We start from the raw sequence: 54,907 nt of genomic DNA on the forward strand, positions 1-54,907 counted from the left end.
TTGCAGCGACTCGTTGAGCGAATGCGGGTCCATCGACAAGGCATCCCCCTGGTTGGCAATGCGCACAGTGGCGGCTTGCGCCACGCCCAGCGACAAGGCTGAGACGATGGCTGCAGCCACCAGGGAACGGGACAGTTTGGAAGTTCGCATGAAAGACTCCTGAGGTTGAAAGTGGTGGGTGTTAGGGTTTAGCGACAGCGCCCAGGGGCAAAGCCTGCTCGACCAGACTGGCGTGCAAGGCGGCGCCCAAAGGCAAGATGTCGTCGTTGAAGTCGTACCGGCTATTGTGCAATGGGTGCGGGCCAGGGCCGTGGGGCAGGCCTTGCCCGATTCGAATATAGGCGCCGGGTTTGGCCTGCAGCATGAAGGAAAAATCTTCGCCGCCCATGCTGGGCAGCATGTTGCGCCAGACCTTGTCCTCGCCCACCAGGGCCGCCGCCACGTCGCAGGCAAATTGCGCCTCGGGCACGGTGTTCACGGTGGCGGGGTAGGTGCGTTCGTAATGCAGTTCTGCCGAGGCACCAAAGCCCTGGGCGATGCCGGTGCACAGGTTGCGCAGGCGGTCTTCGATCTGGTCTTGCACGCTTTCGCTGTAAGTGCGCACGGTGCCGACCAGGGTCACCTCGCCGGGGATCACGCTCATGGCACCCGGGTGGCCGCCTTGCATCGAGCAAATGCTGACCACCGCCTGGTCAAACGCCGACAGGTTGCGGGCCACCACGCTTTGTACAGCGGTGATGATGTGGCCTGCCACCAGCACTGGGTCGATGGCCTGGTGCGGGCGCGCACCGTGACCGCCCTTGCCGCGAATGAGGATTTCGATCCGGTCGACCGCCGCCTGCATGGGGCCGGGGGTGATGCCGATCACGCCCAAAGGCGTTTCAGGTGAGTTGTGCTGGGCAAAAACTTTTTCGCAGGGAAAGCGCTCAAACAAGCCGTCTTGCATCATGGCGCGGGCGCCGGCGTAGCCTTCTTCACCCGGCTGAAAAATCAGCACGGCCGTGCCGTCAAAGCGGCGGGTTTCGGCCAGATAACGCGCTGCACCCATCAGCATGGCGGTGTGGCCGTCGTGGCCACAGCCGTGCATCAGCCCAGGTTTGGACGACTTCCAGGTGCATTCATTGAACTCGGTCATTGGCAGTGCATCCATGTCGGCACGCAGGCCGATCATGCGGCCCGGGTTGCTGGCCGAACGGCCTGCGCCGTGCACCAAAGCCACCACGCCGGTTTTGCCGATGCCGGTGTGAATACTGTCCACACCGCACAGCTTCAGGCCCTCGGCCACTCGGCCCGAGGTATAGACCTCTTCAAAGCCCAATTCGGGGTGCGCATGCAGGTCGCGCCGAAAGGCCGTGAGTTCGGGATGGTACTGGGCGATGCGCGCAAACGCAGCGCCGCGCCCCAACACGGATTGCAAAGAAGCGCCCATTTTCAGTGCCCCCCTGGCTTGCCTACGCGCAGTCGCGGGTCGACCACAAAATAAAGCAAGTCGACCACCAAGTTGATGACCACAAAAATCAAGGCAATCAGGCAGAGGTAAGCAGCCATGACCGGGATGTCGGCAAAGGTCACTGCCTGGATGAACAGCAGACCCATACCGGGCCACTGGAACACGGTCTCGGTGATGATGGCAAAAGCGATCAGGCCGCCGAGCTGCAAGCCGGTGATGGTCAGCACGGGCACCAAGGTGTTTTTGAGCGCGTGGCCAAAGTGGATGGTCCGGTTGGACAGGCCCCGGGCGCGTGCGAACTTGATGTAATCGGTGCGCAGCACCTCGAGCATCTCGGCGCGCACCAGCCGCATGATCAGCGTCAGCTGAAAAATTGCCAGCGTTACCGCGGGCAACACAATGTGGTGCCAACCCTTGGCCGTCATCAAGCCACTGGACCACCAGCCCATCTGCACCACATCGCCCCGGCCGAAGCTGGGAAACCAGCCCAGCATCACGGCGAACACCAAAATCAGCAAGATGCCGATCAGGAAAGTCGGCAAGGACACGCCCAGCAGCGAGACCGTCATGATCAGCTGGCTGGCCCAGGTGCCACGGCGCAACGCCGCATAAACCCCCATGGGGATGCCAATGGCCAGGGCCAGCGTCGCCGCCACCAAAGCCAGCTCGAGTGTGGCGGGCAAGCGCTCTGCGATCAGGCGCGACACCTTGGCACCCTGGCGCAAGCTCAAGCCAAACTCGCCTTGCACAGCGTTGGACAAAAAGTGGCCGAACTGCACAAAAAACGGCTGGTCCAGCCCCAAGTCGGACCGGAGCAACTCGATCTGCTCTTTGGTGGCGTCTTGCCCGAGCAAGAACACCACCGGGTCACCCACATACTGAAACAGCAAAAAGGCGATGAAAGCCACCGTGACCATGACGACCACGGCCTGAATCAGGCGCTGCAGGATGAAAGCGAGCATCAGTTGACCTTGATCAGCGACCAGTCAAGGCGGTTGTCAGGCCGATGAATCACCTCGACGTTTTTCTTCATGGCCCAGGGGATGACCTGGTTGTGCAGGGGAATGTGCGCCACCGTGTCGTTTTGCAACTGCAGGCCTTCGGTCAACAAACGGTTGCGCACAGGCAAATCGGTCTCGGTTTTGACACGGTCCACGATGTAGTCCATGCGCGGGTTGCTGTAACGGCCCACGTTGTAATTGCCGTCACCGCCTGTGCCCACCGTGCGCACCAGAGACTGCAGGCTGTAAAGGCCGTCAAAGGTGGGCACGCCCCAACCCAGCATGTAAATGCTGGCTTCGTAGCGCTGGATCATGGGGAAATAAGTCACCAGCGGCATGGTGCGCAGTCTGGCCTTGACGCCCACTTTGGCCCACATGGCCGTGATGGCCTGGCAGATTTCTTCGTCGTTGATGTAACGGTTATTGGGGCAGGCAAAGTCCACCTCAAAGCCATTGCCATAACCGGCTTCGGCCAACAGCTTTTTGGCGGCATCCTGGGAATATGGGAAACGGGTGTCGACCCCTTTGGTCCAGCCATTCACCTGGGGCGCCACCAGGGCGCCCGTGGTTTGAGACAAGCCACGCATGGTGACGCGCTGGATGGTGTCGATGTCGATGGCCTGGTAAAGCGCTTTGCGCACTTTCACATCTTTTAGGGGGTTTTTACCCTTCACGCTAGAGCCGGGCAATTCGTCGCGCTGCTGGTCCATGCCGAGAAAGATGGTCCGGTTCTCGATGCCGTCGACCACTTTTAGATTGGCGTTGTTGCGCATGCGCCCCAGGTCTTGCGGGCTGGGGTCGAGCACGAAGTCCAGCTCGCCCGAGAGCAAGGCTGCAGCACGGGTGGCTTCGTTCTTGATGGGGGTATAAATGATTTCGGTCACGTTGCTGGGCACCTCAGACCAGCCCCACCAGTTGGGGTTTTTCACCAGCACCAGCTTTTGGTCGGGCTGCCATTCCTTGACCATGAAAGGGCCGCTGCCCATGGCATTGCGGTGGGCAAAGTTTTCTTCTTTGACCTTGGCGTCTTTGGGCTCGACCGACTTGTTCTTTTCGGCCCAGGCCTTGCTCATGATGCGCAGCTCTGTCAACTGGTTCAGCAGCACCGGGTTGGGGCCGCTGAGGATGATGTCGACCGTGTTGGCATCGACCTTGACGATGCGGCTGAAGCCCTGGGTGTAGACGTTGAAATTGGAGGTTTTGCTGCGGGCACGGTCCAGAGAAAACACCACGTCGTCGGCAGTCAACGCAGAACCATCGCTGAACTTGACGCCTTTGCGCAAATTAAACCGGTATTGGGTGCCGGACATTTCCTTCCACGAGGTGGCCAGCTTGCCTTCCACCTTGAAAGTTTTGCTGTTGTAGTAGAGCAGCGAGTCAAAAATGGCGGCGTGCACACCATTGCCCAAGGCGTTGTTTTGCGAATGGATGTCAAGCGTGGGGATGTCGCTGGCGCTGGACCATTTGAAAGGCTTGGCCTGCACCGTGGCAGCACCCATCAGGCCCGCCAAACCCAAAGCGAGCACCAGTGTGGTGGTGCGGACGGACAAATTTGTAGCGTATTTCATCAAAGTCACCTCGGTATGTGGGTTGAAGTTTAAAGCTCATCACTATGCATCATTCAGGCCAGCTTAGGGGAGAGGGAATTCCCCCAAACGGCCTGTCGCGCACAAGACGGGTGCATTCAATCGAGGTCAATGTTGCCGTACCAGGCCCGAACCTTGCCCTGGGTGTTGTCGGTGTCGGTCATGATGGCCAAGCCCACCAATGCGCCGGGTGGCTCGCCAAACGCCTTCTCAAAATCGGCCCGGATATCGCGCTGGTATCGACGCCACTGCTGAATGTGCACCGGGCCAGATTCCACCACCAGTTTGCGCACACGGTCTGTGCGCGGGTTCATGATGACCGAATCGACCGGACGGCGGTTGCACCAGACGTACATCAGCGTGGCATAAGGCAAGGGCTCACCGGTGAGCGCTTCGGTGAGGTCGCTGAGCATGGCGTTTTTGGCAGAAAACTGGCTGCGGTCTCCCTCAAAGGCGAGGATCAACCGAACCGGAGAGTCTTCGCTGTCGCGCTCGGCCATGTCGGCTTGCGAGATCAAGCTGTCCACTTGCCACTCAAAGCGCAGGCGCCCCAGTTGATCGGGCGGCACGCTCAGTCGCTGGCGCAACATGCTGGCCGATGCCCCGGCATCTGCCTGAACGGCCACACGCTGTTGGCGTGTTTCCAGCTTGAAGGCGGTGCGTAATTTGCCCGGCAGCAACACAGGGTCCCACTGTGCCGTGTGTTGCGGGCTGAAATGCAAAGCGCCCCCCGCAGGCTTGCTGAGCACCGCTGCCGTTGGCACGGCCGGTGGTTGCAAAGCACAAGCCGTCAGCCCCAAAACCAACAAGCCAGCCACCAAGCACCCCAACACCCATCGACCCAGCACACGCAAGCCGTTCATGCAAACCCTCAACAATAAATATGAGCTTTTATCATCCTCGGCGCATCTTACGACAAGCCGCTTGCCGAGTGGCTTGCAGTGACCAGCGCGCAGCAGGATTTGCCCCCCCCCAGGCGAGCGCCCATGCTGGGCGCAGACGTAAAAAAACCCACCGTGTTACCACGGTGGGTTTTTTAGTCTTTTAAATCTCAACTGGCTTGCGCCAGCGGGGAATTAGAAGGAGTGCTTGACACCAGCTTCGAAGCCTTTGGACTTCACACCAGTGAAATCGCTGGCAGCAGCGGAACCAACGTTCATGCCGTAACCAGCTTCGTTGGTCAGAACAGAGTAAGCAGCGTACACAGTTGTGCGCTTGCTCAAGTCATACAGAGCGCCCAAGGCGATCTGGTTGCCAACTTTGGCGCTGCCCAGCTTGCGTGCAACGTAAGAAGCTTTCAGAGTCGCTGCGCCCATAGGAGCTGTCACGCCCAGGATGGTGGACTTCAAAGTACCAGTGACTTCAGTTGTCTTGTCAGTCTTGTAACCAGCAGACAGCTTGGCGACGCCCAAGTCATAAGAACCAGCCAAGAAGTTGGTGGTCCACTTCTGGTCTTCTGTAGGCTGAACAGCGGCAGTGGCGGTAACCAAGCAAAGGCCGTCAAAAGCACCAGTACCAGCGGCAGAGCCTGTGGCGCAAACGCCAGTAGATGCAGGCAAAGCGTAGGCTGCTGCAACTGCTGCAGCACCAGTCAAACCACCTTTGGTCACTTGGTTAGCGAAAGCAACTGAGACAGGACCGTTAGCGTAAGCCAACTTGATGCTGGTCATGGTGCCAACATCTTTATCTGTGTTGGTGTTCTCAGTACCAAAGCTGTACATGCCGCTGACAGTGAAACCACTGAAAGAAGGGCTGTAGTAAGCAACGCTGTTGTTAGCACGAACGGCGTTAACATCGGCCCAGGCAGTGCCAGCCAAAACAGTGGAAGCTGCATCAGCACCCGACTTGGAGGCAGCTTGTGCAGTGCGGAAAGTACCGCCAGCAGTAGCGCCAGTAGCCGTGCTGCTCACAACTGCGTTGGCCAGGTTGTAGGAAGAACCCACACCGTTGGTGCCGAACGGATCAGCAATGCCAGCCACCGTAAACAACGGGGTGTAGTCACGACCCAAACGAACTTCACCGAAACCGCCAGCCAGACCAATGGTCGACTTGCGTTGGAAGTCAAATTTGGCAGAAGTGCCGACGTCAGGGTTCATGCCGCCTTCGAAATGGAAGCCAGCCTTCAAGCCGCCACCCAGATCTTCGGTACCCATCACGCCGAAACGGCTGGAGTAGATACCGTCTTGAGCCATGCCAGAGAACTTGTTGGTTCCGGAAGTCACGGAACGCACGTTCAAGTCAGCGCCACCGAACAAAGTGACAGTAGATTGAGCCATCGCGCCAGTTGCGGCTGCCAATGTAGCCAGAGCAATCAGAGTTTTTTTCATTGCAAATTTCTCCAAAGATTAAAAAAGAGCTTCGTATTCACCAGGTGAAGACCACCTGTCTGAACGCTTAGCCAACCTCCAAATTCGGAAGGTTGAGCTATTGCACCAGAGCCGAAGGCCTTTTCCAAGAAATTCAAAGAATAAAGGCCTTTTTCGTTGCATCGCTGCAACAAACACGGCGAATCGGGACTTTTTCAAACCAGATAACGCATATTTTCTTCAATAAATTCAACAACTTCAAGGCACTGTCAAATGTATTGCGTGAAATATGAACTACCCAAAAAGGCAGCTTGGGCGGTGTGCCCAGGCTTTTCGGTTGCATTTATAGTGCATTGCCACACCCCAGAGTTTTTACATGACCCTCAATGCCTTGATCCTCGCCGCTGACAGCGCTTTGCGTACCCTGTGCGCGGAACCACGCGCCAGCCGCCCCACGCCCGTGGCCGAAAGTGCAAGCCTGGAAATGAGCGAGGCCGAGCGAAGGGAATCGGGTGCGTTGATGCGTGTGAACCATGTGGGCGAGGTGTGCGCCCAGGCGCTTTACACCGGCCAGGCCCTGGCCTGCAAAGACCCTGCACTGCGTGCGCAGTTGGCTGAGGCCAGCCGCGAAGAAACCGACCACCTGGCTTGGACCCAGCAGCGCCTGCGCGAGCTGAAAGACCGCCCATCCTTATTGAACCCGCTCTGGTATGCCGGTTCCTTTGTCATTGGTTATGCGGCTGGCAAGCTTGGTGGCGACAAAGTGAGTCTGGGCTTTGTGGTGGAAACCGAGCGTCAGGTCGAGGCCCACCTGCAAAGCCACATGGACCGTCTGCCCGCCGCAGACACCGCGTCGCGGGCCATCGTGGCCCAAATGAAGGCCGATGAAATGGCCCACGCCCAAATGGCCCTCAAGGCTGGGGCGGTAGAACTGCCCGCCCCCATCAAATCACTGATGCAAGTGGCCGCCAAACTGATGACGCGAGTGGCCCACCGGGTTTGAAGGCTTGCTTATTGAATAAGCATGTTTACTGAATCTATGGGAAGCAATGCCATTTCTTATGGCTTTCAGCCCGCTTCCACCACCTCAAAACTGGTGGTGATCTCGGCCGTCTTGCCCAGCATGATGCTGGCCGAGCAATATTTTTCGTGGCTCATGGTGATGGCGCGCTCGACGGCGCTGGCAGGCACGCCTTTAGCGGTGACGGTGAAGTGCATGTTGATCTTGGTGAAGACTTTGGGGTCGACTTCGGCCCGTTCACTGGTCAGCTTGACGCTGCAGCCGCGCACATCGTGACGGCCCCGCTTGAGGATCAGCACCACATCGTAGGCAGTGCAGCCGCCAGTGCCCGCCAGCAAGGTTTCCATGGGGCGAGGTGCCAGGTTCTGACCGCCGTTTTCAGGCTTGACGGCATCGGGCGCGCCGTCCATGGCGATGACATGACCCGAGCCGGTTTCGGCCAAAAAACCCATGCCTGAGCGGGTGCCGGCAGCGCCGGTCCAAGTGACTGTGCATTCCATTTGTGGTCCTCGTAGGTGATGTCGCCCAATAGTTTGAGTGCGCTGGGATGCGCAGATGTTACCCAAGACACGCGAGTACCGACTTGCGCTTGCTGACTCACCCTACGCCCTTCAATGCCCCCAAGCGGCCTGTGTCGTGACCTTTCTGGCAAATTTTTGCAATTTGATACAACTGCCTTGCTGCAATGCAACAAAACACCCGTAGAATTACGAACAAGCGTGCTTTTTTGCACGCACCTGTTGTCTCCTCCACCCTCTGAAAAGGTGGATTTGCCCCAAGCCGCAAGGCTCGGGGCATTTTTTTTGGCCGTTATCATCAAGGCAACACTTTTTAGGCGTTGCGGCTTGCCCGTGATCGCTCTGGACATGACCACCAAACACCTCCAACCTGCTGATTACCTGATCAAGATCCTGAACGCCAAGGTCTATGACGTGGCCGTAGAGTCGGCCCTGGAAACGGCCAAAATTTTGTCGCGGCGCCTGGGCAACCAGGTGCTGCTCAAGCGCGAAGACCAGCAACCGGTGCACAGTTTCAAGCTGCGCGGGGCTTACAACAAGATGGCGCACCTGACGCCCGAGCAGCTGAAAAAAGGGGTCATCTGCGCCTCGGCAGGCAACCATGCCCAGGGCGTTGCGCTGAGCGCCAGCAAGCTGGGCACACGCGCCGTGATCGTGATGCCCACCACCACGCCTCAGGTCAAGATTGACGCCGTCAAAGGTCTGGGCGGTGAGGTGGCGCTGTTTGGCGACAGCTACTCCGACGCCTACGACCATGCCTTGAGCCTGCAAAAAAAACAGGGCCTCACTTTTGTCCACCCCTTTGACGACCCCGAAGTGATCGCCGGCCAGGGCACCATTGCCATGGAGATACTGCGCCAGCACCAAGGCCCGCTGGATGCGGTGTTTGTGGCCATTGGCGGTGGCGGCTTGATCAGCGGCGTGGCCAACTACATCAAGGCGGTGCGCCCGGGTGTCAAGGTGATCGGCGTGCAGATGAACGACTCGCAGGCCATGATCCAGTCGGTCGCGGCCAAAAAACGCGTGAGCTTGCCCGATGTGGGCCTGTTCTCGGATGGCACGGCCGTGAAGCTGGTGGGCGAAGAAACCTTTCGTGTCGCAAGCAATCTGGTGGATGAGTTCATGACGGTGGACACCGACGCGGTGTGCGCAGCCATCAAGGACGTCTTTGTGGACACCCGCTCGATCGTCGAGCCCGCGGGCGCACTGGGGGTGGCCGCCATCAAGCAGTACGTGGCTACGCACAAGACAAAGGGCCAGACCTATGCCGCCATTCTGTGCGGTGCCAACATGAACTTTGACCGCCTGCGCTTTGTGGCCGAGCGGGCCGAGGTGGGCGAAGAAAAAGAAGCGCTGTTTGCGGTGACCATTCCCGAAGAACGCGGCAGCTTCAAGCGCTTTCTGGAGCTGATTGGCAGCCTGCCTGGCGGCCCGCGCAACGTGACCGAATTCAACTACCGCATGAGCGACTCGGACCAAGCCCACGTATTTTTGGGCCTGAGCACCCACGGCAAAGGTGAGAGCAGCAAGATCACCGCCAACTTCAACAAACACAAGTTTTCGGCGCTCGATCTGACGCATGACGAACTGGCCAAAGAGCACATCCGCCACATGGTGGGCGGGCACTCGTCGCTGTCACAAGACGAACGCCTGATGCGCTTTGAATTCCCGGAGCGTCCGGGCGCACTGCTGAAGTTCTTGAGCCTGATGCGCCCAGGCTGGAACATCAGCCTGTTCCACTACCGCAACCAGGGCGCTGACTACGGCCGCATTTTGGTGGGTTTGCAAGTGCCGCCCAAGGACGACAAAGCCTTTGACAAGTTCTTGCAAGCGCTGGGGTATCCGCACGCAGAAGAGACAGAAAACCCGGTTTATCGTTTGTTTTTGCGGAGTTGATGCGCTTAAGTTCAGACAACTCAGCGCGCAACAAGTATCCAATACGTGATTTTGGGTGCTTTTCTGTTCAGTCGATGGTCAAAAAGCTTTGTTTCCGTGATGAAAGCATTTTTAATGCAAGAGGGCGTCCAGATCTGAGGACGCCAACAAAATCATCAACTGCTTAAGGCTTATCTGGGTCGGGCAATTCCAGCAACACCTCGGCGCTGGATGACTGCAGCCTGGCCTGTCTGGGGGTCAAAGACACGAGGGTCAAACCGTCTTGCACGGCTTGGCCGACGCGATAGGCTTTGGGTGGCTGGCCATCATCGGTGGCGATCAGGGCGCTGCCCTGGCCAGAGCTTGAGGCAATGACGCCCAGTAGCTTGAACTGGCTGTTGGTTTGGGCCTTTGGCCCCTCTTGGGCAGCGATTTGGCCCAGAGCGCGCGCCATGGCCGGGGCAGCTCCTGGCCGACTTTCAGGGGCCGTCGAAAGGTTGGTGGCTGACTGAGCCGTCTGGGGCGTGGCCCATTGCAAGCCCCAATACACCGCGCTGGCAGCCGCCAGGGCCCAGGCACAGGCGGCCAGCCCACTGGGCCAGTGGCTTGTTTTCAATGTAGCGTTGCTGTTCATGGGCAGATTATGATCGACCCTATGCAAATCAACGCTCAAGCCCCAACCCGTCGCCAACGTGGCTTTACCCTGATCGAACTCATGGTGGTGCTGGCCATCATCGGGGTGTTGGCCGCACTCATCGTGCCCAATGTGCTGGGCCGTGCAGACGACGCCCGCACCACCGCAGCCCGCACCGATGTGGGCAATTTGATGCAAGCACTCAAGCTGTACAAATTGGACAACCAGCGCTTTCCCTCCGGCGAGCAAGGCCTGAACGCCCTGATGCTCAAGCCCACCACCGAGCCCGTGCCTGGCAACTGGAAGCCTTACCTGGACAAACTGCCCAATGACCCCTGGGGCCGCGCTTACCAGTACATGAACCCCGGCATCAAGGGCGAGGTCGATGTGCTGTCCTTTGGTGCTGACGGCCAAGCCGGCGGCGAGGGCAACAATGCGGACATCGGCAGCTGGCAATAAACAGCTCAGCGCGCAGGTGAGCGGCTTCACTTTGCTGGAGCTTTTGGTGGTGGTCGCCCTGATCGCGGTGGCCACTGCTGGCGTGAGCTTGTCGTTGCGTGACAGTGCAGAAAGTGCCCTAGATCGCGATGCCCATCGGCTGGCGGCGCTGCTCGAAACTGGCCGCGCCCAAGCCCGTGCCAGTGGCCTGCCGGTGCTCTGGCGAACGCTGTCTCGCGAAAATTCCCAAGGCTTTGTGTTTGAGGGTTTGCCGCCACCCGGCTTGCCGCAAAACTGGCTGCAGGAGACCACCCGCGCAGCAGCAGGAAGCACCCTTCTGTTAGGGCCCGAACCCTTGATTGGCCCCCAAGCATTGGCTTTGTCGAGCAGCACACGGCCAGACCGGCAAATCTGGGTGGTCACCGATGGTTTGCGGCCTTTCAAGGTGCAAGCCACGCGGGAAGCAACCGGAAGCAACTGATGCGGCCCCACCCAGCCTGTCACGCGACCAGCACCGCTCGCAAAGCAGGCGGCTTCACATTGATCGAAGTCCTTGTCGCGCTCGGCATCACGGCACTTGCGCTGATGGCAGGGCTGCAAGCCACTGGATCACTCAGCCGCAATGCCGAACGCCAGACGGTGAGCATGCTGGGACAAATTTGTGCCGAAAACGAACTGATCGCCTTGCGGCTGCGCCGTCAATTGCCCGACACGGGCAACACCACGGTCGAATGCACGCAGGCCGGGCGGCTGCTGCAGGTCGATGTGTCGGTTCGGCCCACGCCCAACCCGAATTTCAGGCGGGTCGATGCGCGGGTGCTCAGCCAGGGCGACTACGTGCTGCAGTTGTCCACCGTGATGGGGCGCAACTGATGCCAGCACGCCCTGCCTTTAAAACGCACGGCTTCACCTTGATCGAGGTGCTGGTGGCGATCAGCGTGATGGCCTTGATGGCCCTGATGTCATGGCGCGGTCTGGACGGCATGCTGCGCACGCAAAGCAGTTTGCAATCGCGCTCAGATGAAATTCTCACCTTGCAAGCGGGCCTGGCCCAATGGCAAACCGATCTGGACCAACTGGCCGAGTTGCCGAGCACCCCCAGCTGGGACTGGGACGGCAAGGTGCTGCGCCTGACACGCCGAAGCGCAGAGACCCCGCCCACCGGCGACAGTGGCACCGTTGTCAGCATGGGCGCGCCCAGTGTGCGGGTGGTCGCCTGGACCTGGCGCATCGACGCGGGTCGCCCTGGTGGCGGCGACTGGCAACGCTGGCAATCGGCCCCCTTGACGCAACGCCAGGATTGGCAAATCGCCTGGGCCTTGGCGCAGCGATGGAGCCAGACGCCAGACGATGCCACCCGTGCCGGGCAAGTGCAAATTCACCCTTTGGCAACCTGGCAATTGTTTGTGCACCGCGGTGGCGCCTGGACCAACCCCTTGTCGAGCGATGTCGTGACACCGGGGACAGGCAACACCCCGCCAAGCAACAACGCCAACAGCAGCACGCAAAGCGGCAGCACCCCCGATGGCGTCCGCCTGGTGTTGAGCTTGCCGCCCGGGCCAGCAGGCGCTGGCACTTTGAGCATGGACTGGGTGCGCCCCACCTTGTCGGGTGCGCCTTCATGAACAAGACCTGTAGCCCGCCAACGCGGCGACGTCAGCACGGCGCGGCCTTGCTCACAGCCATGCTCACCGTGGCCCTGGTCACCACGCTGGCCAGTGCGGCGCTTTGGCAACAATGGCGGCAAGTCGAAATCGAAACCGCCGAACGCGGCCGCAGCCAGACCCGCTGGATGATGACCGGCGCGATGGACTGGGCCCGCCTGATCTTGCGTGAAGACGCCGTTTCGTCCCAAGGCGCGGCGGTTGACCATTTGGGCGAGCCCTGGGCCCTGGAGGTGCAAGAGTCCAAACTGTCGACCTTCTTGTCACAAGACCAGCAGTGGCAAGAGGGCGATGCCGAAGTCTTTTTGTCGGGCCAGATCACCGATGCGCAATCGCGCATGAATGTCATGAACCTGCTGGAAGACAAAAAGGTCTCGCCCAAGGCGCTGGCCCGGTTTGCGGCCTTGTTTGAACGGCTCAACCTGCCCTTGAGCGAGTTACAAAGCCTGGCCACTCAACTGCAAGCCACTGCGCAAGCCTCGGCAGAAGGTGCTGCAAACAGCCCTTCTGCCGCAGGCAGCCCCCCTTTGATGCCACAACAAACCGCCCAATTGCGTTGGCTGGGTCTGAGTGCCCGCACCTTGGCAAATTTGCAGGACCACATCACCGTGCTGCCCGAGGCTACGCCCGTCAACCTGAACACCGCCTCGGCCGAAGTGCTGTCAGCCAGCTTGCCCGGGTTGGACCTGGCGTCGGCTCGCCAGGCCATTGACCTGCGCCAGCGTGGCCATTGGCCCAGCCTCAATGCAGCCCGTGAGGCACTGGGTGCTGCAGGCCGCCAGCTGGACGACAAGCAGCACAGTGTTCAGAGCCGTTATTTTGAATTTCATGGGCGCATGCGCATTGACAACGTGGTGCAACAAGAGCGGGCTTTGGTGCGCCGTGACGGCAGCCAGGTGCGCATGGTGTGGCGGGTTGCTAGCCCTCAACAGCGCCTGCAAGCCCCTCTACAATGAACTGCTCATGCGCACCCTGATCATTCAACTGCCACTTGGCCTGCCCAGCCCCACCCTGTCGTATCCCCACGCAGTGGTGCAGACCGAGTCCAGCGCCGAAAACTTGTCCATGCAATGGGCCTGTGCGAGTCTGCTGCCCGCGACCAACCGGCAAACCGAAGTGCTGGCCTTGCTGCCTGCCATGGCCCTCTCATGGCACCGTGTCGACTTGCCGCCTGGGCTGCAGGCGCAATCTACAAAACTGCAATCGGCCTTGCAAGGCTTGCTGGAAGACCGCTTGCTGGACGACCCTGCGCAATTGCACATGGCCCTGCAACCCGACTGGAAAACCACAGCCCGGCCCTGGGTGGCCGTGTGCCACCGCCAATGGCTCGACGCGCACCTTCAGGCCCTGGAGCAAGTTGGGCTGAGCGTGCACCGCATCGTGCCCGAATTCAACCCTTCTTCTGCCCTGGCGTTTGCCGCCCAACTGCAAGTGACCGGCTTGGGCGAAGCCGACGCCGGCTGGCTGTGGGTGAGCCATCCCGAGCGAGGTGTTTGGGGACAACCCATGCAGGCACTGCGTTCGCAAAGCCCCGACAAAGCACTGGGGCTGACGGCCGAAGACCGCCAAAGCACCGACATCCAGGCCGAGCCGGGCGTGGTGGCTCTGACCTCCGAATTGATGGGTGAAACAGCACGGCTGATCGCCCCTGGCCAGCATTGGGTCGCGGCCATGGCCGCTGACTGGGATTTGGCACAATTTGACTTGCGCGCCAATGCCCGTTCGCGCCACATCAAAAACGGCCAGCGCGCTGTCAGCACCTTTTGGCACAGCCCTGCGTGGCGCCCCGCACGTTGGGGCCTTTGGCTGTTGCTGGCCAGCCAGTTGGTCGGGCTCAATGCCTGGGCCTGGAAGACACGCGCCGACTGGCAAACCCAGCAAGAAAGCTGGGCAGTCATGCTGCGTGAAGCCTTTCCACAAACCCAAGTGGTGGTCGATGCCCCTTTGCAAATGGCGCGAGAAGTCGAGCGGCTGCGCCAGGCATCGGGCCAACTCACCCCCAGTGACCTGGAGTCGATGCTGGGCAGCCTGGGGCAAGCCATGCCCGCAGGCCTGGCTGCACCGCGCGAATGGACTTACCAGCCCGGTCAATTGCGCCTGCAAGGCTTCAAGCCAAGCAACGCAGAGCAGCAAAAGCTGCAACAAACCCTGCAGTCGCTGGGCTACCGCTGGCGCGCCGAAGGTGACGCCTGGTTGGTGTCCATTGCCCCCACTGCACAGGCCAAGCCATGAGCACACCGTCTCCCTTGCACCCCCTGCGCGCGGCTTGGCAGCTGGCCTGGCAACAACGCAGCCTGCGCGAAAAAAGGCTATTGAGCATGGCGGCTGTGGTTTTGCTACTGGCCACCACCTGGAACCTGGCATTGGCGCCGGCACTGCGCACTTGGCAAGAAGCGCCCGCACAACAAGCCCACCTGGACGCACAAACCCAGGCCATGCGACAACTGCAGGCACAAGCCAAAGGCTTGCAAAAGCCCAACCCAATCAGCCGCACCGAGTCGGTTCAGTGGCTCGAAAAAAGCCTGTCTACGTTGGGTCCCCGCGCCAAAATCAGCGTGCAAGGCGAACGGGCCACCCTGAGCCTTGACGCCACCACGCCCGAGGCTTTGGCGCGCTGGCTCAGCATGGCTCGTGAAAGGGCTTTGGCCCTGCCTGTTCAGGCCCAGTTGCAGCACGGCGCGCCACAGGCTGCGGCACAGGTTGCGGCCCAAGCGAATAAAACCCCCAAGCCCGTCGACAAGACCGACATCAGCGCCCTTCAAAACGCCCCACTCAACGACGTCGTTTTGCGCGGCAGCCTGGTGCTGCGATTGCCATGAAAACCTTGACACCCCATAAGGTAATGGCCCCAAGCCGCCAGCACAACGTTGCCAGAGCACGTTCAGCCCAGGGGGCTGCTCGCCCGGCCTGGGGCCATGCCGCATGGGGCGCCTTGCTGGGCATTGGCGTGGCCCTGCTGGTCTGGGCACCTGCCCGTTGGCTGGCCTGGGGCGTGGCACAGGCCAGCCAGGGCCAGGTGCAGTGGCTCGATCCTCGTGGCACGGTGTGGGCAGGCTCTGCCCAACTCGCGCTGACTGGCGGCACCGGCAGCCGCGACCCACAAGCCCTGCCCGGCCGACTGCATTGGGAGCTGACACCCGGCTGGACTGGCCTGAACATGACCTGGCTGGCCGACTGCTGCATGGCCCAAGCCGCCCGTTTGCAGGTGCAAGCCGGTTGGTCAACCTGGCAGCTGCAATCCAGCGACCTCAACTCTCAGTGGCCTGCCGGCTTGCTGACCGGTTTGGGGGCGCCCTGGAACAGCTTGCAACCCGATGGCCAGTTGCAGCTGAAGACCCAATCACTGGCGTTGCATTGGGCGCAAGGTCGAATGCAAATGAAAGGCCTGGCGCAATTGCATGTGCAAAACCTGTCTTCGCGCCTGAGCCCCATCAAGCCAATGGGCAGCTACCAACTGCAAATTCGTGGCACACCCGAGGGAACGCCCACCCCCAGCCTGCAACTGAGCACCCTGCAAGGGCCGTTGCTCATCAGCGGGCAAGGCCAATGGGTGGGTGCCCGGCTGCGTTTCACGGGCGAGGCCAGTGCGCAAGAAGGCCACGAACCAGCGCTGAACAATTTGCTGAACATCCTGGGTCGCCGCCAAGGCACCCGCAGTCTGATCTCTCTGGGCTAAACCCAAACATCTGCCTCTATTGCCTCTACTGCCTCATTCGCTTTACACCATGCTCACCACCACACGCCCCAGCCATCTGCCCGAGCCTTTGTCCAAGCCAGCTCGCTGGCGACTGTTCGTCCTGACCTGCGTGTGTCTGGCTGGCTCAGTGGCGCAAGCCCAGGCACCAGCTGCCAAAGATGACCCGGTGCTCAAGCCCCCCGCATTGAACGCTCGGCAAAAAGAGCCCGTCACGCTCAATTTTGTCAATGCCGAAATCGATGCCGTGGCCCGCACACTGGCCACTTTGTCGGGCTACAACGTGGTGGTGGACCCCCGGGTCAAGGGCACCATGTCGTTGTCGAGCAACTTGCCCGTGCCACCGGCCCAGGCACTGCGCCTGTTTGCCGCACAACTGCGCACCCAGGGTTTTGCCTTGGTCGAATCGGCCGGGCTTTACACCGTGTTGCCCGAGGCCGAAGCCAAGCTGCAAAGCAGCGCGGTATCGGCAGGGCCTGCGCCCGCCAGCAGCGGTCAAATCGTCACACAAATTTTTCGGCTGAACCACGAAAACGCCAATAACCTGGTGCCGGTGTTGCGCCCGCTCATCAGCCCCAACAACACCATCAACGTGAACCCTGGCACCAATGCGCTGGTGATCACCGACTACGGCGACAACTTGCAGCGCCTGGGGCGCATCATTGCCGCGCTGGATGTGGCCAATGCCACTGGCGTAGAGGTCATTCGGCTCAAACATGGCATTGCCGCTGACCTGGCGCCCATGCTGCAGCGACTGATCGACTCAGGTGCCGCTGCCGGCGCACCGGCAGTGGCAGGCCAGACCGACAATTTGTTCAAGACCACGGTGTTGGCCGAGACCCGCACCAACTCGCTGATCGTGCGTGCCGCCAACCCAGCGCGCCTGGCATTGACGCGCTCATTGGCCGAACAACTCGACCAGCCCAATGCCACAGGCGCTGGCGCGGCCAGTGGCAACATCCATGTGGTGTATTTGAGAAATGCCGACGCCACCAAGCTGGCCACCACGCTGCGCGCCGCCATGACGGCGCAAGGCAGCAACCCGGCGAGTGGGTCGATCAGCCCGACGAGCACCGGGGCTGGCCAGACGGCATCCGGCGCAGGGGGCGCCAGCTCACAGCCCTCAACGGGTGGTCAGATCCAGGCCGATCCGGCCACCAACGCGCTCATCATCACGGCCCCCGAGCCGCAATACCGCCAGTTGCGCGCCGTGATCGACATGCTCGACCAGCGCCGTGCTCAGGTTTTTGTGGAAAGCCTGATCGCCGAAGTGAGTGCCGACAAAGTCGCCGAGTTCGGCGTGCAGTGGCTGAGTGGCACGGGCACCAACGGCAGCACCGTGGGTGTGCTGGGAACCAATTTCGGTGTGGGGGGCACCAACTTGCTGGCATTGGCCGCCAATGTAGAAAGTGGCAAGTACACCCCATCCACCGGTCTGAATGTGGCGATTGGACAGCAACGCAATGGCGCACTCGCCTTGGGCGCACTGGCTCGCTTTCTGCAAGCCAACGGTGATGCCAATGTGTTGTCCACGCCCAACTTGTTGACCCTGGACAACGAAGAAGCCAAGATCGTGATCGGCCAAAACGTGCCTTTTGTCACGGGCCAATACACCGCCAACAACAGCAGCAGTGGCGCCGTCAACCCCTTCCAGACCATCGAGCGCAAAGACGTGGGGCTGACGCTGCGGGTCAAACCCCAGATCAGCGAAAGCGGCACCGTGAAGCTGCAAATTTTTCAGGAAGTCAGCAGCATCGACAGCAAAAGTTCTTCCAGTGCAGGCCTGATCACCAACAAACGCTCCATCGAAACCAACGTGCTGGTCGATGATGGTTCCATCGTCGTGCTGGGTGGCTTGCTGCAAGACGACACCACCAACAGCCAAGAGAAAGTACCTGGCTTGGGCGACCTGCCCTTTTTTGGCAACCTCTTCAAGTCGGAAGCGCGCAGCCGCAAAAAAACCAATCTGATGGTGTTCTTGCGACCCGTAGTGGTGCGTGATGGGGCGGCCACCGAAGCCCTGTCCTTGGGCCGCTATGAGCAAATGCGCATGAACCAGCAAGGCTTCCAGCCCGCCGCAACGGGCCCCTTGCCAGTGAATGGCTCGGCGGTGTTGCCGCCCATCGGCTCGGGCAATGCGGCCTCTGCGCCGGCGCCCGCCGCCGCACCCCAGCCCGCCAAACCCTGACCCTCTGGCCTGCCCCATGCTTTATCCCCTGCCCTATGCCTTTGCCCGCACGCACCGCTTGCTGCTGGAAGACGATGGCCAAAGGCTGTGCCTGAGCTTGTGCGAAGACAGCGACCGCTCGGCCTTGTCTGAAGTGACGCGAAAATTCGCCACGCAGGGCTTGCACATGCTGCACAGCACCTCCACCGAACTGGCGCAACGCATCAACCAGGCCTACTCGGGTGGGCTGGCCAACAGCTCGTCAACGGCCGCTGCTGTGGTGAATGAGGTTGAGTCCGAAGCCGATCTGTCGCGCATGATGCAGGAACTGCCCGCCGTGGAAGACTTGCTGGAAGCCAGCGATGACGCCCCCATCATTCGCATGCTCAATGCCTTGCTGACGCAGGCCGCCCGTGACGGGGCCAGCGACATCCACATCGAGCCCTACGAGCGCCATTCGAGTGTGCGTTTTCGCATAGATGGCACGCTGCGCGAGGTGGTACAACCCAACCGGGCGCTGCACTCTGCACTGATCTCGCGCCTGAAAATCATGGCTGAACTCGACATTGCCGAAAAACGGCTCCCGCAAGACGGACGCATCAGTTTGCGTCTGGGCAGCCGCGCGGTCGATGTGCGGGTGTCCACCCTGCCCAGCGCCCACGGCGAACGCGCTGTGCTGCGCCTGCTCGACAAGAGCGAAGCCCGTCTGACCCTTGAGGCTGTGGGCATGCAAGGCCAAGTGCTGCACCAGGTAGACCAGTTGATCGGCCAGCCGCATGGCATCTTGCTGGTGACGGGCCCCACGGGCTCAGGCAAAACCACCAGCCTGTACGCCGCCTTGCAGCGCCTGGACGCCACACGCAACAACATCATGACGGTCGAAGACCCGATCGAATACGAACTCTCAGGCGTGGGTCAAACCCAGGTGAACGCCAAGATCGACCTGAGTTTTGCCAAAGCTTTGCGGGCCATCCTGCGGCAAGACCCCGATGTCATCATGATCGGAGAAATCCGCGATTTCGAAACCGCACAAATCGCGATTCAGGCCTCGCTCACGGGCCACCTGGTGCTGGCCACACTGCACACCAACGATGCCGCCAGCGCAGTGACCCGCCTGACCGACATGGGGGTCGAGCCTTTTTTACTGAGCTCGTCTTTGCTCGGCGTGTTGGCACAGCGCCTGGTGCGCAAACGCTGCACCACGTGCCACGGTGCAGGCTGCGAGGCCTGCGGCCAGACCGGCTACGCTGGGCGCACCGGCATTTTTGAACTGCTGGTGGCCAGTGACGAAATCCGTGCGCAAATCCACAACCGCGCCGCCGAATCCGAACTGCGTGCGACCGCTTTGCAGCAAGGCATGGTGCTGATGCGCCACGACGGGCAACGTCTGGTCGATGCGGGCATCACCAGTGCCGAAGAGCTGTTGCGCGTCACGCGCGACTGAGCACAAGGCATGCCATGAATGCAGCAGCCGTCGTTCACAGCGCCTTCAAACCGACTCGCAAAGCAGGCCAGACTGCATCGCCAAGGCGCCCCCATGTTTTGGCCATCTGGTGGGTGCTGGGCAGCAGCACTTTGGGCGCTGGACTGGCCTGCGCGCAAGAGGCGCCTTCTGCCGAAAACACCAGGGCTGAAAGCAGCGTGGCTGAAAACACCGGGGCAGTCAACACCCCTTCGCCCTGGACCTACAGCCTGGGGGCCAAACTGGACATCGGTGACCTGCGCCGCTGGAACGGGCTGGAGTTGCGCCCGACCCTGGGCCTGCGCTACGGGCGCTGGCGAATTGGCACTGTTGACAGCCAGACCTGGCCTCAATTTGGCCAAGCGCTTCAAGACAACAGCCTGACGTATGACTGGCTGAAAGACAGCCAATGGCAAACTGGCTTGTCTGCCAGCGTGGTCAACCTGGACCAAGACGCCACGTTCGATGCTTTCAAAGCAGGGCGCAAGACACTGCGCATCAAAGCCTCTGTGGATTACAGCCTGAACAGGCGCTGGATTTTGGGCCTGAACATGACGCAAGACCTGCTCAAACGTGGTGATGGCACCACCTTGTCGCCCACGTTGACCTACCGCAAACCACTGGACAATGACAGCGCCTTGCTGCTGAGCGCTTACACCACCTGGGCCACAGCGCCCCATTGGCAAACCGATGCGGCCCGCACTGAAGGCTCGGCGCTGCGCCAAGATGCAGGCCTGGGCATCTGGGGCGCACAAATCACTTACCGGCAACGCTGGTCGCCCAAGTGGGCTTTTTACAGCCAGCTCAGCACCAGCCGCCTGATCTCACCCTCAACTCCTGTCACAGACCCCCAAGGCTTTAGCGGTCAACTGGGTGTCATCTATTTCAGCCACTGACCCGTCAATATGCCTGCCTACCGTTTTGAAGCCCTGCAAGCCGATGGCACCACGCGCAAAGGCATGGTGGAAGCCGACAGCCTGAAATCAGCCAGGACGCAACTGCGTTCGCAATCCTTGGTGCCCCTGGTGGTGCAAGCCATTGCCTCAGGCTCAACCGACAAGCTGCTGCCCTGGTGGCAGCGGCCCATCGGCAACAACCGCGCTTTCAGCACCAGCCAGCGCGCGGTCTGGACCCGGCAATTGGCAGGTCTTGTGAGCAGCGGCCTGCCGATCGAGCGGGCACTGTCCGCCTTGGCCGAAGAATCCGAACACGACAAGCAGCGCCAGCTGATGGCGGCGATTCGGGCCGAAGTCAACTCGGGCAGCAGCCTGGGTCGTGCCTTGGGGCTCCACCCGGGGGAGTTTCCAGCCATCGACCGCGCCGTGATCTCTGCTGGCGAAGAAAGCGGCCACTTGGGAGATGTGCTGAACCAATTGGCCAATGACTTGGAAGACCAGCAGCTGCTGCGATCCAAACTGCTGTCGGCCTCGCTTTACCCGGCCATCGTCAGCCTGGTGGCGCTGGCAATTGTGATTTTTCTGGTGACCTCGGTGGTGCCGCAGGTCGCGGGCGTGTTTGCAGGGACCAAGCGCCAGTTGCCTTTGCTGACGGTGGCCATGCTGGCCATCAGCGACTTTGTGCGAACGTGGGGTTGGTTGTTGCTGCTGGCTGCAGTGGGCGGTACTTTAAGTTTCCGGATGGCCTTGAAACAAACCGCTTTTCGTCTGCAGTTCGATGCCGCCTGGCTGCGCCTGCCCCTGATTGGGCGACTGGCCCGTGGCTACAACAGCGCCCGTTTTGCCTCCACGCTGGCCATGCTCACGGCGGCAGGCGTGCCCATTCTCAAAGCATTACAGGCCGCCGCCGACACCTTGTCCAACCAGGCGCTGCGGGCCGATGCGCTGGAAGCCTTGGTGCGCGTGCGCGAAGGCGCCCCGCTCGGCACGGCATTGGCACAAAACGCGCGCTTTCCGGGCCTGTTGTCCATGTTTGCCCGCTTGGGCGAACAAACGGGACAACTGCCCGTCATGCTGCAACGGGCCGCCACACAACTGTCTTCCGAGGTGCAGCGCCGCGCCATGGCCCTGGCCACCGTGCTTGAACCCCTGCTGATCGTCGGCATGGGCGGCATGGTCATGCTGATCGTGCTGGCCGTGCTGATGCCGATCATGGAACTCAACCAATGGGTCAAGTGACCTGCACCGAGGCTCACTGCATGGGGCCCCTTGCCTCCCGAAAGGCGTTTCGCACCATCGGGCATCCTGAGGGTGCTCTTCAATTTCTTCAACATGGAGCGGGTAAAAAATGGCTGTGACACTCGAAGGTCAGTTGGTCGTCGCGATCTCTTCGCGGGCCTTGTTCGACTTTGAAGAAGAGAACCGCCTGTTTGAGCAAGGCGATGACCGGGCTTACATGAAGCTGCAACTCGACCGGCTGGAAGTGCCCGCCAAACCCGGCGTGGCATTTTCTTTGGTGCGCAAGTTGTTGGCCTTCAACGATGCCGACGCGCAACGGGTGGAGGTGGTCATCCTCTCGCGCAACGACCCGGTGTCGGGCATGCGGGTGTTCCGTTCGGCGCAGCACTACGGCCTGGCCATCCAGCGCGGCAGCTTCACGCGGGGCCAGCCGCCGTGGCGTTACCTCAAGCCCTTGAATGCCAACCTGTTTTTGTCCACCCATTTGTCCGATGTGCGGGCGGCACTGGGCGCAGGGGTGCCGGCCGCCCAGGTCTACCCGCATTCGGCACTGGCCTCCGAGGCGCACCCGCACGAAGTGCGCATCGCCTTTGATGGCGATGCCGTGCTGTTTTCCGACGAAGCCGAGCGTGTTTTTCAGGCCGAGGGCCTGACGGCTTTTCAAGCGCATGAGCGCGACAAAGCCGGGCAACCTTTGCTGGCAGGCCCCTTCAAGCCTTTGCTGGCCGCCCTGCAACGCTTGCAGCAAGAAGGCACGCCCGCCATGCGGATTCGCACCGCTCTGGTCACGGCCCGCAGCGCGCCCGCCCACGAGCGCGCCATTCGCACGCTGATGGACTGGAACATCGAGGTGGACGAAGCCATGTTTTTGGGCGGCCTGCCCAAGGGTGAGTTTCTGCGTGAATTCGAGCCCGACTTTTTCTTTGACGACCAGACCGGACACATCGAGTCGGCCGCGCGCCATGTGCCTTCGGGCCATGTCGCATCAGGCGTATCCAACCCGGATTGAACTCTTTCGGGTTGAACCTTCTGCGGCTTGAACCTTTTTCAGGTTGAACCTTTTTCGGGTTAAACCTTCTTCGGGTTGAGCGCTTATTTTTTCTCAGAAAAAGGCGCCACCAGCTTGGCATCCAGCCGGTAGCTGGCCACGCCCATGTGCGAGTCGGTCTTGGTCGCACTCAAGGCACCCGTGACCCACAGGGTGTCCATCAGGCGAAAGCGTTTGGTGGGTTTGTCCAGCACCACGTGCACGATTTGGTTGGCCGGGGGCGGCGGTGAATGCACGCAAGCGCCAAAGTAGGGCACCAGCAAAAACTCTTTGGTGCCTTCAGGCAAATCTTCCAGCGGCACCATGAAACCCGGCAGGCGCACGCTCTGGCCCAGAATCATCGGATTGATGGGGGCGTTGTCCCACATCTGGCGCATTTTTTTGAGCGCCTCTTCGGCCTTGGGGTCGTTGTCTTTCAAGCCATCCAGGTTCAGCGCCTTGAGGTCTTTGTAGGGGTCCCAGCCGGCAGGGATCAACTGCTCCCAGCCAATGCTGCGGGTGGGGCCGGGCAGCCCAGCGCCTTGGGGTGCAGGCCCTGCCGACAAGGCCGGTTGCACTTGCGGTACCGTTTCGCGCACGGTGTCTCGCAAGCTTTGCGCCATGACCTGCCCTGCCAGCAGCCCGCTCAAAATGCACAAGCCAAGCCCGAATCGCCTTGGTTTTTTCATGGCCGACTCCTTCACTTTAGATTCAAACACGCGGCGACAGGCCATCGGCCAAGGACATGCGGTAAGCCCGCCAGGCAGGCCCCAGGCTGGCCAGCATGCCCGCCAGCAACACACCCCCCACCAAAGCCAGTTGCGATGGCAAAGGAGCTGCCATCTGCAAACGAATGCCCAGAGCGTTTTGCAGCCAGGGCGTGGCCAGCAGCATGCCGCCTTGGGCCAGCAGCAGGCCTGCGAGCACCCCTGCGCCAGTGACCCACAAGCCCTCTAAAGTCAGCAGGCCCAGCACGTCGCGCGGCCCTGCCCCCACGGCACGCAGCACCGCCAGTTCACGTCGGCGCTCATTCAAGCCCGCCAGCACCACCGCCATGAGCGAGACCACGCTCACAAAAGCCACCAGAGCAGACACGGCCAGCAAAGCGTTTTCGCCCATGCCCAACACCGACCACAACTCGCCCAAGGCGACGCCAGGCATCACCCCCATCAAGGCCTCGGCCTCGTAAACATTCACAAAGCGCTGCACATTGAACACCGCTGCACGGCTCTTGAGACCAACCAAAGCGGCTGTGACTTCTTCGGGCTCCAGGTTGAACTTGCGCGCCATGTCGGCGGGGATCTGCCCACCCGGCAAAGGCGTGCCCGCAACCCAGTCGAGGTGCAGGGCTTCCAGGGCCTGCAGGCTCACATGCACGGTGCGGTCAACCGGCGTGCCAGTGGGCGCCAGAATGCCCACCACCTTGAAAGGCTTGTCGGCGTGCTCATCTTTGTCTGCTGCATTTTCATGCGCATGGTCATGGTCGTGCAGGCCATGCGCCAAGGTGATGTTTTGCCCCAGGCCATAGCCCAATTGGCGCGCTACCTCGGCGCCAATCACCGCTTCGTACAAACCATCCAGCGTACCCACAAACGCCTGGCCTTGCTGCAACTGCAGTGGCTGTTTGTCACCGTAGGCAAAGTGCTGAAAATATGCCGGCGTGGTGCCCAGCACCGGATAGCCACGGTGCGAATCGCCCAGGCTCAAGGGCACCACCCACGACACCGATCGGTGTTGCGACAGGGCGCGCACGCTGTCCATCGACATGGTTTGCGGAACGCTACCCAGGTGAAACACCGAAAACAGCATGAGCTGCACCGGGCTGCTGCGTGCACCCACGATCAAATCAACGCCACTGACCGATTGCGAAAAACTGGTGCGAATGTCGTGTCGCAAACGCTCCAGCGTCCAGAGCAAAGCGGTGGCCAACGCCAGCGACACCACCACCCAAACCAGGGTGCTGCGCCGGTTCCAGGCACTGCGGCGGGCGATGCTCAACAAGCTGTTCATGCGAAGCCCTCTTGCGTTTGCAAGGCTGGCAAAGACCATTGCACATCAAAGCGCGCAGCTTGTTGTTCGTCGTGGCTGACGCACACCAGGGTGCTGCCGGCATCGCGTGCGGCCTGCAACAAAAGGTCCATGAAGTCGCGGCGCAAGGCGGCGTCCAGCGCCGAGGTGGGCTCATCCGCCAAGATCAATTCCGGTTGGCCGATCAGGGCGCGGGCGGCGGCCACGCGCTGCTGCTGGCCCACCGACAAGGCATCGGCCCGACGCGGCCACAAATCAGAGGGCAAGCCCATGCGTTGCAACCAGCTTTGCGCCGATGCCTGTGCGCCCCCTGCGGGCTTGCAGCGCTGGAGCCGCAAGGCCGAAAACCGGCAAGGCAGTGTGACGTTGTCCAGCACGCTCAGGTAAGGCAGCAGATTGAACTGCTGAAAAATCACCCCCACATGGTCGGCCCGAAAGGCATCCCGCTGGCCCGCACGCAAAGCCGCCCAATCTTGCCCCAGCAAAGACACACGACCCTCGCGGGGGGACAAAACGCCAGCCAAAAGCCCAAGCAAGCTGCTTTTGCCACAGCCACTGGGACCATGCAAAAAAGCAGTTTGACCGGGGTCCAAGTGCAAACGACCGAGCACCAGCGTGTCGGCCCCACCCTGGGTCCATGCAAAGCGCAATGACTCGATATCGATCACGAAAACTCCCGGTGTTGACGCGGCAATATACCCTGTCAATCCGGCACGGTGATCTTTCTCCGGCCTTCACGGCGGGCAATCCACACGGTGGCCCACAAAATCACAAATGCGCCCAACCAGGTCGACTGGCTGGGCACATCGGCAAACACCAGCCAGCCCAGCAGGGAAGCCCAGACCAAGTCCAGAAAGCGCAACGACTGGGTGGCCGAGATATCGGCCATGGCAAAGGCCCGCGTCAGGCAATAGTGGGCCAGCGTGCCCAGCACCCCCGTGGCGGCAAAACCGATCCACTGCATGGTGGTGGGCATTTGCCAGTTGGGCAAGGCCATGGGCAGGCTGAGCACAGAGACCGTGAGGGCTTGCCACAGCACGATGACGCCAGGCTTTTCGTAACGGGTCAGGGCTTTGGTGATCAAGAACGAAGCGGCAAACACAGGCGACGAGGCCAGCATGACCAGGTTGTACCAGCCCCCATCGCCCGACATCTTGGGCAAGACCACCACCAGCACACCGGCGAAACCAATCATGGCAGCGATCCAGCGGTCTTTGCGCATGGGCTCACCCAGAAACCAGGCGGCTCCGATCATGATGAAGATCGGCCCGGTGAAGCCGATGGCCGTCATGTCGGCCAAGGGAATTTTTGGCAAAGCGGTGAACCACAAAATCAAGCCCAGGGTGTGCACGCCACCGCGCCAGAACTGCCCAGCCATGTTGACGGGCATGTAACTGCGCCAACCCTCCCGAAACACCCAGGGCAGGATCACCAGCAGGCCAAACAAATAGCGCAAGAACTGCGACTGGTAAACATCCAGGTGCAAGGTCAGTTCGCGGGCAACGGCGTTCAGCAAAGAAAAAAGAATGCCCCCCAGAACCATCCAGACCATGCCTCGAACGGCAGCAGGCCAAGCTGCAAATGTGCGCAGATGGCGGCGGTGCGCAAGCGCCCACTGACGCTGTAAAAAGAAAAAGGGCTTGCGCGGTTTCATGCAAGCCCGAAAAGGACGAGATCAGTCACGTGGGCATCGTAAGTGAGGCCGCTTTGATCACCAGTCGCTTGGGTTACGCCTTGCCTTGATGGCAGACCCGCAGCCATCCAGGGGCTGGGGTTTGGCATGAAACAGATGGCCCATCGAGGTCCAGCTGAAAAAATCAAAAGGCCCCGTCCAGCGGGGCCTTGGCTCGGCTCTTCAGGCCTGCTAAAGGCTTATTGGGCGCTGGCTTGAAGAGCAGCGATGCGCTCTTCAATGGGGGGGTGGGTGCTGAACAACTTCCCTATGCCACCCGCAATGCCCATGGCGGCCATGGTCTTGGGCAACTCGGCGGTGTGCACGCCACCCAGTCGAGCCAGCGCATTGATCATGGGTTGCTTGCGACCCATGAGCTTTGCAGCACCTGCGTCGGCACGAAACTCGCGTTGGCGGCTGAACCAGGCCACGATGATGGCGGCCACAAAGCCCAGCAGGATGTCCATCACGATGGTGGTCACGAAATAGCCGATGCCAGGGCCCGTGTTTTCGCTGTCGCCCTTGCGCAAAAAGCTGTCCACCGCATAACCCACCACGCGAGAAATGAACACCACAAAGGTGTTCATCACCCCCTGAATCAGGGTCATGGTGACCATGTCACCGTTGGCAATGTGCGCAATTTCGTGGCCAATGACCGCTTCAATTTCTTCGTGGGTCATGTTTTGCAGCAAGCCAGTGGACACCGCCACCAAGGCCGAGTCGCGGAAAGCGCCGGTGGCAAAGGCATTGGGGTCACCTGGAAAGATGCCGACCTCAGGCATGCCAATGCCGGACTTGTCGGCAAACTTGCGCACGGTTTCCAAGATCCAGGCTTCGTCGGCATTGGCGGGCTGGCTGATAACTTTCACACCCGATGTCCACTTGGCCATGGGTTTGCTGATGAGCAAGGAAATGATGGCGCCTCCAAAGCCCATGATGAGCGCAAACCCGAGCAAGGCGCCAAGGTTCAGCCCATTGGCTGTGAGGAATCGGTTCACGCCCAGCAAGTTGGCGACGATGCCCAGCACGACCACAACGGCCAAGTTGGTCATGACAAACAGGAAAATTCGTTTCATGGGATGTTTCACTTTCAACCCGAAATGCGCGGGTTCGCTGAGGGGAATGTTAGGGGCTTGCCGGGCAAAATCAACCGGGGGGAACGATTTCCTCAACGGCGTACGGTTTTTCAGCCAGCGCTTTGACGCGGCGTGGCCTGAAGACGCTGCTGTCAGCGTAGAAAGCCGGGTCTTGGTTAGCAGGCCACCAGCAGGGAACGCCCAACATGGGCAAGGGGCTGAAGGGTTTGCGTGACAGCTTCTCGGCGCTCAGGTCCTGCGCCAACCAGGCGTCGATGTCGCCCGGCAGCACCGTTGGGGGCACACGCCACATGTGCACGGTGATGGATTTGTAGGGCTGGACCGCTTTTTCAAGCGCAGCATGGCCAAAAGTCCACAAGCGGGTGCTGGGCCACTCGTCGCGCAGAGCCACAAACGCATCGTGCCAACGGTGCTCTGTCAGCGCCGCCCACAAGGCATCCGAGGGCTGGATCAGCAAGGCGTTTTCGTCGAACACAGTGGCGGCATCGCGCACCGCGCCGCGGACCTGCCTCACCCCGGCCCGGGCAATCTCAGTGGCCTGCAGCTGGTTCAAACGTTTTTTGGTCTGCGGAAAATGCATCCAGCACAGGGCGTTGAAGAAATCGTGCAGACCTTCGCGGGTGGGCACTTGGCCACGGGCAAAAATGAAGTCTTCATAAGCCTGGCTTTCAGGCAAGTCGCCTTGCGGCACAAAACGCACGGGCGCCAGGCCGGCTTCGTTCAGCGCCTGCGCCTGCGGGCAGCCGGCCTCGATCTGACGGGCAATGGTTTCGCCCACCCCTCGCCAGCCCTGCAACCAAGGGGCAGACCAGTCGATGTCGGACACGCCGCGCAACAGGGTTTGGGCGCAGCGCCCGCCTGTCAAATCGGCGTTCGGAGATTGGCCCAGACTCAGCCTGTCACCAGACGCCACGGCAAGCTTTCTCCTGAGCGCAGAGGCTTGAGTTCGGCCTCGCCCAAGGGAAAGCTTTCGGCGGGTGTCCAACTCTCGCGGCGCAGCGTGATGCGGCCGGTGTTGCGTGGCAAGCCGTAAAAGTCGGGCCCGAAGAAACTGGCGAAGCCTTCCAGTTTGTCGAGTGCGCCGGCCTGGTCAAAGGCTTCGGTGTACATCTCGATGGCCGCGTGCGCGGTGTAGCAACCGGCGCAACCGGTGGCGTGCTCTTTCAGGTGTGCCGGGTGCGGTGCGCTGTCGGTGCCCAAAAAGAAACGCGGGTTGCCCGAGGTAGCCGCCTTGACCAGCGCCAGTCGGTGCGTCTCCCGCTTGAGCACCGGCAGGCAGTAGTAATGCGGGCGAATACCGCCGGTAAAGAGGGCGTTGCGGTTGTACAGCAGGTGGTGCGCGGTGATGGTGGCGCCCAGCATGGCATCGCCCTCGGCCACGTACTGCGTGGCCTCGGCTGTGGTGATGTGTTCCATCACGATCTTCAGCCCGGGGAAATCGCGGCGCAAGGGCTTGAGTTGCTGTTCGATGAACACCGCTTCACGGTCAAACAGGTCGATATCGGGCGAGGTGACTTCGCCATGCACCAGCAGCAGCATGCCTTCGCGCTGCATGGCCTCGAGCACAGGGTAGATCTTGCGCAGATCGGTCACGCCCGCATCGCTGTTGGTGGTGGCGCCCGCGGGGTACAGCTTGCAGGCCACCACACCGGCCGCTTTGGCGCGGGCAATTTCGGTTGGGGCCAGGTTGTCGGTCAGGTACAGCGTCATCAACGGCTCAAACGCCAGGCCCTTGGGCACAGCGGCCAGAATGCGGGCCTTGTAGGCCAGCGCCTGCTCGGCAGTGGTCACCGGCGGCTTGAGGTTGGGCATGATGACGGCGCGGGCAAACTGGGCCGCGGTGTGCGGCACCACAACGCTGAGTGCAGCGCCATCGCGCACATGCAGGTGCCAGTCGTCAGGGCGGGTGAGGGTGATTTCTTGGGTCATGTTCGCTATTGTCTCAAACCTGTGGGAAGGGTGCATGACCGCTACCGGCGCCAGAGATGGGACAGCAGGCCGTGGCTCATACTCGCTTTGCTCGCCAAATCGCCCCAACCCGCTGCCCCACCTCTGGTGCATGCGGATGTGGTGAAACAGGCTTATGCGAAAAAGGTGCGGAAAAGACCTGTCAAAAGAGACCCTACCTCAATCAGTGCTGCAAGATCTTGTTCAGGAAGTCTTTGGTGCGGGGCTGGCGGTTTTCAGGGTGGTTGAAAAACTCGTCTTTGGAGCAGTCTTCCAGGATGCGCCCACCCACGTCGATGAAGATCACGCGGTTGGCCACTTTGCGGGCAAAGCCCATTTCGTGCGTGACCACCATCATGGTCATGCCTTCGTTGGCCAGTTGCACCATCACATCCAGCACTTCGCCCACCATTTCGGGGTCAAGTGCTGAAGTGGGCTCGTCAAACAGCATGACGATCGGGTCCATCGACAAGGCGCGGGCAATGGCCACGCGCTGCTGCTGACCACCCGACAACTGGCCCGGAAACTTGTCCTTGTGCGCCAGCAGGCCCACGCGGTCCAGCATCTTGAGGCCGCGCTCTTTGGCTTCGGCCTCAGATCGGCCCAGCACCTTGATCTGGGCGATCGTCAGGTTCTCGGTCACCGACAGGTGCGGAAACAGCTCAAAGCTCTGAAACACCATGCCCACGCGCGAACGCAGTTTGGGCAAGTCGGTGCCCGCATCCATCAAGGACACGCCATCCACATGGATGCTGCCTTGTTGTACGGGCTCAAGCGCATTGACGGTTTTGATGAGGGTGGACTTGCCCGAGCCCGAAGGACCGCAGACCACCACGACATCGCCCTTGTTGATGCTGACCGAGCAGTCGTTGAGCACCTGTACCGGGCCATACCACTTGGACACATTTTTGATTTCAATCATTTTCTTTTCCCGATTTCAGTGCGTGCATCAACGCACGATGGCGATCTTGGCCTGCAAGCGCTTGACTGCCCAGGACAACCCAAAACAAATGATGAAGTACACCCCGGCGGCCAGGATATAAGCCTCTTCAGGTCGGCCATAAATTTTGCCGGCGTTGCTGAAACCCTTGAGCAAGTCATAAGCGCCAATGGCATACACCAGCGAGGTGTCCTGAAACAAGATGATGGTCTGCGTGAGCAACACCGGCAGCATGTTTCTGAAGGCCTGGGGCAAGATGACCAGGCGCATGTTCTGCCCATAGCTCATGCCCATGGCTTGACCGGCAAGCACCTGCCCACGGGGAATGGACTGGATGCCCGCGCGCATGATCTCGCTGAAGTAGGCGGCCTCAAAGGCCACAAAGGTGATGATGGCCGACCATTCGGCGCCAATGGGTCTGCCGATCAAAAACGGCATCAGCAAATAAAACCAAAGGATCACCATGACCAAGGGCACCGAGCGCATGCCGTTGACATAGAAGGTGGCGGGTGCAGCCAGCATTTTGTTGCCCGACAAGCGCATCAGTGCCAGCAAGGTGCCAAAAATCACGCCGCCGATGGTGGCGGTGATGGTCAGTTGCACACTGAAAATCAGGCCGCTCCAGACGAACTTGCGCAGCATCTCCAGATCAAAAAAGGAAAGGTCGAGTCCAAACATGTCAGTGCCCCCCCGTTCCGGCGGAGACGATGAAGCCAGGCACACGCATTTTCTTTTCGATCTTGGCAAACACGCGATTCACAGCGAAGGCTGACAAGGCATAAAGCCCGGTGACGGCCAGGTAGATTTCAATGCCTCGTGAGGTTTCTTCCTGCGCCTGCATGGCGAACATGGTGAGTTCTGCAATCGACACGGCAAAGGCCACCGAGGAGTTTTTTAACAGGTTCATCGACTCACTGGTCAGTGGCGGCAAGATGATGCGAAACGCCATGGGCAAAATCACATACCGGTACGACTGTGCTGTGGTAAAGCCCACGGCCATGGCGGCGTAACTCTGCCCTTTGGGCAAGGCTTGAATACCCGCCCGCACTTGCTCGGCAATGCGCGCCGAGGTGAAAAAACCCAAAGCAAACACCACCAACATGAAACCAGGCACCTGCTGAAATGCCGGGAATATTTTGGGCACAACGAAGTACCACAAGAAAATCTGCACCAACAGCGGTATGTTGCGGAACAACTCAACCCAGGCATTGCCCAGTGCCACCAGGACCGGCCGTCCAGGCAAAGTGCGGACAGTACCCACCACGGCGCCAACGCTCATGGCCACCAACCAGGAGCAAGCCGCCACAGCCAGCGTCCAGCGCCAAGCCTCCAGCATCCACTCAAGATAGGTTCGGCCACTGCCGTCATCGGTCAAAAATACCTGCCAGTCCCAAGTCATTTTTTTATTCCTGCAAAAGGGAAACCCATTCCCCAAAAAGAAACCCCGCCCAAGTTAGCCCCGGCGGGGTTTGAAACGCATCAAGGCAAAATTATTTCTTGGCGTAATCTTCTGCAGGCTTGTCGTTCAGGTTAGCCCAAGCTGTTTTGGTGGCTTCGCTGGCAACCAGACCCACGCGTGTATTTTTTGGCGGGATGGGTTGTACAAACCACTTGTCATAGGCCTTGGCCATGTCACCGTTCTTGACCATGTCACGCACGGTGTCGTCGGCCAATTTCTTGAAAGCCGGGTCGTCCTTGCGAATCATGATGGCGATCGGCTCAACGTTGAGCACCTCACCCACAATGCGAAAGTCTGCAGGGTTTTTGGCGGTCGCGATATTGCCAGCCAGGATCTGGCCATCCATGACGAATGCATCAGCGCGGCCGGACTCCAGCAACAAAAAGCTGTCAGCATGGTCTTTGCCAAACAGTTCGTTAAAGTTCACGCCGTTGGCGCGCTCATGCTTGCGCAGCAACTGAACCGAAGTGGTGCCTGTTGTCGTGGCCACGGTCTTGTTGACCAATTGGGCGATCGAAGTGATGCCTGAAGAGACTTTGGCAGCGATGCGCACTTCTTCCACAAAAGTGGTCACCACAAAGGCCACGTCTTTTTGACGCGCTGCGTTGTTGGTGGTGGAGCCGCACTCAATGTCGACCGTGCCGTTTTGCACCAGTGGAATGCGGTTTTGCGAAGTCACCGACTGAAACTTGACATCGACTTTTTTGCCTACGGCTTTTTCCAAATTGCCAATGATGCGCTGGCAGACCTCAAAGTGAAAACCGGCGTACTTGCCATCCCCCAGGGTGTAGGACAGGGCGCCCGAAGAGTCGCGCACACCCATGGTGATGGCGCCGGCATTCTTAACCTTGGCGATGGTGTCGGCTTGAGCAGCCATGCAGGCCAGGGCGGTGATCGCGACAGCGAACAATTGCTTTTTCATTCAGTTCTCCAAAAATTGCCAAAAGGCGAAAGTTAAACCATGCCGCTTCAATTCGCGGAAGCACCATCATGGCATTTAGACAGGCTGGTTTTTCACAGCCCAAACACAAAATACAGTTGCAGCAAACCAGCCGCAACTATAGTGAGCCAGACCACCCTCTTACATCAGGGTGTACCCCAGATCATCATGCAAAAAAAGCATAACACAATGCCTGCAGGCGTCAGATCAAGCTGCGCGGGGCGTTCCCTGCGTTAAATGCGCCCACAGCTCGTGCGCTGGATGGTGGCCGCTGGTTTTAGGTCCTGGCTTGGCCCGGTATGCCCTGACCTCCATCGTCAAGGACAAAGCCTGACCGTCCGGCAAACGCGATTCCACCAAAGCCCCGCTCTGGACTTCCTTGCGCACAGCACTTTCTGGCAAGAACGCCAGGCCATGGCCTTGCATGGCCATGACTTTCAGGCCTTCGGCCATGTCGGTTTCATAGACCCGGTCCAGATGAATCGGTGTCCCCGCTTGCTTGAGGATCCAGTCGGTCACGCCGCCCAGATACGCCCCCGGCGCATAGCCCAGATAGGGCAAGGGACGGGAGGGTGCTCCAGGCAGGCCAAGCACAGGGGTGCCGTCGGCCTGCGCCTTGACGTAGGGGGCAATGGACTCCGCGCCGAGCACCACCATGTCGTAACGCTCGGCATCCAGTTGCAAGGGTTGCGAGGGGTGGTGGTAGACGATCAACAGGTCGCACCCCCCTTCAGCCAGGCGCATGGCCGCGTCGTGCACATTGAGTGCGATCAAACGGCTTTTGATGGGGCCAAAGCTTTCGCGCAAGCCGGCCATCCAAGACGGAAAAAACGTAAAGGCCAAAGTGTGCGGAATGGCGAACTCGATGAAGTCTTGCCCTGCCGAGTTGTGGCCGCGCAGCATGGCCCGGGTGTTTTGCAGGGACTGCAGCAGTTCCAGCGCCTGGTCAAACAAGGTCTCACCGGCCGGGGTGAGTTTGGTGGGGTAGGAGCTGCGGTCCACCAGGTCAGCACCCGCCCAGGCTTCCAGGGACTGGATGCGCCGTGAAAAAGCCGGCTGCGTCACATGACGCAGTTGCGCAGAGCGGCTGAAACTGCGGGTTTCAGCCAAGCTCACAAAGTCTTCAAGCCACTTGGTTTCCATGCCGAATTATGTCGCGGCCGCGATGGATGCCACTGCTGGCGATGATTCGGTGTTTTGTTGCAGCGCCCACATGCTGGCGTAGCGCCCTTGACTGGCCAGCAACTGCGCATGGTTGCCACGCTCGATGATTTGGCCGGCTTCCATCACCAGGATTTCGTGCGCATCGACCACAGTCGACAAGCGGTGCGCAATCACCAGCGTGGTCTTGTTTTGGGCCACGCTGGCCAGCTCGGCCTGGATGGCACGCTCGTTGGCAGAGTCAAGGGCCGAGGTGGCTTCGTCAAACACCAGGATCGGGGGGTCTTTCAGCAAGGTGCGGGCAATGGCCACACGCTGCTTCTCGCCCCCCGAAAGCTTCAGCCCCCTCTCACCCACCGAGGTTTGGTACCCCTTGGGCGTGGAGGCGATGAAGTCGTGGATGCGGGCAGCACGGGCCGCGCCCTCGATCTCGGCTTGGCTTGCGCCAGGGAGGCCATAGGCGATGTTGTAGGCCACGCTGTCGTTGAACAGCACCGTGTCCTGCGGCACAATGCCCAGGGCCTTGCGCACGCTCGATTGCGTGACCTGCCGGATGTCTTGCCCCGCAATGCGAATGAAGCCTTGCTGCACGTCGTAAAAACGGAACATCAAACGCGCCAGCGTCGACTTGCCCGAACCCGAGGGCCCAACCACAGCCACCGTCTTGCCGGCAGGGATGGTGAAGCTGATGTCCTTGAGGATCGGCCGGTCGCTTTCATAGGCAAAAGAAACCCGGTCAAACACCACGTCGGGTGCGCCTTGCAAGGCCAGCGCCTGCGCGCCCGGCGCATCGGCCACTTCGCGTTCGCGGTCCATCAACACGAACATCTTGTCGAGGTCGGTCAGGCTTTGCTTGATCTCGCGGTACAGCACGCCCAGAAAATTGAGCGGAATATAGAGTTGGATCATGAAGGCATTGATCATCACCAGATCACCCAGGGTCATGCGTCCGGCCACCACCCCCTCGGTGGCGCGCCACAACATGGCGACCAACGCTGCCGCAATGATGAGCTGCTGACCTGTGTTGAGCACCGACAAAGTGGTCTGTGACTTGAGCCGGGCCACACGCAAGCGTTCCAGACTTTCGTCGTAGCGCCCGGCCTCGAACGCCTCGTTGCCGAAATACTTGACGGTTTCGTAGTTCAGCAGCGAATCGATGGCTCGGGTGTGCGCAGCCGAATCGAATTCGTTGGCCTGCTTGCGAAACTGCGTGCGCCACTCGGTGATGCGCACCGTGAAAAAGATGTAAAGCGCCAAAGCCAACAACGTGATGCCTGCAAACCAGGCATCAAACTTGACCGCCAAAATGGCCAGTACCAAGCCCACTTCGATCAGGGTCGGGATGATGCTGTAAAGCGAATAAGAAATCAGCGACTCGATGCCGCGCACGCCGCGTTCGATGTCACGCGTCATGCCCCCGGTCTGGCGCGCTAGGTGAAAGCGCAAGCTCAAGGCATGCAAGTGTTCGAAGGTCTGCAAAGCAATGCTGCGCGATGCCCCCTGCGTGGCTTTGGCAAACACCAATTCACGCAACTCGGTGAAAGCCGAGGTCAGCAGACGCAAAGCGCCATAGCCCACCAGCAAGGCCACTGGCACCACCAACACGGCTTGCGCATCGCCGGGCTTGATGTTCATGGCATCAACCAACTCCTTGAGCAGCAAGGGCACGCTCACGTTGGCCAGCTTGGCACCCACCATCAAACTCAGGGCAATGACCACGCGCCATTTGTATTGCCACAAATAAGGCAAAAGGCGCGACAGGGTTTTCCAGTCACCCCCTGCAGGCGCTGGTGGCGCTGGTGGCGCCGCACCTCCAGGCAAGCCAGGTCGTGGCGTGTTGGAGGCGGCAGGGGCAGCAGTTTCGCCGTGGTGGCGCATAAGGGACAATCCAGTTTTTGTTAACCACTCATTGTGCCCATGTCTGAAACCCACAGCACCCACACCGTGGCATTGCCCACTGACCAGGAGCTGGTGCTCAAGGTCATCCCCATGCCCGCTGACTGCAATGCCAGTGGCGACATTTTTGGCGGCTGGGTCATGGCCCAGGTCGACTTGGCCGGTGCTGTCTTGCCCGCTCGGCGCGTCAGGGGCCGCATGGTCACCGTGGCCGTGAACGAGTTCATCTTCAAGCAGCCGGTCAAGGTGGGCGACATCCTGTCGTTCTTTTCCCGCATCGTGCGGGTCGGTCGGACCTCGGTCACGGTCAAGGTCGAGGTGTTCGCTGAACGCTTTCAGCTGCAGGGCCAGTACATCAAGGTGACCGAGGCCCACCTGACGTACGTGGCGGTTGATGACCAGGGCCAGCCAAGAGCCGTGCCTGCAGAGTGAACGGCTGGATCAGAGGCTGCGCCAGCACCTGATCCCGGTCGCGCCTGCAGCTTGGGCAAGAGCCCCGGCTGCATCACGCTTCAAGACACGATGTAAGCCGCAGCACCCGTAGACATCAAGCTGCCATCGGGGCCACAAAACTCCATGCGCGAAGAACCTACCCTGGAGCCCACACGCAGGGCATTCGCAGTGATGGTGAAGTACTCACCGATGCCTGGCCGCAGATAGTCCACACGCAAATCGATGGTGCCCAGCTTGGCAAAGCGTTCCAGTCGCTTGGTGGGCGATTCATCCATGTGTTTGGCGGCCAGCGCGGCCATGACCGCCGCACTCCCGATGGCATCCAGCACAGCGCTGATGACGCCGCCATGAATGCGGTTGTAAGCAAAGTGGCCCACCAGATCGGGGCGCATGTCGATGCGGGCTTCCACCCCCTCGGGGGTCACTTTGACGAGCTTGAGCCCCAGTGACTTGTTGAAGACGATTTTTTCTTCGTAGATCTGGCGAAAACCCTCGATGTACTCAGGCTCAAGAACGATGGGTTCGGTTGGACGATGGGGCATGCCGGTCATTTCAGAAGGAAGTGTGTGGTCAGGCCTGAATGCCCGACCAACCCGGGGGCCAGTTTACAGCGCAGAAAAATCTGGCTTGCGCTTGGCCATGAAGGCCCCAAAGGCCTCTTTGGCGGCGGGCTCGCGCAGCATGCGGCCAAAGCTTTTGCCCTCTTCGGCCATGACTTGCAGCACCTCTTGCTGGGCACCACCCTTCATCAGGCGCTTGGTCTCGACCAAGGATGACAAGGGCTTGGCCGCCAGCTTGCGTGCCTGGGCCTGGGCGTAGCCATTGACCTCGGTGGGCGGCACAACCCGGTTGACCAGGCCGACTTCTTGTGCGGCTTCAGCAAAGAAAGGCTCGCCCATCAGCAGGGCTTCGGCCGCGCGGTGGTAGCCGAACATGCGAGGAACCAGCAGGCTGGACGCGGCTTCGGGGCACAGGCCCAAATTGACGAAGGGCATGGAAAACGCCGCGTTGTCCCCGGCATAGACCAGGTCGCAATGGAACAGCATGGTGGTGCCAATGCCCACCGCAGGCCCAGCCACGGCGGCGAGCATGGGTTTTTCAAAGCTGGCGATGCCGCGCAGAAAACGGAACACCGGCGACTCTTGCGTGGTCGGCGGCTGGTTCAGGAAGTCACCAATGTCGTTGCCCGCACTGAAGATGGTTTCGTGCCCCTGAAACAGCACCACGCGCACGCTGGCGTCCGCTGCAGCCTGGTCGACCGCGTCGGCCATGGCGGCATACATGGCCGATGTGATGGAGTTCTTTTTGTCCAGGCGGTTGAAGGTGATGGTCATCACCCCCGCATCGATGTGGGTCAGGATGTCAGACATGGTGTTCCTTATGGCTATGCGGTGGAGGGCCTGCTTTTGAAAACGGCTTATTGGACCCTGATCCAGGTTTGGGTACGGCCCAACAAAGGCATGCCGATGTAACCCCGGACTTCGAGCTTTTTGCCACCGTCAATCGGTGTCAAACGCGCGCTGTAGTTTTTGCCGTTCTCAGGATCGAGAATTTTCCCACCTTCCCATACCGCTTTGCCGTCACCTTGTTGACCCCCTCGAATGATTTCCATGCCGATTTTCGGTTTGTCCTTGCGGTCATCGGTGCACAAATTGCAGTTGGGCTCGGTACTGGTCGCAGTCAGCAAAGACTTTTCGACCACCCCCAACAAGCCCCCCGATGCGTTCTGGCTGATGCGAATTTCGGCTTTGGGCTGCTTGCTTTCGTCGTCGATGCTGCGCCACAAACCCACCGGACTCAACTGTGCTTGTGCAGCCAACGCGAACAAACTGAGGCTCAAGGCCAAGGCGGATCTGATCATGGCGGTCTTCCTGTTGCGGTGTGGAAAAAATTAGGCCAGAGCGGCGTCGGTGTCCATCAGCACATCGCTGCCCGCACGGATGCGGCGCATCAGGCTGGAGGTCTCGGGCATCAGGCGCGTGAAGTAAAAGCGCGCGGTTTGCAACTTGGCCTGGTAAAACGGGTTGGGGCGCTGCGCTTGCTCTTCGGCCTCGGCCAATTTGGCCAGTGCAATTTGCGCCGAACGCGCCCAAAAATAGCCCAGCACCAAGTGGCCCACCACGCGCAGATAGTCTACGGCAGCTGCGCCCACTTCGTCCGCGTTGCTCAAGGCTTTCATGCCCACTTCGCTGGTGAGCTGGGTGAGCTTTTGGCCCAAATCAGCCAGTGGCTTGATGAACTCGCCCATGGCTTCGTTGGCCATTTCGGCCTTGACCAATTGCTCGACCAATTTACCGAATTTTTTGAGCGTGGCGCCTTGGTTGCCCAGCACCTTGCGGCCCAGCAAATCGAGCGACTGAATGGTGTTGGTGCCTTCGTAAATCATGTTGATGCGGGCATCGCGCACAAACTGCTCCATGCCCCACTCCTTGATGTAGCCGTGCCCGCCAAAGACCTGCTGGCAAGCCGATGTGGCTTCCCAGGCGTTGTCGGTGGTGAATGCTTTGACGATGGGCGTGAGCAAAGCCACGATTTCAGCCGCCTCGGCACGCACGGCCTCGTCGGGGTGGTGGAGTTCTTTGTCGAGCAGCAAAGCGCAATAACAAGCCAGCGCACGGCCCCCTTCGGCATAAGCTTTGGCGGTCATGAGCATGCGGCGCACATCGGGGTGCACGATGATCGGGTCGGCTGGTTTGCCAGGCGCCTTCACGCCGGTGAGCGAGCGCATTTGCACGCGGTCTTTGGCGTAAGCCAAGGCGTTTTGGTAGGCCACTTCGGTCAGGCCCAGCGACTGGTTGCCCACGCCCAAGCGGGCGGCGTTCATCATCACGAACATCGCCGCCAAGCCCTTGTGGGGCTGGCCCACCAGAGTGCCCACAGCATCGTCGAGCACCATCTGGCAGGTGGCATTGCCATGGATGCCCATTTTGTGCTCCAGACCACCGCAATAAATGCCGTTGCGCTCGCCGATGGCACCTTCTGGCAACACCTTGAATTTGGGCACGATGAACAGGCTGATGCCTTTGCTGCCGGGGGGCGCGTCGGGCAAGCGGGCCAGCACCAGGTGCACGATGTTGGGGGCCAGGTCGTGCTCGCCGGCGCTGATGAAAATCTTCTGGCCACTGAGCTTGTAAGTGCCGTCGGCCTGAGGCTCGGCCTTGGTGCGCAAGAGCCCCAAGTCGGTGCCGCAATGCGGTTCGGTCAGGCACATGGTGCCGGTCCATTCGCCGCTGGTCAGCTTGGGCAGGTACAGCGCTTTTTGCTCGGCCGTGCCGTGGGCATGCAGGCACTCGTAGGCGCCGTGCGACAAGCCAGGGTACATGGTCCAGGCCTGGTTGGACGAGTTGAGCATTTCGTAAAAACACTGGTTCACCACAAAGGGCAACCCTTGCCCACCAAACTCAGGGTCGCAGCTGAGCGAGGGCCAGCCGCCGGCCACATATTGCGCATAAGCCGCCTGAAAGCCATCGGGGGCTTTGACGTCGTGCGTGTCGCGGTTGAGCTGGCAGCCCTGGGTGTCCCCTGAAATGTTGATGGGGAACACCACTTCGGCCGCAAACTTGCCACCCTCTTCCAGCACCGCGTTGATGGTCTCGGCATCGGTGTCGGCGTGCTTGGGCAGGGCCTTGAATTCGGCGGACACATTGAGCAATTCATGCAACACAAACTGCATGTCGCGCAGGGGCGGGTTGTAGACAGGCATGGCAATTCCTTGAAAGGGTCAAAAAGCGGATGGGGGAGAAATCAGTCGCTGGTGGGCTTGCGCGGGGGCTTGGGCACCGCCACGAGCTTGGGAGGCTTCGCAGGTTGGGCGGCGCCCGTCTTGACCAAAGCTGGGGCCGTCGGCGCCAGCGCATGGCGCGCCAATATGTGCAAAAAGCCACGGCGCGCCAGCTCGGAGGCGCCAGGGTTGCGCAAAAAGCGTGCTTCGTAGTGCAACGCCAGGATCAAGCCGTGGATTTCAAAAGCGATTTGATGGGCATCGGCCTCACGGCTGAGTTGCCCTGCGGCCTGGGCCAGTTCCACCGCACGACGCAAGGCGGTTTGCCAAGTGGCCACCGATGAGGCCAAGGCATCCCGAACAGGGCCAGTGCGGTCGTCGAACTCCACAGCCCCACTGATGTAGATGCAGCCTGAATCGATTTCAGCGGAGGTTTGCACCATCCAGTTGTCAAACATCGCTTGCAGGCGGGGCACACCGCGGGGTTTTTGCATGGCCGCATAAAAAACCTCCGCCTCAAAGCGGTCGTGGTACTCGCGGATGACTGAAATTTGCAGCTCTTCGCGCGAGCCAAAGTGGGCAAACACACCCGACTTGCTCATGCCCGTGACCTCGGCCACAGCGCCAATGGACAAGCCATCCAGACCAATTTGCGAGGCTAGGCCCAAAGCGGCCTCGATGATCACGGCCTTGGTTTGCTGGCCTTTGATGAGTACGCGGCGGCCTGCCACCTCAGGTGCTGTCACGCTTTCAACTTTGGAAGGGGGTTTTCGATCGGACATGGCAATTAAAAAAGAACGATCGTTCTATTTTGCACCAAAACGCCCCACGAAATCAAAATACCCCATGAGTCAAGGGTAAATCAGGAGGCAGGCCCGCCAGCGTCAAAGCACTGACGGACGCCTGCGCAGGCTTGATCAGGCCTTGAAAGCCACGACTTTCTGGCTTTGTTCACCCAGGCCATCGATGCCCAGGCGCATGACATCGCCACGCTTGAGAAAGACCGGTGCAGACTTGCCATCGACCTTGACACCCATGCCCACGCCCGGTGGCGTACCGGTGGTGATGATGTCGCCTGGCTCCAGCGTCATGAACTGGCTCACATAGCTGACCAATTTGGCGACGCCAAAAATCATGGTTTTGGTGTTGCCGGTTTGGTAACGCACGCCATTCACATCCAGCCACATGCCCAAGGCCTGAGCATTGGGCACCTCGTCGCGCGTGACCAGCCATGGGCCCACCGGGCCAAAGGTGTCGCAGCCTTTGCCCTTGTCCCAAGTGGCGCCGCGCTCAAGTTGGTATTCACGCTCGCTCACGTCGTTGACCACGCAATAGCCAGCCACGTGGTTCAAGGCGTCTTTTTGGGTCACGTAGCGTGTGCGGGTGCCGATCACGATGCCCAGCTCGACCTCCCAGTCGGACTTTTTGGAGCCCTTGGGCAACATAACGTCATCGTCGGGACCCTGAATGCAGGAGATGGCCTTGGTGAACACAATGGGTTCCGACGGAATCGGCATGCCAGACTCGGCCGCGTGGTCGGCGTAGTTCAAGCCAATGGCGATGAACTTGCTGGTGTACGAGATGGGCGTGCCAAAGCGCTTTTTGCCGCGCACCAAAGGCAGCTTGTCGGTCTTGACTTTGGCCAGCTTGGCCAGCGCATTGTCATTGAGCAGATCGGGTGAGATGTCCTTGACCACGCTGCTCAAATCGCGCAAACGGCCAGCGGCATCGATCAATCCGGGTTTTTCCTTGCCAGGTTGGCCATAACGAACGAGTTTCATAACTGCCTTTCAGTGTTTAAAAAGAATCAATAAGTGGCACGACCACCCGAGAGGTCAAAGACCGCGCCGGTGGAAAAAGAACAATCTTCGGTGCTCAGCCAAGTCACCATGGCGGCGACTTCTTCGGGCATGCCGAAACGCGCCATCGGAATTTTCGACAGCATGAACTGGATGTGCTCGGGTGACATTTGATCAAAAATCGCCGTCTTTACAGCCGCCGGCGTGACACAGTTCACACGCACACCGGTTTCAGCCAATTCTTTGCCCAGCGATTTGGTCAGGCCAATCACGGCCGCCTTGCTCGCACTGTATGCGCTGGCATTGGGGTTGCCGTCTTTGCCCGCAACCGATGCGATATTGACGATGCGGCCATAGTTGCGCGCCTTCATGTGGGCGCTGAGCTCCCGGCAGCAATAAAAAAGTCCGTGCACGTTGACATCAAAAACCTGCTTCCAGTCTTCAACCGGATAGTCCCAGACCTTGGTGTTGGGGCCGGTGATGCCTGCACTGTTGACCAGCACATCAACCCCGGCCAAGGCGGTAGTTTGGGCCGTGGCCTTGACCACCGAGTCGTGGCTGGCCACATCGACCTGAACCGTGTTGAGCACTGCGCCCGGCTGCTCTTTTTTCAGTTGCTCTGCCGCAGCGGCCATGCCCGGCGCATCGCGGTCCCACAAGGTCACGCGGGCACCGGAGGCCAGCATGCGCTGGGCAATGGCAAAACCCAAACCTGTGGCGCCACCGGTGATGACCGCATGGCGGCCTTTCATATCCAACATGTTCATATTTTGCTTTCTTAAAAATGGTGTTGTTGAAAGTTAAATGGTCATGCCGCCGTCCACCATATAGGCGTTGCCGGTGGCAAAAATGGACTCGTCGGACGCGAGAAAAGTGACGATGGGCGCGATCTCATGCGCCTGAGCCAGTCGACCCATGGGCTGACGGTTGATGAAATCCTTGCGGGCTTGCACCGGATCGGCATAGCTGTTGATGCGGTCTTGCAGCGAAGGTGTGTCCACCGTGCCGGGGCAAATGCAGTTGCAACGGATGCCCTGGCGCACATAGTCGGCCGCCACGCTCTTGGTCAGGCCGATGACCGCCGCCTTGCTGGCGCCGTAAATGAAACGGTTGGGCAAGCCGCGCACGCTGGAGCACACACTGGCCATGTTGATGATGCTGCCGCCATGCCCGTCTTTTTCAAACTGCGCGAGCATTTTGGGGATGGCCGCCTGGATCATCCAGAACTGCGAACGTGCATTCAGGTTGAACGCGAAATTCCAGTCATCGTCTGTCGCTTGCTCGATGTTGCCGTTGTGCACAAAGCCTGCGCAATTGAAGATCACATCTATGCGCTCCATGCTGGCGACCTGGCGGGCAATAGCCGCCTTGTCCAGCACGTCCAGCACAGCGGTGTGCACATTGGCCACACCTTGGTAGGACTTGAGCAGCTCGGCGTTCATATCGGTCGCGTAAACCGTGGCGCCCTCTGCGGCCATGGCCAGCGCGGCTGCCTGACCAATGCCCTGCCCGGCTGCTGTGATCAGCGCAATTTTTCCTTTGAGTCTCATGGTGTCTTGATCTCCAGATAAGTGGTTTGTTTTTGGGTAATGGCGGCCCAGTCCCAGGCAATGCCCAGGCCGGGGGAATCGGGTGGGTGTGCAAAACCATCCGCTATGTGCAGGCGCGAGGTGGTGATGTCATCGAGTTGCGGAATGTATTCGACCCAAGTGGCGTTGGGCACAGCCGCGCACAGGCTCACATGCAACTCCATCAGAAAATGCGGGCAGACCGCCACATCAAAGGTTTCGGCCAGGTGTGCGGTCTTGAGCCAGGGCGTGATGCCGCCGATGCGCGCCACATCGGGCTGCACGATAGAACAGGCGCCTTGCTCCAGGTATTCACGGAACTGCATCGGGTGGTACATCGACTCGCCCACCGCCACTGGCACGGCGGTGTGCTCACGCAACTGGCGGTGGCCCGACACATCTTCCGCAGGCATGGGCTCTTCGATCCAGGCCAGGCCCAAGCCATCGAAGGCGTGCGCGCGCCGCACCGACTCGGCCCGATTGAAGCCCTGATTGGCATCGGTCATCAGTTCAAAGCCAGGGCCAACGGCGTTGCGCACAGCACTCAGGCGCGCCACATCTTCACTCACATGGGGTCGGCCAATTTTGATCTTGGCACCCTTGAAACCCTGACCTTGCGCTTCCAGGGTTTGGTCCACCAGCGCCTGCGGTGACAAATGCAACCAGCCGCCTTCTGTGGTGTAAAGCGGCACACGCGTTTGCGCGCCACCCAGCAGTTGCCACAAAGGCAAGCGCTGACTTTGCGCACGCCAATCCCACAAGGCCGTGTCCACGCAGGCCAAGGCCAGGCTGGTCATCGCGCCCACCGCCGTGGCGTGGGTGTGAAAAAACAGATCTTTCCAAATCGCCTCAACACGCACCGGGTCGCGACCGATCAGGCGTGGCGCCAGGTGGTCTTTGAGCAAGGCGATGACCGAAGAGCCCCCGGTGCCGATGGTGTAGGCATAACCCGTGGCCTCAATGCCATCGCTGCAGTGCAAACTGAGCAAGATGGTTTCTTGGGTCACGAAGGACTGAATGGCATCGGTGCGCAGCACCTTGGGCGGCAGATTGACTTGCCGTAGGCTCACGCGGTCAATGGTGACAGAGGACATGGAAAACTTGGCGAAATGTAGAAGACAGAGATCTAAGCTTGAGCCTGAAGGGCGGCATCGCCGGTCGTTTTTGCGACAGCGGTCATGCGGGTTTGTGCGGAGTCGAAATGGCTTGACCGGGCAAATATGAACATGTGATGATTGTGCAACTGGTCTGACCACTTGTCCAATTCACGTTATCCCTGATCTGCCCCATGCCCATCCAAACCGTTGAACCCCAACGCCTGTATCGCCAGATTGCCGAACAACTTCGGCAACTGATGAGCTCGGGCGAGTTCACGGTGGGCTCGCGCTTGCCCGCCGAGCGCGACCTGGCCATCCAACTTGGCGTGAGCCGTCCTTCGGTGAGAGAAGCGCTGATTGCACTCGAGGTCGAAGGCATGATTGAAGTGCGCACAGGCTCGGGCATTTATGTGCAAAGCACAACGCGCTCCAAAAATGCACTGACATCCACGATGACCGACACCCCAGCGGACTGGGGCCCCCTGGAAGTCATGAGTGCCCGAATTTTGGTGGAGGCTGAAGTCGCGGCACTGGCCGCGCAGAACGCCCAAAAAAAACAACTGCAAACCATCCGCAACGGCTTGCAAAAAATGAAGCTGGAAGCTGCGCGCGATGAAGTCCCACGCCGGGGCGATGAGGCCTTTCACGAAGGGATTGCGCAGGCTTGTGGCAACAGCGTTTTACTCGACACCGTCCAGCGTTTCTGGCAAGCCCGCAACGGGCCCTTGTTTGAGCGACTGGGCGACTATTTTGAAAACCCGGCCTCCTGGCAAACGGCCATTGGCGAACACCAGGCTGTGCTGGATGCCATCGAGGCACGCGACAGCTCGGCTGCACGCAAAGCCATGCAAAAGCACCTGAAACAAGCCCACAAGAGATACAGCGCGAGCTGGCGCCGCGCTCCCGCCCGCTAGGGGTATGCAGTTTTAACGCGTCAGCAATTTTTTAAACCCAAAGGAGACCGAAATGAGCAAAAGATTCACCCTGAAAACCCTGGCCACCGCAGGCGCTATCGCCGCCGGCGCCATGGCCATGTTTGGCAGCGCGACCGTGTACGCGCAGCAAAAACTCAAATGGGCGCACGTCTATGAAACCTCAGAGCCGTACCACACCGAATCGGTCTGGGCAGCCGAGGAAATCAAAAAACGCAGCAACGGCAAGTTCGACATTCAGGTTTTTCCTGCGTCCACGCTGGGCAAGGAAACCGACATCAACCAGGGCCTGACTCTGGGCACGGTTGACATGATCATCAGCGGCCCTTCTTTTGCAGCCCGCACGTATCCACGTTTTGGCATCGCTTACTACCCCTTCATTTTCCGTGACGGGGATCACCTGATCGCCTACTCCAAGAGCCCCGTTTTTCAAGAAATGGTGGATGAGTTCCGCAGCAAAACCGGCATCCAGGTCACGGCCTACACCTACTACGGCGCGCGCCACACCACGGCACAAAAGGCCTTCACCAACTGTGCGGGCATGAAAGGCATCAAGATCCGTGTGCCCGATGTACCTGCCTACCGCGCCACGCCTGAAGCCTGCGGTGCCAACCCCACCCCGATTGCTTTTGCCGAGGTGTATCTGGCCCTGCAAAACGGCACTGTCGAGGCGCAAGAAAACCCCTTGACCACCATCGAAGCCAAAAAGTTCTTTGAAGTTCAAAAAGCGATCATGCTGACAGGTCACATCGTGGACGGCCTGACCACCCAGGTGGCCCCTCACCTGTGGAACAAACTCAGCGCCGATGAAAAGAAATTGTTCACGGAAGTGACGCAGGCGGCGGCTGTGCGTGCCACGGCCAAGATCAAGGCCCGCGAAGCCGAGTTGGTGGACGAGTTCAAGAAAAAAGGCCTGCAAATTGTTCAGGTTGACCGCAAATCATTTCAGGATGCCGTTCTGAAAAACAAACCCCTCACCTCGATGGGTTTCACGCAAGCTGACTTCGACAAAATTCAAGCAGCCAAGTGAGCCAGTGGCTGTGCTTTGCGCACAGCCTGGGTGTCGCTACCGGTCTTGGGCCGGTCAGCGACACCACGATCGGTCGGCTCTGCCGACCCCAGCCTGCATTGTTTTTGAACCCTAGGACAGCCGATGAGCAACATACCCGACCTGGACGCCATGCCGAAAGTCATGGGCGACGATGGCCAATTCCATGCGATCGATGAAGAGGTCGACTTGTCGGGCACGCCCATTGAGGCCTGGTTTTCCCTGGCCTTCTTTTGGGCCCTGGGCCTGACGGTTTTTTACCAATTTTTCACGCGCTATGTGCTGAACAACTCGGCCTCATGGACCGAAGAAATCGCACGCTATTTATTGATCGCCACTGTTTTCACAGGTGCCACCATTGGCGTGGCCAAGAACAACCACATTCAGGTTGATTTCTTCTTCCGTTTCATGCCCCCCTGGCTGTCGCGCACCATGGCCACTGTGGTCGATGTGATGCGCATCGCATTTTTTGCGATCGCCACTTTCCTCACAGGTCAGATGATGCAAAAGCTGGGCAGCTACAAGATGACCATCATCGATTTGCCCATGAACCTGGTGTATGGCGTGGTGATGGCAGGCTTTGCCGCCATGTGTTTGCGCGCCATCTGGGTGATGCGTGTGCATTGGCAGCGCGGCTACACCGTGCTGGAACGCCCCGAATCTGAAATGACTGACCGCTGAAAAACCGCCCCTCTCGAAAGTTTCCATGCTGAAAATTCTTTTTCTCATCCTCATGAGTGGCGGTATCCCGGTGGCCATTGCCATGGCGGGTGCCTCGCTGATTTATCTGTTCTTTGCGCAAAGCTCACCGCCCTTTGTGGTGATCCACCGCATGGTCTCGGGCATTGACAGCTTCCCTTTGCTCGCCGTTCCGTTCTTTATTCTGGCTGGCAACCTGATGAACAACGCCGGCATCACCAACCGCATTTACAACTACGCACTGGCCCTGGTGGGCTGGCTGAAGGGCGGCCTGGGCCATGTGAACGTGGTTGGCTCGGTCGTGTTTGCGGGCATGAGTGGCACCGCCATTGCCGATGCCGCAGGCCTGGGCACCATCGAGATCAAGGCCATGAAAGACCATGGCTACAGCACCGAATTTGCGGTGGGAGTCACGGCCGCTTCGGCCACACTCGGCCCCATCATTCCGCCCAGCTTGCCCTTCGTGATCTACGGCATGATGGCCAATGTGTCGGTGGGTGCGCTGTTCCTCGCGGGCATTTTGCCCGGCATCTTGATGGCCCTGCTCATGATGCTCACCGTGGCCTATTTCGCACACAAAAATGGCTGGGGTGCCGATGTCAAATTCGAGTGGCCCAAAGTCATCAAGGCTCTGGCAGAAACAGCTGTGGTGGTGGGCTGGCCCCTGGCCATCTGGTGGCTGGTCACCGCCATGGGCACGCCCCCGCAAATCACCGTCTTTGCAGCCTTGATCGTTTTGTTTGCCGCCGACAAGTTTTTTAACTTTCAGGCTGTGCTGCCCATCATGACCCCGGTGATTCTCATCGGTGGCATGACCACTGGCGTGTTCACCCCCACCGAAGGCGCCATTGCCGCTTGTGTCTGGGCCATCGCACTGGGTTTCTTTTGGTACCGCACGCTCAACTTCAAGATGTTTGTGAAGATTTGCCTGGACACGGTAGAGACCACGGCCACCGTTTTGTTCATCGTAGCCGCCGCCAGCATTTTTGGCTGGATGCTGACCGCCACCGGCGTCACCACCGCGATCTCGGCCTGGGTTCTCGGCTTCACCCAGGAACCCTGGGTGTTTTTGCTGCTGGCCAACTTGCTGATGCTGTTTGTGGGTTGCTTTCTGGAGCCTACAGCGGCCATCACCATCTTGGTGCCGATCCTGGTGCCCATCTGCCAGCAACTGGGCATTGACCTGGTGCATTTTGGTCTGGTGATGGTGCTCAACCTGATGATCGGTTTGCTGCACCCGCCCATGGGCATGGTGTTGTTTGTGTTGGCCCGTGTTGCCAAACTCAGTGTCGAGCGCACCACCATGGCCATCTTGCCCTGGCTGTTCCCTTTGCTGGGCAGCCTGGCCGTGATCACTTACTTTCCCAGCCTGGTGCTGTGGTTGCCCAAGCAATTTTATTGAGGACATTTCATGAGCAGTTTTATTCGCCTGCACCCCGCCGATGACGTCGTCATTGCCCGCGCCCAACTCATGAGTGGCAGCAGCGTGGACGGCGTGGCCGTGCGTGGCCTGATCCCACCGGGCCACAAGGTCGCCACCCGAGCCATTGCCGCGGGAGAGCCTGTGCGCCGCTACAACCAGATCATCGGCTTTGCCCACCAGGCCATCCAGCCCGGCGAGCATGTGCACACGCACAACCTGAACATGGGTGCCGAAAAAGGCAACTTCGAACGCGACTATGCGATTGGTCAAGATGTCAAGCCTGAAGCGGTGCGCAAGCACGCCACCTTCATGGGCATCCAGCGCGATGACGGGCGTGTGGCCACGCGCAACTACATCGGCGTCCTGTCGACCGTGAATTGCTCGGCCACGGCGGCACGGGCCATTGCCGATCATTTTTCCAAACGCAACAACCCGGCCGCGCTGGCAAACTTTCCCCAAATCGATGGCGTGGTGGCATTGACCCACGGCACCGGTTGCGGCATGGACACCGAAGGTTTGGGCCTGAAACTGCTCGAACGCACGCTGGCGGGCTACGCCACCCATGCCAACTTCTGGGGCGTGGTGGTGGTGGGACTGGGCTGCGAAGCCAACCAGCTGAGCACCTGGCTAGCGAACAGCAGCCTGCGCCAGGGCGAAACGCTCAAGGTCTTCAACATCCAGGACACAGGAGGCACGCGCCTCACGGTCGAAAAAGGCATTGCGCTGATCCAAGAGATGCTGCCGCAAGCCAATGCCGTGCAACGCACACCCTGCAGCGCAGAGCACATCACGGTGGGCTTGCAATGCGGTGGCTCGGATGGCTATTCGGGCATCAGTGCCAACCCGGCGCTGGGGGCGGCAGTCGACCTGCTGGTGCAGCATGGCGGCACCGCCATCCTGAGCGAGACGCCCGAAATTTACGGAGCCGAGCATTTGCTGACGCGCCGCGCGGTCAAACCCGAAGTGGCGCACAAACTCATTGAGCGCATTCGCTGGTGGGAAAACTACACCGCTGCCAATGGCGGCGAGATGAATAACAACCCATCACCCGGCAACAAGGCTGGCGGTCTGACCACCATCCTTGAAAAGTCATTGGGTGCGGTGGCCAAAGGGGGCACAAGCAACCTGCAGGCCGTGTACGAATACGCCGAACCCGTCAACGCCAAAGGCTTTGTCTACATGGACACCCCCGGCTACGACCCGGTGAGCGCCACAGGCCAGGTCGCCGGTGGCGCCAATCTGATTTGTTTCACCACCGGCCGCGGCAGCGCCTACGGCTGCGCGCCATCGCCCAGCCTGAAGTTCTCAACCAACTCGGCCCTGTGGAAAAAACAGCAAGAAGACATGGACCTGAATTGCGGCGAGATCGTGGATGGTGGCGTCAGCATCGCCGAGATGGGCCAGCGCATTTTCGAGATGATCCTGGCCGCCGCTTCGGGTGAGCCCACCAAGAGCGAACGCCATGGCTATGGACAAAACGAGTTTGTGCCATGGCAAGTCGGCGCCGTGATGTGAGCAACCTGATTCACCCCTTCCTGAAAGTTTTTTCATGAGCCAACTGATCCCGGCAGCCGAGCTTCGACAGCACATCACCCGCATCATCGCCATGACTGGCAGCGAACCCGCCGAGGCCGCCCAGGTGGCGGGTAACCTCGTCATGGCCAACCTGAGCGGTCACGACTCGCACGGCGTGGGCATGGTGCCGCGTTATGTGGACGCGGTGCTTGAAGGTGGGCTATCGCCCAACACGGGCGTCAAGGTATTGCTCGACACCGGCCCCTTGCTGAACCTGGATGGTCAACGCGGTTACGGACAGATCACGGGCGTTCAGGCCATCACCATGGGCATCGAGCGCGCCAAGCAACACGGTGTTTGCACCGTGGCCCTGAGCCGTTCTCACCACCTGGGCCGCATCGGTCATTTTGCAGAAATGGCCGTGGCCGAAGGCCTGGTGTCGGTGCATTTTGTCAACGTGCTGTCGCGCCCGGTGGTCGCACCCTTCGGGGGTGGCGATGGCCGATTTGGCACCAACCCCTGCTGCATCGGCGTGCCCATGGGCAAGCGCGAGCCCTTTGTGTTGGACTTTGCCACCAGCCGTGTGGCGCAGGGCAAAATGCGCGTCGCGCACAACAAGGGCGAGCAAGTGCCCCCGGGCTACCTGATTGACGAAAACGGCCACCCCACCAACGACCCGGGGGTGGTGGTGGTGCCCCAGTCGAATGGTCTGTTTGGCGCGCTGATGACCTTTGGCGACCACAAAGGCTTCGGCATGGCCGTGGCCTGCGAATTGCTGGGCGGCGCGCTGACGGGCAGCGGCACCTGGCACCGCGAAGCCGATCATCAGCGGGCCGTGCTGAACGGCATGTTGACGATGCTGATCGACCCAGTCCGCCTGGGCACACAAGACCTATTCGAGCAAGAAACTCTGGCCTTTGCCGACTGGCTGCGCCAAAGCCCGGATGCACCGGGCACCGATGGCGTGCACATGGCCGGTGAACCCGAGCGGGCCGCCCGTGTCGAAAGAGAAAAAACGGGCATCTTGATTGACGACGCCACCTGGGCCGAGATTGAAGCCTCTGAGAAAAAACTTCAGCACGGCTGAAGCGCGCTGCATCGAAATTTACCCATCATTTGCGGTCATCGTCATGAACCTTTCTGCTGCCACGCTGCCCACACTGCCCGCATCCATCCACGGCCCCGCGTATGACCGCACAGCCCATGCCCCGGGCGTTGTGCACTTGGGCCTGGGCGCCTTTCACCGCGCGCACCAAGCGATGGTGTTTGACCAATTGCTGTCCGCTGGCGACATGCGCTGGGGCATTCACGGCGTGGGCATGACCCGGCCCGACTTGGTCAACCAACTGAAAGCGCAAGACGGCCTTTACGCTGTCCGCGTGGCCGATGGGCAGGGTGTGAAATGGCAGGTGCCAGGTGCGTTGTGGCGCACCAGCGTGGCCACCACCGAACGCGATGCGGTGGTGGCGGCCATTGCCGCACCCACCACCCGCTGGGTCACCCTGACTGTGACTGAAAAAGGCTACACGCCCGAGCTGGCCGGCTTGCTGCTGGACGGCCTGCGCCTGCGCCAACAAGGCAGCTTGCCCGGCATCACCGTGGCATCGTGCGACAACCTGCAAGGCAATGGCCACAAACTTCAGGCCTTGCTCAAAGCGGCCGCCAACCCACACGATGAAGCCGTCGTGCGCTGGATGGACGCGCACTGCGCATTCCCCTGCAGCATGGTGGACCGCATCGTGCCTGCGGCCACACCCGAGATCATGGCCGCAGCGCATGCGGCCCTGGGCGTACAAGACGACTGTGCGCTCAGCACCGAAGCTTTTTGGGAATGGGTGATCGAAGACCGCTTTGCAGACCCGGCCGATGGCGCTTTGCTGCAAAGCGCCGGTGTGCGGGTGACGGCCGATGTGCACAGCTACGAAGAGGCCAAGCTGCGCATGCTGAACGGCAGCCACACGGCTATGGCGCTCATGGGTGCGGTCACGGGCAGGCCTTTCATTGCCAGCTGCATTGGCACGCCCCATATCCGCAGCTTCGTGGAACGCCTGATGGGCCGCGAGGTGGCGCCGCACCTGAGCCGCAGCGACTGGGCCGATTACCGCGACGCCTTGATACAACGCTTTGGCAACCCTTACCTCAAGCACAGCGTGCACCAGATCGCAACCGACAGCTCACAAAAAATACCGCAGCGCTGGCCACCTTCTGTGCTGGGTCAGATGGCCAGTGGTGCATCGTATGAACACCACGCGCTGGCCGCAGCCGTATTCGTGCGCTACACCTTGGGCGTGGACGAGAACGGCCAGGCCTATGCCCTGAACGACCCGCAAGCCGAAAGCCTGAAAGCACTGGGCGCAGCACAGCGCACGCAAGCGCAAGCCTGCGTGAAAGCCCTGCTGGCCCGCGAAGACTTGTGGGGAGCGTCTTTGCCCCAGCACGCGGCATGGACAGGCCGCGTTGTGCACTGGCACCAGCAAATCCTGCAACATGGAGTGGACGCTGCCATCCAGAAACTGCTGGAACAAGAAGCCTGAGCCATGAAAATCACCGCTGCCCGCGTCGTTGTCTGCAGCCCTGGCCGCAACTTCGTCACGCTCAAGATCGAGACGGACCAGGGCGTCACCGGTGTCGGCGACGCGACCCTGAATGGCCGCGAACTGGCCGTGGTCAGTTACCTGGAAGAACACGTCATTCCGTGCCTGATTGGGCGTGACCCCCAACAAATTGAAGACATCTGGCAATACCTTTACAAAGGCGCGTACTGGCGGCGTGGCCCGGTGACCATGAGTGCTGTGGCCGCCGTAGACACCGCGCTGTGGGACATCAAGGCCAAGATGGCGGGGATGCCGCTTTACCAGTTGCTGGGGGGTCGCAGCCGAACCGGGGTGATGGTTTACGGCCACGCCAACGGACGCGACACAGCCGAGACCGTTCAGGAGGTTTTGCGCCACAAGGAAGAAGGCTATCTGGCCATCCGCGCCCAAAGCGGCGTGCCAGGCTTGAACAAGGTCTACGGCGTGAGCGGCGGTCGCGGTGCACACCGCATGTACGAACCTGCCGATGGCAACTTGCCCAGCGAGCACGACTGGAGCAGTGAAAAGTATTTGCGCCACACGCCCGCCCTGTTTGAAGCGGTGCGCGAAGCCGTCGGCCCCGACATCCATTTGCTGCACGATGTGCACCACCGCCTCACGCCCATCGAAGCTGGACAACTGGGCAAGGCGCTCGAGCCCTCACGCCTGTTCTGGATGGAAGACCCGACACCCGCCGAAAACCAGGAGGCGTTTCAGTGGATACGCCACCACACCACCACACCGATTGCGGTGGGCGAGATTTTCAACAGCATCTGGGACTGCAAAGCGCTGATCGAGAAACAACTGATCGACTACATCCGCACCACCGTGGTCCACGCGGGCGGCATCACGCACCTGCGGCGGATTGCCGATCTGGCCAGCCTGTACCAAGTGCGCACCGGCTGCCATGGCGCGACCGATTTATCGCCCGTTTGCATGGGCGCCGCTTTGCACTTTGACACCTGGGTGCCCAACTTCGGCGTGCAAGAGTACATGCCGCACAGCGAAGAAATGCTGTCGGTCTTCCCACACGACTATCGCTTTGAGCGCGGCATGATGTACTGCGGCGAATCACCTGGCCATGGCGTGGACATCGACGAAAAACTCGCCGCCAAATACCCGTACCAACGGGCTTATCTGCCGGTGAATCGGCTGCAGCATGATGGGACATTGTGGAATTGGTGAGGGAATTGGCGTTATTTGATTTGGGTTGAGACAGCAAGCTGCGCCCATTTACTATGGTTATGCCGCTTCTAATTGCACGTGAACGCGACGACCGATGGCCGTGGCGATATTCACCAAAGCATCCAAGGAGAACTTCGAAACGCGACCGCGCAGCAGATCATTGATACGCGGTTGGGTTACGCCGCAGTGCATTGCCGCTTGCGATTGTTTCCATTGGTTGCCTTCAATAACGGCTGCGATTTGGCGCATGAGTTCTGCCCTGGCGCGAAGGTTCGCCGCTTGCTCAGGCGTATCGGCCAACGCATCCCACACGCTGTTAAAAGTTTCGGTCTTGATCATTTGGCACCTTTCGAAATTTCACTGTATCTTTTCCTGGCAAGTTCCATATCTCGTTTGCTTGTCGCTTGGGTCTTCTTCTGAAAAGCATGCAACACATAAACTGCATCGGCAAGTCTGGCTGCATAGACTACGCGGTAAGTGCCCGAGTCATCCCAAACGCGTAATTCCTCAACCCCATTTCCGATCGAGGGCATAGGCTTGGAGTCGACCGGCTGCTCTCCACGCTGAACCTTGTCCAGTTGATAGCCTGCATCGTTGCGAGCGTCCTCGGGGAATTGTCGCAAGCACTTGAGCGAGTCACCAAGGAATTTAAGCGTCTTCATCTGAAGATTATATTGAAATTGATATAAAATGCAATCCGTTTGGGGGATCAATGGGTCAGTCAACTCAATCCAACGGGCCAGGCTTAGTTTTAGGATTGCTGTGAGCCACGGATT

Annotated in this window: 55 protein-coding genes; 24 read left to right on the forward strand and 31 right to left on the reverse strand. The window is 60.1% G+C overall.

Annotated features, from left to right (window positions below; genetic code table 11):
• Positions 1 to 181: 181 nt before the first annotated feature.
• The 5 genes from ACIQ3A_RS00710 to ACIQ3A_RS00730 all read right to left on the reverse strand — a co-directional run bounded on the left by ACIQ3A_RS00710 (position 182) and on the right by ACIQ3A_RS00730 (position 6,364).
• Positions 182 to 1,429 (reverse strand): M20 aminoacylase family protein, encoded by a 1,248-nt coding sequence (locus tag ACIQ3A_RS00710; protein WP_396429830.1) that lies wholly within the window; start codon positions 1,427 to 1,429, stop codon positions 182 to 184.
• A gap of 2 nt (positions 1,430 to 1,431) precedes the next feature.
• A complete protein-coding gene (locus ACIQ3A_RS00715) occupies positions 1,432 to 2,412 on the reverse strand; it encodes an ABC transporter permease (RefSeq protein ID WP_396429831.1) in 981 nt (326 codons plus the stop codon).
• Positions 2,412 to 4,019 (reverse strand): ABC transporter substrate-binding protein, encoded by a 1,608-nt coding sequence (locus tag ACIQ3A_RS00720; RefSeq protein WP_396429832.1) that lies wholly within the window; start codon positions 4,017 to 4,019, stop codon positions 2,412 to 2,414. Before ACIQ3A_RS00720 ends, ACIQ3A_RS00715 begins: the two co-directional genes overlap by 1 nt.
• A gap of 116 nt (positions 4,020 to 4,135) precedes the next feature.
• Positions 4,136 to 4,900 carry a DUF3047 domain-containing protein gene (locus ACIQ3A_RS00725; protein ID WP_396429833.1) on the reverse strand — a complete coding sequence of 255 codons (765 nt, stop codon included), beginning with the start codon at positions 4,898 to 4,900 and terminating at the stop codon, positions 4,136 to 4,138.
• Positions 4,901 to 5,113: 213 nt separating this feature from the next.
• The gene (locus tag ACIQ3A_RS00730; protein ID WP_396429834.1) at positions 5,114 to 6,364 is read right to left on the reverse strand and encodes a porin; all 1,251 of its coding nucleotides are present in this window, start codon (positions 6,362 to 6,364) and stop codon (positions 5,114 to 5,116) included.
• Between the two features lie 355 nt (positions 6,365 to 6,719).
• Between ACIQ3A_RS00730 and coq7 the strand changes: the two genes are divergently transcribed.
• Positions 6,720 to 7,346, forward strand: coding sequence for a 2-polyprenyl-3-methyl-6-methoxy-1,4-benzoquinone monooxygenase (gene coq7, locus ACIQ3A_RS00735; RefSeq protein ID WP_396429836.1), 627 nt, complete (start codon positions 6,720 to 6,722; stop codon positions 7,344 to 7,346).
• Positions 7,347 to 7,411: 65 nt separating this feature from the next.
• Here the strand turns inward: coq7 and ACIQ3A_RS00740 are convergent, their stop codons facing one another.
• On the reverse strand, positions 7,412 to 7,864 hold the full coding sequence (locus tag ACIQ3A_RS00740; RefSeq protein ID WP_396429837.1) for an OsmC family protein: 453 nt from the start codon (positions 7,862 to 7,864) through the stop codon (positions 7,412 to 7,414).
• A 366-nt stretch (positions 7,865 to 8,230) separates the two neighbouring features.
• Between ACIQ3A_RS00740 and ilvA the strand changes: the two genes are divergently transcribed.
• A complete protein-coding gene (gene ilvA, locus ACIQ3A_RS00745) occupies positions 8,231 to 9,778 on the forward strand; it encodes a threonine ammonia-lyase, biosynthetic (protein WP_396429838.1) in 1,548 nt (515 codons plus the stop codon).
• Positions 9,779 to 9,941: 163 nt separating this feature from the next.
• On the opposite strand, the gene ACIQ3A_RS00750 is transcribed toward ilvA, so the two are convergent.
• Entirely contained in the window at positions 9,942 to 10,391 is a 450-nt protein-coding gene (locus ACIQ3A_RS00750) for a type II secretion system protein N (protein ID WP_396429839.1), read from the reverse strand.
• Positions 10,392 to 10,412: 21 nt separating this feature from the next.
• On the opposite strand from ACIQ3A_RS00750, the gene gspG reads away from it, so the two are divergent.
• From gspG to ACIQ3A_RS00815, 13 genes are all read left to right on the forward strand, one after another.
• Positions 10,413 to 10,850 carry a type II secretion system major pseudopilin GspG gene (gene gspG / locus ACIQ3A_RS00755; protein WP_396429840.1) on the forward strand — a complete coding sequence of 146 codons (438 nt, stop codon included), beginning with the start codon at positions 10,413 to 10,415 and terminating at the stop codon, positions 10,848 to 10,850.
• Positions 10,825 to 11,310, forward strand: a complete 486-nt coding sequence (locus tag ACIQ3A_RS00760) for a prepilin-type N-terminal cleavage/methylation domain-containing protein (protein WP_396429841.1) — start codon at positions 10,825 to 10,827, stop codon at positions 11,308 to 11,310. Before gspG ends, ACIQ3A_RS00760 begins: the two co-directional genes overlap by 26 nt.
• The gene (gene gspI, locus ACIQ3A_RS00765; RefSeq protein WP_396429842.1) at positions 11,310 to 11,702 is read left to right on the forward strand and encodes a type II secretion system minor pseudopilin GspI; all 393 of its coding nucleotides are present in this window, start codon (positions 11,310 to 11,312) and stop codon (positions 11,700 to 11,702) included. Before ACIQ3A_RS00760 ends, gspI begins: the two co-directional genes overlap by 1 nt.
• Positions 11,702 to 12,454, forward strand: coding sequence for a type II secretion system protein J (locus ACIQ3A_RS00770; RefSeq protein ID WP_396429843.1), 753 nt, complete (start codon positions 11,702 to 11,704; stop codon positions 12,452 to 12,454). The genes gspI and ACIQ3A_RS00770 overlap by 1 nt, the downstream gene beginning before the upstream one ends.
• Positions 12,451 to 13,449, forward strand: coding sequence for a type II secretion system minor pseudopilin GspK (gene gspK, locus ACIQ3A_RS00775; protein WP_396429844.1), 999 nt, complete (start codon positions 12,451 to 12,453; stop codon positions 13,447 to 13,449). The genes ACIQ3A_RS00770 and gspK overlap by 4 nt, the downstream gene beginning before the upstream one ends.
• Positions 13,450 to 13,456: 7 nt before the next feature.
• Positions 13,457 to 14,725: a type II secretion system protein GspL gene (gene gspL / locus ACIQ3A_RS00780; RefSeq protein WP_396429845.1), complete on the forward strand. Its 1,269-nt coding sequence runs from the start codon at positions 13,457 to 13,459 to the stop codon at positions 14,723 to 14,725.
• On the forward strand, positions 14,722 to 15,312 hold the full coding sequence (gene gspM / locus ACIQ3A_RS00785; protein ID WP_396429846.1) for a type II secretion system protein GspM: 591 nt from the start codon (positions 14,722 to 14,724) through the stop codon (positions 15,310 to 15,312). The genes gspL and gspM overlap by 4 nt, the downstream gene beginning before the upstream one ends.
• Positions 15,309 to 16,169: a type II secretion system protein N gene (gspN, locus tag ACIQ3A_RS00790; protein WP_396429847.1), complete on the forward strand. Its 861-nt coding sequence runs from the start codon at positions 15,309 to 15,311 to the stop codon at positions 16,167 to 16,169. Before gspM ends, gspN begins: the two co-directional genes overlap by 4 nt.
• Positions 16,170 to 16,218: 49 nt before the next feature.
• On the forward strand, positions 16,219 to 18,375 hold the full coding sequence (gene gspD / locus ACIQ3A_RS00795; protein ID WP_396429848.1) for a type II secretion system secretin GspD: 2,157 nt from the start codon (positions 16,219 to 16,221) through the stop codon (positions 18,373 to 18,375).
• A 16-nt stretch (positions 18,376 to 18,391) separates the two neighbouring features.
• A complete protein-coding gene (locus ACIQ3A_RS00800; RefSeq protein ID WP_396429849.1) occupies positions 18,392 to 19,798 on the forward strand; it encodes a GspE/PulE family protein in 1,407 nt (468 codons plus the stop codon).
• A 14-nt stretch (positions 19,799 to 19,812) separates the two neighbouring features.
• Positions 19,813 to 20,712 carry a hypothetical protein gene (locus ACIQ3A_RS00805; protein ID WP_396429850.1) on the forward strand — a complete coding sequence of 300 codons (900 nt, stop codon included), beginning with the start codon at positions 19,813 to 19,815 and terminating at the stop codon, positions 20,710 to 20,712.
• A gap of 9 nt (positions 20,713 to 20,721) precedes the next feature.
• A complete protein-coding gene (gene gspF / locus ACIQ3A_RS00810) occupies positions 20,722 to 21,951 on the forward strand; it encodes a type II secretion system inner membrane protein GspF (RefSeq protein WP_396429851.1) in 1,230 nt (409 codons plus the stop codon).
• A 109-nt stretch (positions 21,952 to 22,060) separates the two neighbouring features.
• Complete coding sequence (locus ACIQ3A_RS00815; protein ID WP_396429852.1) at positions 22,061 to 22,960, forward strand: 5'-nucleotidase; 900 nt, start codon at positions 22,061 to 22,063, stop codon at positions 22,958 to 22,960.
• 83 nt (positions 22,961 to 23,043) lie between these two features.
• Here ACIQ3A_RS00815 and ACIQ3A_RS00820 read toward each other — a convergent pair whose 3' ends face one another.
• The 13 genes from ACIQ3A_RS00820 to ACIQ3A_RS00880 form a co-directional block, all read right to left on the reverse strand.
• Positions 23,044 to 23,667 carry a DUF3299 domain-containing protein gene (locus tag ACIQ3A_RS00820; protein WP_396429853.1) on the reverse strand — a complete coding sequence of 208 codons (624 nt, stop codon included), beginning with the start codon at positions 23,665 to 23,667 and terminating at the stop codon, positions 23,044 to 23,046.
• 22 nt (positions 23,668 to 23,689) lie between these two features.
• On the reverse strand, positions 23,690 to 24,988 hold the full coding sequence (locus ACIQ3A_RS00825; RefSeq protein WP_396429854.1) for an ABC transporter permease: 1,299 nt from the start codon (positions 24,986 to 24,988) through the stop codon (positions 23,690 to 23,692).
• Positions 24,985 to 25,674 carry an ABC transporter ATP-binding protein gene (locus tag ACIQ3A_RS00830; protein ID WP_396429855.1) on the reverse strand — a complete coding sequence of 230 codons (690 nt, stop codon included), beginning with the start codon at positions 25,672 to 25,674 and terminating at the stop codon, positions 24,985 to 24,987. The genes ACIQ3A_RS00825 and ACIQ3A_RS00830 overlap by 4 nt, the downstream gene beginning before the upstream one ends.
• Before the next feature lie 35 nt (positions 25,675 to 25,709).
• Positions 25,710 to 26,660 (reverse strand): DMT family transporter, encoded by a 951-nt coding sequence (locus ACIQ3A_RS00835; protein WP_396429856.1) that lies wholly within the window; start codon positions 26,658 to 26,660, stop codon positions 25,710 to 25,712.
• Positions 26,661 to 26,878: 218 nt separating this feature from the next.
• The gene (gene htpX, locus ACIQ3A_RS00840; protein WP_396429857.1) at positions 26,879 to 27,754 is read right to left on the reverse strand and encodes a protease HtpX; all 876 of its coding nucleotides are present in this window, start codon (positions 27,752 to 27,754) and stop codon (positions 26,879 to 26,881) included.
• Positions 27,755 to 27,824: 70 nt separating this feature from the next.
• Complete coding sequence (locus ACIQ3A_RS00845) at positions 27,825 to 28,688, reverse strand: DUF3025 domain-containing protein (RefSeq protein ID WP_396429858.1); 864 nt, start codon at positions 28,686 to 28,688, stop codon at positions 27,825 to 27,827.
• Positions 28,667 to 29,704, reverse strand: coding sequence for a dihydroorotase (gene pyrC / locus ACIQ3A_RS00850; protein ID WP_396429859.1), 1,038 nt, complete (start codon positions 29,702 to 29,704; stop codon positions 28,667 to 28,669). Before pyrC ends, ACIQ3A_RS00845 begins: the two co-directional genes overlap by 22 nt.
• 202 nt (positions 29,705 to 29,906) lie before the next feature.
• Complete coding sequence (locus tag ACIQ3A_RS00855) at positions 29,907 to 30,644, reverse strand: amino acid ABC transporter ATP-binding protein (protein WP_396429860.1); 738 nt, start codon at positions 30,642 to 30,644, stop codon at positions 29,907 to 29,909.
• A gap of 27 nt (positions 30,645 to 30,671) precedes the next feature.
• Positions 30,672 to 31,340, reverse strand: coding sequence for an amino acid ABC transporter permease (locus ACIQ3A_RS00860; RefSeq protein WP_396429861.1), 669 nt, complete (start codon positions 31,338 to 31,340; stop codon positions 30,672 to 30,674).
• 1 nt (position 31,341) lies between these two features.
• On the reverse strand, positions 31,342 to 32,061 hold the full coding sequence (locus ACIQ3A_RS00865; RefSeq protein ID WP_396429862.1) for an amino acid ABC transporter permease: 720 nt from the start codon (positions 32,059 to 32,061) through the stop codon (positions 31,342 to 31,344).
• A gap of 91 nt (positions 32,062 to 32,152) precedes the next feature.
• A complete protein-coding gene (locus tag ACIQ3A_RS00870; RefSeq protein ID WP_396429863.1) occupies positions 32,153 to 33,043 on the reverse strand; it encodes an amino acid ABC transporter substrate-binding protein in 891 nt (296 codons plus the stop codon).
• Positions 33,044 to 33,268: 225 nt separating this feature from the next.
• Positions 33,269 to 34,204 carry a LysR family transcriptional regulator gene (locus ACIQ3A_RS00875; protein ID WP_396429864.1) on the reverse strand — a complete coding sequence of 312 codons (936 nt, stop codon included), beginning with the start codon at positions 34,202 to 34,204 and terminating at the stop codon, positions 33,269 to 33,271.
• Positions 34,205 to 34,210: 6 nt separating this feature from the next.
• The gene (locus tag ACIQ3A_RS00880; protein WP_396429865.1) at positions 34,211 to 36,100 is read right to left on the reverse strand and encodes an ABCB family ABC transporter ATP-binding protein/permease; all 1,890 of its coding nucleotides are present in this window, start codon (positions 36,098 to 36,100) and stop codon (positions 34,211 to 34,213) included.
• Positions 36,101 to 36,139: 39 nt separating this feature from the next.
• Here ACIQ3A_RS00880 and ACIQ3A_RS00885 point away from each other — a divergent pair, with 39 nt between their 5' ends.
• Positions 36,140 to 36,550 carry an acyl-CoA thioesterase gene (locus tag ACIQ3A_RS00885; protein ID WP_108407559.1) on the forward strand — a complete coding sequence of 137 codons (411 nt, stop codon included), beginning with the start codon at positions 36,140 to 36,142 and terminating at the stop codon, positions 36,548 to 36,550.
• Between the two features lie 80 nt (positions 36,551 to 36,630).
• Here ACIQ3A_RS00885 and ACIQ3A_RS00890 read toward each other — a convergent pair whose 3' ends face one another.
• From ACIQ3A_RS00890 to ACIQ3A_RS00930, 9 genes are all read right to left on the reverse strand, one after another.
• Positions 36,631 to 37,113, reverse strand: a complete 483-nt coding sequence (locus ACIQ3A_RS00890; protein ID WP_396429866.1) for a thioesterase family protein — start codon at positions 37,111 to 37,113, stop codon at positions 36,631 to 36,633.
• 63 nt (positions 37,114 to 37,176) lie between these two features.
• Positions 37,177 to 37,941: an enoyl-CoA hydratase gene (locus ACIQ3A_RS00895; RefSeq protein ID WP_396429867.1), complete on the reverse strand. Its 765-nt coding sequence runs from the start codon at positions 37,939 to 37,941 to the stop codon at positions 37,177 to 37,179.
• A 47-nt stretch (positions 37,942 to 37,988) separates the two neighbouring features.
• A complete protein-coding gene (locus tag ACIQ3A_RS00900) occupies positions 37,989 to 38,432 on the reverse strand; it encodes a DUF2147 domain-containing protein (protein WP_396429868.1) in 444 nt (147 codons plus the stop codon).
• Positions 38,433 to 38,462: 30 nt separating this feature from the next.
• The gene (locus tag ACIQ3A_RS00905) at positions 38,463 to 40,274 is read right to left on the reverse strand and encodes an acyl-CoA dehydrogenase C-terminal domain-containing protein (protein ID WP_396429869.1); all 1,812 of its coding nucleotides are present in this window, start codon (positions 40,272 to 40,274) and stop codon (positions 38,463 to 38,465) included.
• 41 nt (positions 40,275 to 40,315) lie between these two features.
• The gene (locus ACIQ3A_RS00910; RefSeq protein WP_396429870.1) at positions 40,316 to 41,074 is read right to left on the reverse strand and encodes a TetR/AcrR family transcriptional regulator; all 759 of its coding nucleotides are present in this window, start codon (positions 41,072 to 41,074) and stop codon (positions 40,316 to 40,318) included.
• A gap of 135 nt (positions 41,075 to 41,209) precedes the next feature.
• Positions 41,210 to 42,073 carry a fumarylacetoacetate hydrolase family protein gene (locus ACIQ3A_RS00915; protein WP_396429871.1) on the reverse strand — a complete coding sequence of 288 codons (864 nt, stop codon included), beginning with the start codon at positions 42,071 to 42,073 and terminating at the stop codon, positions 41,210 to 41,212.
• A gap of 26 nt (positions 42,074 to 42,099) precedes the next feature.
• A complete protein-coding gene (locus ACIQ3A_RS00920) occupies positions 42,100 to 42,858 on the reverse strand; it encodes an SDR family NAD(P)-dependent oxidoreductase (protein ID WP_396429872.1) in 759 nt (252 codons plus the stop codon).
• 33 nt (positions 42,859 to 42,891) lie between these two features.
• Positions 42,892 to 43,641 carry an SDR family oxidoreductase gene (locus tag ACIQ3A_RS00925; RefSeq protein ID WP_396429873.1) on the reverse strand — a complete coding sequence of 250 codons (750 nt, stop codon included), beginning with the start codon at positions 43,639 to 43,641 and terminating at the stop codon, positions 42,892 to 42,894.
• Positions 43,638 to 44,753: a mandelate racemase/muconate lactonizing enzyme family protein gene (locus tag ACIQ3A_RS00930; RefSeq protein WP_396429874.1), complete on the reverse strand. Its 1,116-nt coding sequence runs from the start codon at positions 44,751 to 44,753 to the stop codon at positions 43,638 to 43,640. Before ACIQ3A_RS00930 ends, ACIQ3A_RS00925 begins: the two co-directional genes overlap by 4 nt.
• Positions 44,754 to 44,947: 194 nt before the next feature.
• On the opposite strand from ACIQ3A_RS00930, the gene ACIQ3A_RS00935 reads away from it, so the two are divergent.
• The 8 genes from ACIQ3A_RS00935 (at position 44,948) to manD (ending at position 54,131) form a co-directional block, all read left to right on the forward strand.
• Positions 44,948 to 45,670 carry a FadR/GntR family transcriptional regulator gene (locus tag ACIQ3A_RS00935; RefSeq protein ID WP_396429875.1) on the forward strand — a complete coding sequence of 241 codons (723 nt, stop codon included), beginning with the start codon at positions 44,948 to 44,950 and terminating at the stop codon, positions 45,668 to 45,670.
• Between the two features lie 52 nt (positions 45,671 to 45,722).
• Positions 45,723 to 46,718, forward strand: coding sequence for a sialic acid TRAP transporter substrate-binding protein SiaP (locus ACIQ3A_RS00940; RefSeq protein WP_396429876.1), 996 nt, complete (start codon positions 45,723 to 45,725; stop codon positions 46,716 to 46,718).
• 123 nt (positions 46,719 to 46,841) lie between these two features.
• Positions 46,842 to 47,417, forward strand: a complete 576-nt coding sequence (locus ACIQ3A_RS00945; protein ID WP_396429877.1) for a TRAP transporter small permease — start codon at positions 46,842 to 46,844, stop codon at positions 47,415 to 47,417.
• Positions 47,418 to 47,442: 25 nt separating this feature from the next.
• Entirely contained in the window at positions 47,443 to 48,837 is a 1,395-nt protein-coding gene (locus tag ACIQ3A_RS00950) for a TRAP transporter large permease (RefSeq protein ID WP_396429878.1), read from the forward strand.
• A gap of 9 nt (positions 48,838 to 48,846) precedes the next feature.
• Positions 48,847 to 50,373, forward strand: a complete 1,527-nt coding sequence (locus ACIQ3A_RS00955) for a UxaA family hydrolase (RefSeq protein WP_396429879.1) — start codon at positions 48,847 to 48,849, stop codon at positions 50,371 to 50,373.
• 34 nt (positions 50,374 to 50,407) lie between these two features.
• Positions 50,408 to 51,460 carry a malate/lactate/ureidoglycolate dehydrogenase gene (locus tag ACIQ3A_RS00960; protein ID WP_396429880.1) on the forward strand — a complete coding sequence of 351 codons (1,053 nt, stop codon included), beginning with the start codon at positions 50,408 to 50,410 and terminating at the stop codon, positions 51,458 to 51,460.
• A 43-nt stretch (positions 51,461 to 51,503) separates the two neighbouring features.
• On the forward strand, positions 51,504 to 52,907 hold the full coding sequence (locus ACIQ3A_RS00965) for a mannitol dehydrogenase family protein (protein ID WP_396429881.1): 1,404 nt from the start codon (positions 51,504 to 51,506) through the stop codon (positions 52,905 to 52,907).
• A 3-nt stretch (positions 52,908 to 52,910) separates the two neighbouring features.
• On the forward strand, positions 52,911 to 54,131 hold the full coding sequence (gene manD / locus ACIQ3A_RS00970) for a D-mannonate dehydratase ManD (RefSeq protein ID WP_396429882.1): 1,221 nt from the start codon (positions 52,911 to 52,913) through the stop codon (positions 54,129 to 54,131).
• Positions 54,132 to 54,188: 57 nt separating this feature from the next.
• Here manD and ACIQ3A_RS00975 read toward each other — a convergent pair whose 3' ends face one another.
• Positions 54,189 to 54,470 carry a helix-turn-helix domain-containing protein gene (locus ACIQ3A_RS00975; protein ID WP_396429883.1) on the reverse strand — a complete coding sequence of 94 codons (282 nt, stop codon included), beginning with the start codon at positions 54,468 to 54,470 and terminating at the stop codon, positions 54,189 to 54,191.
• On the reverse strand, positions 54,467 to 54,793 hold the full coding sequence (locus tag ACIQ3A_RS00980; RefSeq protein WP_396429884.1) for a type II toxin-antitoxin system RelE/ParE family toxin: 327 nt from the start codon (positions 54,791 to 54,793) through the stop codon (positions 54,467 to 54,469). The genes ACIQ3A_RS00975 and ACIQ3A_RS00980 overlap by 4 nt, the downstream gene beginning before the upstream one ends.
• Between the last annotated feature and the right edge of the window lie 114 nt (positions 54,794 to 54,907).

The organism is Limnohabitans sp. (assembly GCF_044361985.1).
Lineage (GTDB): Bacteria > Pseudomonadota > Gammaproteobacteria > Burkholderiales > Burkholderiaceae_C > Limnohabitans_A.

What these genes read in the sequence shown, in the direction of transcription:
- ACIQ3A_RS00710 (WP_396429830.1), bottom strand. Translation starts at nt 1,429, where the DNA reads ATGGGCGCTTCTTTGCAATCCGTGTTGGGGCGCGGCGCTGCGTTTGCG.
- ACIQ3A_RS00715 (WP_396429831.1), bottom strand. Translation starts at nt 2,412, where the DNA reads ATGCTCGCTTTCATCCTGCAGCGCCTGATTCAGGCCGTGGTCGTCATG.
- ACIQ3A_RS00720 (WP_396429832.1), bottom strand. Translation starts at nt 4,019, where the DNA reads ATGAAATACGCTACAAATTTGTCCGTCCGCACCACCACACTGGTGCTC.
- ACIQ3A_RS00725 (WP_396429833.1), bottom strand. Translation starts at nt 4,900, where the DNA reads ATGAACGGCTTGCGTGTGCTGGGTCGATGGGTGTTGGGGTGCTTGGTG.
- ACIQ3A_RS00730 (WP_396429834.1), bottom strand. Translation starts at nt 6,364, where the DNA reads ATGAAAAAAACTCTGATTGCTCTGGCTACATTGGCAGCCGCAACTGGC.
- coq7 (WP_396429836.1), top strand. Translation starts at nt 6,720, where the DNA reads ATGACCCTCAATGCCTTGATCCTCGCCGCTGACAGCGCTTTGCGTACC.
- ACIQ3A_RS00740 (WP_396429837.1), bottom strand. Translation starts at nt 7,864, where the DNA reads ATGGAATGCACAGTCACTTGGACCGGCGCTGCCGGCACCCGCTCAGGC.
- ilvA (WP_396429838.1), top strand. Translation starts at nt 8,231, where the DNA reads ATGACCACCAAACACCTCCAACCTGCTGATTACCTGATCAAGATCCTG.
- ACIQ3A_RS00750 (WP_396429839.1), bottom strand. Translation starts at nt 10,391, where the DNA reads ATGAACAGCAACGCTACATTGAAAACAAGCCACTGGCCCAGTGGGCTG.
- gspG (WP_396429840.1), top strand. Translation starts at nt 10,413, where the DNA reads ATGCAAATCAACGCTCAAGCCCCAACCCGTCGCCAACGTGGCTTTACC.
- ACIQ3A_RS00760 (WP_396429841.1), top strand. Translation starts at nt 10,825, where the DNA reads ATGCGGACATCGGCAGCTGGCAATAAACAGCTCAGCGCGCAGGTGAGC.
- gspI (WP_396429842.1), top strand. Translation starts at nt 11,310, where the DNA reads ATGCGGCCCCACCCAGCCTGTCACGCGACCAGCACCGCTCGCAAAGCA.
- ACIQ3A_RS00770 (WP_396429843.1), top strand. Translation starts at nt 11,702, where the DNA reads ATGCCAGCACGCCCTGCCTTTAAAACGCACGGCTTCACCTTGATCGAG.
- gspK (WP_396429844.1), top strand. Translation starts at nt 12,451, where the DNA reads ATGAACAAGACCTGTAGCCCGCCAACGCGGCGACGTCAGCACGGCGCG.
- gspL (WP_396429845.1), top strand. Translation starts at nt 13,457, where the DNA reads ATGCGCACCCTGATCATTCAACTGCCACTTGGCCTGCCCAGCCCCACC.
- gspM (WP_396429846.1), top strand. Translation starts at nt 14,722, where the DNA reads ATGAGCACACCGTCTCCCTTGCACCCCCTGCGCGCGGCTTGGCAGCTG.
- gspN (WP_396429847.1), top strand. Translation starts at nt 15,309, where the DNA reads ATGAAAACCTTGACACCCCATAAGGTAATGGCCCCAAGCCGCCAGCAC.
- gspD (WP_396429848.1), top strand. Translation starts at nt 16,219, where the DNA reads ATGCTCACCACCACACGCCCCAGCCATCTGCCCGAGCCTTTGTCCAAG.
- ACIQ3A_RS00800 (WP_396429849.1), top strand. Translation starts at nt 18,392, where the DNA reads ATGCTTTATCCCCTGCCCTATGCCTTTGCCCGCACGCACCGCTTGCTG.
- ACIQ3A_RS00805 (WP_396429850.1), top strand. Translation starts at nt 19,813, where the DNA reads ATGAATGCAGCAGCCGTCGTTCACAGCGCCTTCAAACCGACTCGCAAA.
- gspF (WP_396429851.1), top strand. Translation starts at nt 20,722, where the DNA reads ATGCCTGCCTACCGTTTTGAAGCCCTGCAAGCCGATGGCACCACGCGC.
- ACIQ3A_RS00815 (WP_396429852.1), top strand. Translation starts at nt 22,061, where the DNA reads ATGGCTGTGACACTCGAAGGTCAGTTGGTCGTCGCGATCTCTTCGCGG.
- ACIQ3A_RS00820 (WP_396429853.1), bottom strand. Translation starts at nt 23,667, where the DNA reads ATGAAAAAACCAAGGCGATTCGGGCTTGGCTTGTGCATTTTGAGCGGG.
- ACIQ3A_RS00825 (WP_396429854.1), bottom strand. Translation starts at nt 24,988, where the DNA reads ATGAACAGCTTGTTGAGCATCGCCCGCCGCAGTGCCTGGAACCGGCGC.
- ACIQ3A_RS00835 (WP_396429856.1), bottom strand. Translation starts at nt 26,660, where the DNA reads ATGAAACCGCGCAAGCCCTTTTTCTTTTTACAGCGTCAGTGGGCGCTT.
- htpX (WP_396429857.1), bottom strand. Translation starts at nt 27,754, where the DNA reads ATGAAACGAATTTTCCTGTTTGTCATGACCAACTTGGCCGTTGTGGTC.
- pyrC (WP_396429859.1), bottom strand. Translation starts at nt 29,704, where the DNA reads ATGACCCAAGAAATCACCCTCACCCGCCCTGACGACTGGCACCTGCAT.
- ACIQ3A_RS00855 (WP_396429860.1), bottom strand. Translation starts at nt 30,644, where the DNA reads ATGATTGAAATCAAAAATGTGTCCAAGTGGTATGGCCCGGTACAGGTG.
- ACIQ3A_RS00860 (WP_396429861.1), bottom strand. Translation starts at nt 31,340, where the DNA reads ATGTTTGGACTCGACCTTTCCTTTTTTGATCTGGAGATGCTGCGCAAG.
- ACIQ3A_RS00865 (WP_396429862.1), bottom strand. Translation starts at nt 32,061, where the DNA reads ATGACTTGGGACTGGCAGGTATTTTTGACCGATGACGGCAGTGGCCGA.
- ACIQ3A_RS00870 (WP_396429863.1), bottom strand. Translation starts at nt 33,043, where the DNA reads ATGAAAAAGCAATTGTTCGCTGTCGCGATCACCGCCCTGGCCTGCATG.
- ACIQ3A_RS00875 (WP_396429864.1), bottom strand. Translation starts at nt 34,204, where the DNA reads ATGGAAACCAAGTGGCTTGAAGACTTTGTGAGCTTGGCTGAAACCCGC.
- ACIQ3A_RS00880 (WP_396429865.1), bottom strand. Translation starts at nt 36,100, where the DNA reads ATGCGCCACCACGGCGAAACTGCTGCCCCTGCCGCCTCCAACACGCCA.
- ACIQ3A_RS00885 (WP_108407559.1), top strand. Translation starts at nt 36,140, where the DNA reads ATGTCTGAAACCCACAGCACCCACACCGTGGCATTGCCCACTGACCAG.
- ACIQ3A_RS00890 (WP_396429866.1), bottom strand. Translation starts at nt 37,113, where the DNA reads ATGCCCCATCGTCCAACCGAACCCATCGTTCTTGAGCCTGAGTACATC.
- ACIQ3A_RS00895 (WP_396429867.1), bottom strand. Translation starts at nt 37,941, where the DNA reads ATGTCTGACATCCTGACCCACATCGATGCGGGGGTGATGACCATCACC.
- ACIQ3A_RS00900 (WP_396429868.1), bottom strand. Translation starts at nt 38,432, where the DNA reads ATGATCAGATCCGCCTTGGCCTTGAGCCTCAGTTTGTTCGCGTTGGCT.
- ACIQ3A_RS00905 (WP_396429869.1), bottom strand. Translation starts at nt 40,274, where the DNA reads ATGCCTGTCTACAACCCGCCCCTGCGCGACATGCAGTTTGTGTTGCAT.
- ACIQ3A_RS00910 (WP_396429870.1), bottom strand. Translation starts at nt 41,074, where the DNA reads ATGTCCGATCGAAAACCCCCTTCCAAAGTTGAAAGCGTGACAGCACCT.
- ACIQ3A_RS00915 (WP_396429871.1), bottom strand. Translation starts at nt 42,073, where the DNA reads ATGAAACTCGTTCGTTATGGCCAACCTGGCAAGGAAAAACCCGGATTG.
- ACIQ3A_RS00920 (WP_396429872.1), bottom strand. Translation starts at nt 42,858, where the DNA reads ATGAACATGTTGGATATGAAAGGCCGCCATGCGGTCATCACCGGTGGC.
- ACIQ3A_RS00925 (WP_396429873.1), bottom strand. Translation starts at nt 43,641, where the DNA reads ATGAGACTCAAAGGAAAAATTGCGCTGATCACAGCAGCCGGGCAGGGC.
- ACIQ3A_RS00930 (WP_396429874.1), bottom strand. Translation starts at nt 44,753, where the DNA reads ATGTCCTCTGTCACCATTGACCGCGTGAGCCTACGGCAAGTCAATCTG.
- ACIQ3A_RS00935 (WP_396429875.1), top strand. Translation starts at nt 44,948, where the DNA reads ATGCCCATCCAAACCGTTGAACCCCAACGCCTGTATCGCCAGATTGCC.
- ACIQ3A_RS00940 (WP_396429876.1), top strand. Translation starts at nt 45,723, where the DNA reads ATGAGCAAAAGATTCACCCTGAAAACCCTGGCCACCGCAGGCGCTATC.
- ACIQ3A_RS00945 (WP_396429877.1), top strand. Translation starts at nt 46,842, where the DNA reads ATGAGCAACATACCCGACCTGGACGCCATGCCGAAAGTCATGGGCGAC.
- ACIQ3A_RS00950 (WP_396429878.1), top strand. Translation starts at nt 47,443, where the DNA reads ATGCTGAAAATTCTTTTTCTCATCCTCATGAGTGGCGGTATCCCGGTG.
- ACIQ3A_RS00955 (WP_396429879.1), top strand. Translation starts at nt 48,847, where the DNA reads ATGAGCAGTTTTATTCGCCTGCACCCCGCCGATGACGTCGTCATTGCC.
- ACIQ3A_RS00960 (WP_396429880.1), top strand. Translation starts at nt 50,408, where the DNA reads ATGAGCCAACTGATCCCGGCAGCCGAGCTTCGACAGCACATCACCCGC.
- ACIQ3A_RS00965 (WP_396429881.1), top strand. Translation starts at nt 51,504, where the DNA reads ATGAACCTTTCTGCTGCCACGCTGCCCACACTGCCCGCATCCATCCAC.
- manD (WP_396429882.1), top strand. Translation starts at nt 52,911, where the DNA reads ATGAAAATCACCGCTGCCCGCGTCGTTGTCTGCAGCCCTGGCCGCAAC.
- ACIQ3A_RS00975 (WP_396429883.1), bottom strand. Translation starts at nt 54,470, where the DNA reads ATGATCAAGACCGAAACTTTTAACAGCGTGTGGGATGCGTTGGCCGAT.
- ACIQ3A_RS00980 (WP_396429884.1), bottom strand. Translation starts at nt 54,793, where the DNA reads ATGAAGACGCTTAAATTCCTTGGTGACTCGCTCAAGTGCTTGCGACAA.